Genomic DNA, 54,637 nt, shown 5'->3' with positions numbered 1-54,637 from the left:
GGCGGCGCCGACGAGGAGGCGCTAGCCGGGGCGATTCGCGAGGGGATGGTGCGGGCGAGGGGCCGGGACGGGGCGGCGGGCCGGTCGCTGTTCGGTCCGCATCGGGCGGACCTGACGGCGCTGCATCGCGAGAAGAACCGGCCGGCGGCGGAGGGGTCGTCGGGCGAGCAGAAGGCCCTGGTCCTCAACCTGATCCTGGCCCAGGTCGGGCGACTGTCGGGAGGTGAGGCCGCGCCGATCCTGTTGCTGGACGAGGCGCCGGCGCATCTGGACGCAGGGCGGCGGGCGGCCCTGTTCGATGAGATCACGGCCCTGGGCCTTCAGGCCTTCATGACTGGAACGGAGGCCGAGCTGTTCGAGCCGCTGGTCGGGCGGGCGGCGTTCGTGCGGGTCGAGGGCGGGGCGCTGACGCCAGGCTAGGCCGTCGCCGGGTTGGCCTCGCCGTCCACGCGCGGGTTGGGCGGCTTGCCCCCGAGCCTGTCCATAATGAGGAAGACGAAGGGGTTGAGCGAGATCGACAGCAGGGCGGCGGCCAGGATCAGGTCGTGGGTCTCCTGTCGCAGGGCGCCCAGCGAGACGCCGAGCGCGGCGAGGATGAAGGAGAATTCTCCGACCTGGGCCAGGCTGGCGCCGACTGTCAGGCCGGTGGCGCGGTCGAGGCCGAACATGTGGGCGATGGCGAGGGCCGCCAGGGTCTTGCCGACGATGACGATGCCCAGAACGCCGAGGATCGACAGGGGGCGTTCGACGAGGATCATCGGGTCGAACAGCATCCCGACCGAGACGAAGAACAACACGGCGAAGGCGTCGCGCAACGGCAACGACCGCTCCGCCGCATTGTGCCCCAGTGGCGTGCCGTTCAGCACCAGGCCCGCCAGGAAGGCGCCGAGGGCGAAGGAATGGAACAGCTGGTAGGCGATCCAGGCGATTCCGAGCGCGATGGCCAGGACGCCGAGGGTGAACAGCTCCCGCGAACGCGTATGGGCGATACGCACCAGGATCCACGGCAGGACCTTTCCTCCGACGAACAGCATGGCGACGACGAACAGGACGACCTTGAGCAGGGTCCACCCGATGTCGAGCGCCAGATCGGTCGCCTGGAGAGTTTCGCCGTCTGCAATGATGATCATCGGCAGCATGACCAGGGCGATGACGATGACCAGGTCTTCCACGATCAGCCAGCCCACGGCGATGCGGCCGACTTCGCCCTTGTTCTGACGTCGCTCCTCCAGCGCCCGCATCAGGACGACGGTTGAGGCGACGGACAGGGCGAACCCCATCAGCAGTCCCTCGGTGTCCGACATGCCCATGGCGAACCGGCCGAGCAGCCAGCCCAGAACCGTGGCCGAGGCGATCTGCACGAGTGCGCCCGGAATGGCGACCTTGCGCACCTTCATGAGGTCCGCAGGCGAGAAATGCAGGCCTACGCCGAACATCAGCAGGATGACGCCGATCTCCGCCAGCTGGGGCGCCAGGGTCGTGTCGGCGACGAAACCGGCCGTGTGCGGACCGACGATGACGCCGGCGACCAGATAGCCGACGAGGGGCGACAGCTTCAGCCGATTGGCCAGCATTCCGAACACAAAGGCGAGGACGAAGGCCCCGACGAGAGTGGAAATCAGGCTGTCGGCATGCGGCATCGGCGCTCCGGGATAGGGCTGGGGTGTCTCTGGATCGGTGAGCCCAAGATATTGGGGCTGAAGCGACGCGGGACAAGGCGGCGAAGCGCCCTGATCGCTCGCTTTTCGCCTGCGTTTTCCTATATAAACAACGCATCCGGACGGCCTGAATTGGTCGCCCGGAGAATGACGTTTCTCTGCGGGCTGGACGGCGCATGGCGCGGTCCGCGACGCCCGCGTCTCCGGACGAATGAATGACCGACGAACCCCTGAGCGCCCGCACCGAAGATACGGCTGAAGAGGCCGCCTACGGCGCCGAATCCATCAAGGTTCTCAAGGGCCTGGACGCGGTGCGCAAACGCCCCGGCATGTACATCGGCGACACCGACGACGGCTCCGGACTGCACCACATGGTGTACGAGGTCGTCGACAACGCCATCGACGAGGCCCTGGCCGGTCACGCCGATCTGGTCGAGGTGATTCTGAACGCCGACGGCTCGGTCACGGTCACGGACAACGGGCGTGGCATTCCGGTCGACATCCACGCCGAGGAAGGCGTCTCGGCGGCCGAGGTCATCATGACCCAGCTGCACGCCGGCGGGAAATTCGACCAGAATTCCTACAAGGTCTCCGGCGGCCTGCACGGCGTGGGCGTGTCGGTGGTCAACGCCCTGTCGGACTGGCTGAAGCTGGTCATCTTCCGCAACGGCCAACGCCACGAGATGAAGTTCCAGCGCGGCGACACGGTCGAGAGTCTGCGCGTCACGGGCGAGGCCCCGATGCGCGACAACGGCAAGGTCCTGAGCGGGACGCAGGTCACCTTCTATCCGTCGATCACGACCTTCGCCCATATCGACTTCGACCTGAAGACGCTGGAGCACCGGCTACGCGAGCTGGCCTTCCTGAACTCGGGCGTGGTCATCAAGCTGGCCGACAATCGCCATCCCGAGCCGGTCGAGATCATGCTGCACTACGAGGGCGGCGTGGAGGCCTTCGTGCGCCACCTCGACAAGTCCAAGACGCCGATCCTGAAAGACGTCATCGTCATTCGCGGCAAGAAGGACAATATCGAGATCGACCTGGCCCTGTGGTGGAACGATAGCTACCACGAGACCATGCTGTGCTTCACCAACAACATCCCCCAGCGGGATGGAGGCACCCATCTGTCGGCCTTCCGCACCAGCCTGACCAAGGTGATGGGGGCCTATATGGAATCCTCCGGCGCCCTGAAGAAGGAGAAGGTTGCGCCGACCGGCGAGGACGCGCGCGAAGGACTGACCTGCGTGCTGTCGGTCAAGGTGCCGGACCCGAAATTCAGCTCCCAGACCAAGGACAAGCTGGTCTCGTCGGAAGTGCGTCCGGCGGTCGAGGGACTCTGCTCCGAGGGTCTGTCGCAATGGTTCGAAGAGCATCCGGTCGAAGCGAAGATGATCGTCGCCAAGATCATTGAAGCGGCCTCGGCGCGTGAGGCCGCCCGCAAGGCGCGGGACCTGACGCGGCGCAAGTCGGCGCTGGATATCTCCAGCCTGCCCGGCAAGCTGGCCGACTGTCAGGAACGCGACCCGGCCAAGTCCGAACTGTTCATCGTTGAGGGTGATTCCGCCGGCGGCTCGGCCAAACAGGCGCGCAATCGCGAGAACCAGGCCGTCCTGCCGCTGCGGGGCAAGATCCTGAACGTCGAGCGGGCGCGGTTCGACCGGATGCTGTCGTCGGAGTTGATCGGGACCCTGATCCTGGCCCTGGGCACGGGCATCGGGCGCGATGATTTCGACGCCGACAAGCTGCGCTATCACAAGATCATCCTGATGGCCGACGCCGACGTCGACGGCGCCCACATCCGCACCCTGCTCTTGACCTTCTTCTATCGTCAGATGCCGGAGCTGATCACGCGCGGCCACGTCTACATCGCCCAGCCGCCGCTCTACAAAGTCGCCAAGGGCAAGCAGAGCCGCTACCTGAAAGACCAGTCCGAGATGGACTCCTACCTGATTGAGGAAGGATCCTCCGAGGCCGAACTGGACCTCTCGAACGGCGAGCGCCGGATGGGTCTCGATCTGCAGTCGTTGGTCCGTGACGCCAAGGCCTGCAGCGCCAGCGTCGATCGTCTCAGCCAGCGGGCGCCCGCCTTCGCCATCGAACAGGCGGCCCTGGCCGGTCTGTTCGCCGACGATGCCGACATGGCGGCGGTGTCCGCCGCTGCAGCCGCGCGCCTGAACCTGTATGCCGAAGAAGGCGACGGGGCGTGGACAGGCGCGCCGGGCGAGCAGGGGGCGGTGGTCTTCACCCGCTCGCGCCGCGCGGTGCAGGAGACGATCGTGCTGGAAGAGGCGCTGATCCACTCGCTGGACGCGCGTCGTCTGGCCGAGCGGGCGGCTGCGTTCGACGGCGTGTTCGCGGCTCCGGCCGTCTATCGCCGCAAGGACAAATCGACGACGATCCGGGGCCCCCTGGACCTGCTGAACGCCGTGCTCGACGCCGGCAAGAAGGGGCTGTCGATCCAGCGCTACAAGGGTCTGGGCGAGATGAACCCGGAACAGCTGTGGGAGACGACGCTGGACGTCAACGCCCGCACCCTGCTGCAGGTCAAGGTCGACCACGCCGACGACGCCGACGACCTGTTCGCCAAGCTGATGGGCGACGTGGTCGAGCCGCGCCGCGAGTTCATCCAGGAAAACGCCCTGGACGCCGCCGTCGACGTTTAAGATCATCCTGTCCGATCATCTTCGCTTTCGCGGGATGAGCGAATATTTTAGGGCCGGCCGGCGTCGATGTAGGCCTTTACGCTCGCATAGGACGGCGGCTGCGGGCGCATGTCGTCGCAGGAGATCTCTCGGATCGCGTCATCGAAGCTGTCGCGGGCGATGGATTCCCAAGGCTCCTCGGTGTTGAAGACCTCTCCGGGGACGCCGTCCTCGAAGGCGTCGCTTGAAGTGACAACGTGCGACTGGCGGGCGCCGCAGCGGATGCCGAACTGATCCACCGTATGCGAATAGTCGCCGGCGGGCGTGTCGGTCGGAACGCGGGCGACCATCACGGTCAACTCGTCGCCGGTCTTCACCACGCTGTTGACGTCGATCAGATAGTGTTTGTTCGGCGCGCGAGAGAAGGCCCACCATTCAGGCCCCGTCGACTGCTGGACCGCCTCGGCCGTACCGCCCAGCACCTCGACCGGAGGCGGCGGCTGCGTGGTCTGCGCGGCGGCCGCTCCGGCCCACAAGGATAAGATGGCGGTCGCGATCGCATATTTCCGGATAGTCATAGTCGCCTCCCCAGACGGACACTTGTCTGCCATATTTCGCGCCGTTGCGAGGCGAAGATCAAGGGTCGACCGGTCAACCCTTCGCCCACTTCGTCGTTCAGGGTTCTGACATGCTGCGCGCCCTGATCCTGACCCTCGCCCTGCTCGTCCTCCCGGTCGCCGCCCAGGCGCAGTCCAGCACGGCTTTCCGGTCAGACCGGATGGTGGTCACGACGCGGGGCGAGGGGCCTGACGTGATCCTCATTCCTGGCCTGGCCTCGACCAGCGACGTCTGGTCGCGGACGGCGAACCGGTTGGACGACCGCTACCGGGTTCATCTTGTTTCGGTCCGCGGATTCGGAAATGTGCCGGCTGGAGCCAACACGGACGGCGCCTTGGTCGCGCCAGTGGCGGCCGAGCTGCGCCGCTATATCGCCGCGCAGGGGCTGGAGCGGCCGGCGGTCATCGGCCATTCGATGGGCGGGCTGGTGGCGCTTCGGGCCGCCGCCGACGCCGGGCGCGACCGGCGCGGACCGCAGGTTGGTCGGGTCATGGTGGTCGACGCGACGCCCTTCTTCCCCTCCCTGATCAGCCCGGGCGCCACGGTCGGCGACGTCGAGCCCCTGGCCCGGATCGCCTACCAGGCCCTGCTGTTCCTCGGAGACGAGGCCCTGCGGACCCAGGGGACGAGGCTGGGCGACCAGCTCGGCGGAGCGGCGGACAACGTATTCGGCACGCTCGGCTGGCAGGGCGGCGACCGGCAGGTGCTGGCGCAGGGCCTGTACGAGGTCATGACCACGGATCTGAGGAGCCGCCTGCCCGACATCTCGGCGCCGGTGACAGTCGTCTATGGCTGGAGCGCCGACGGCAACAGCCCCAGGGCCCACCTGGACGCCCTGTTCGCCGCAGGCTACCGCAACCTGCGCGCGCCCGCCCGGTTCGAGCGGATCGAGGGCGCGGAGCACATGGTCATGATCGACCAGCCGACCCGGTTCCTTGCGGCGGTGACGCGGTTCCTCGGCTAGTGGACCCTGGGCTTCGGCCCTGCTGCTGACCTCAGCCGCCGTCCGCCCAGACGGTCTTGTACAGATCAAAACGACGGTCGCGCAGGTTGCGGACCGTGCCCTGGGACTTGGCCCAGGCCAGGTCGGACAGGTCGAGATCGGCTACGGTCACTGTCTCGACATTCTCGCTGGCCTCCGCCGCCACCCCGTCGCGGGCGAAGGGGAAGTCGCATGGCGTCAGGATGCAGGACTGGGCGTACTGGACGTCCATGTTCTCCACGTTCGGCAGGTTGCCGACATTGCCCGACAGGATGACGTAGCACTGGTTCTCGATGGCCCGGGCCTGGGAGCAGTAGCGCACCCGCAGATAGCCCTGCCGGTTGTCGGTGCAGAAGGGCACGAACAGCAGCCGCGCGCCTTCGTCGACCAGCCGTCGCGCCAGCTCCGGGAACTCGGAATCATAGCAGATCAGCACCCCGATCGGGCCGCAGTCGGTGGGGATGGCATGGACCCGGTCACCGCCCTTGATGTTCCACCAGTGGCGCTCGTTCGGCGTCGGGTGGATCTTCTCCTGCTCGTGAACCGAACCGTCGCGCAGGAAGACATAGGCGACGTTCTGGATGTCGCCGTCCTCGGTGCGGGTCGGGTGGGAGCCGCCGATGATGTTGATGTTGTACTCGACCGCCATCTTTGACAGCGCCTCGACGAAACGCGGAGTGTAGCGGGTCAGGGCCTCGATCGACTCGACCGGCGACAGCTTCTCCTTCTCCAGAGACAGCAGCTGGAGGGTGAACAGTTCGGGGAAGACCACGAAGTCCGAACGGTAGTCCGAGGTCACGTCGACGAAATATTCGATGTTGGAGATGAATTCATCGAAGCTGGCGACCTTGCGCGCCTGCAGTTGCACCGTCGCCACCCGCACCGTCTCCTTGACTGCGAAGGCGGCGCCGCGCCCGTGCGTCTCGGCATAATAGGGGTTACGCCACACCATATGGGCGGCGTGGCCCATCGAGGCGGTGTCGGCGCTCAGATAGTTCTCCAGCACGCCGATGGGCTCGAAGCCCGAGCGCATGTGAAAGCCGATGACCGGATCGTTCAGCTTCCGGGCGGTGACGGCGTCGAGGTATTCGCGCGGATTCGGATAGGCGGCCTTGCGCCGGCCCAGGCCGGGCATCCGCCCGCCGAAGACGATACCGCGCAGATTCTGCGCCTCGCACAGGTCCCGGCGCGCATCGTACAGGCGCTGGCCGATCCGCAGGCGACGCCGGTCCGGATCAACGCAGACCTCCATGCCGTAGAACCAGTCCCCGACTGGATCATGCCGCGCCGCATAGCCCCCGCCTGTGATCTGGGTCCAGGTGTGAGGCGACATGGCCGTGCGCTCGTCAATGCGGAAACCGGCGGCATAACCGACCAGGTCGCCGTCATATTCGACCACGAACTGGCCGTCCGGGTAGGCGGCGATCTGGCCCCGAAGCATCCCCGGCGTCAGGGCGGGCATGTCCTTGTAGACCTTGGCGACCAGCACCGAGATGGCGTCGACGTCACTGAGCTTGGCGTTCCGGATGGTGAGAACGGCCGGCTTGTTGGGTTTCTTCATAGGCTCGTGAACGCACGGCTGTGACGGTGGATCAACCCTCGCCGACCACTTTTCTGTTGTCATTCCGGGCGAAAGCGGACGGTGCGGGCAGTGCGCCAGGGAACCGGCGCGACGCCTACAGCCAGTCCGCCGTCGTCTCGCGCGCCAGCATCTCCTCGTATGACGGCCGCGCCCGGACCACGGCCCAGCGGTCGCCGTCGACCAGCACTTCAGGGACCAGTGGGCGGGAGTTGTATTCGCTCGACATCACCGCCCCATAGGCCCCGGCGCCGGTGAAGACGACGAGGTCGCCGGCCTGGAGCGGCGGCAGGGACCGGCCGCGGGCGAAGGTGTCGCCCGTCTCGCAGACGGGACCGACGATGTCGTAGACGACCGGATCGCCGTCCCGCGGGATGACCGGCTTCACCTCGTGGAAGGCGTCGTACATGGCCGGACGCATCAGGTCGTTCATGGCGGCGTCGAGCACCAGGAACTTCCGCCCGTCGGCCCGTTCGGTCACCTGAATCACGCGGGCCAGCAGGACGCCGGCGTTGGCGGCCAGCAGGCGACCGGGCTCGAACGCCGCCTCGACGTTCAGGCCGTCCAGCACCCGGGCGACCATGTCGGCGTAGTCGGCGGGCGAGGCGGTCTGTGCTCCACCGGAATAGGGCACGCCCAGGCCACCGCCGAGGTCGATACGGGGCACGGGCAGGCCCTGCTGCCGCAGGGTCTCGGTCAGTTTGCGCAGCAGTCCGAAGGCGGCCTCCAGCGGGGCCAGGTCGGTGATCTGGCTGCCGATGTGACAGGCGAGGGCGACCGGGTTCAGGTGCGGGCTGGCGGCGGCCCGGGCGTAGAGGGCCATCGCCTCGTCGGCCGGGACGCCGAACTTGTCGCCCTCTCCGCCCGTAGTGATCTTGGCGTGGCCGCCCGCGCCGATCTTGGGGTTCACCCGGATGGCGATGTCGGGTTTCGCGCTCTTCGCCTCCGCGATGGCGATGAGGCGGTCCAGCTCGGGCACGCTCTCGACATTGATCTGGCGCACCCCGACCTCGAGGGCGAAGGCCAGTTCGGCGTCGGTCTTGCCCACACCCGAGAAGATGATGCGATCGGCCGGGATGCCCGCCTTCAGCGCGCGCCGGATCTCGCCCTCCGATACGGTGTCGGCGCCGCAGCCCAGACGGGCCAGGGTCGCCAGCACCGACAGGTTGGAGTTCGACTTGACCGCGAAGGCGATCAGGCTGTCGCCCAGTACCGAGGGGTGGGCGTCCAGCGCCTCGCGCAGCACCCGGTAGTGCCGGGTCAGGGTGGCGGTCGAATAGACATAGGCCGGCGTGCCGACCTCGGCCGCCAGCATGGTCAGGTCAACGTCCTCGGCGTGGAGGGCGCCGTCCCGAAGCTCGAAATGATCCAAGGTCTATTGAGGCTCGCGACCGGCGGCGGTGCCGCCGATGGGGTTGGACGGACCGCCGTCGATCGGCATCTGGCTCGACGGGCGGTTGATCGTCGCCGGGTCGGGCAGGTTCGGGGCCCGGGCGTCGCGCGGCGCACGCTCGGTCTCGCGCGGTGCGGGGCTTTCCAGGTCGGCCATGCGGCCGCAACCGGCGGCGGCGACCGCCATCAGAGCCAGAACGCCGAGGATGATGGGTTTGGTCATGACAGTCGGACTTTCCATTCGGCGATGCGCGCACGGACCTGTTCCGGCGCGGTTCCCCCGAAGCTCTGGCGGCTGGCGCAGGAAGCCTCAGGGGTGAGCACCTTGTAAACGGCTTCGGTGACGCCGGGATGCAAGGCCTGCAATTCGGTTAGCGGCAGTTGCGCCAGACCCACGCCCAGCTGCTCCGCCCGCTTCACCGCCGCGCCCGTGACATGGTGCGCCTGGCGGAACGGCAGGTCGGCCTCGCGGACGAGCCAGTCGGCAAGGTCCGTGGCGGTGGAGAAGCCCCAGCCGGCCGCCTCGGCCATCCGTTCCGTATTCGGACGGAAGGCGCTGACCATCGCCGTCATGGCGGTCAGGGCCAGGTCCAGGGCGTCCATGGCCTCGAACACCGGCGGCTTGTCCTCTTGCATGTCCTTGGAATAGGCGAGCGGCAGGCCCTTCATGACGGTCGAGAGGGCGACGAACGAGCCCATGATCCGGCCGGTCTTGGCCCGGACCAGCTCGGCGGCGTCGGGGTTGCGTTTCTGCGGCATGATCGACGAGCCCGTGGTCAGGTCGTCGGGCAGGGTGACGAAACCGAACATCGGGGTCATCCAGACCACGATCTCCTCGGCCAGACGCGACAGGTGTCCGGCGGTGATCGAGGCGGCGGCCAGGGTCTCCAGCGCAAAGTCGCGGTCGGACACCGCATCCAGCGAATTGGCCATCGGTCGGTCGAAGCCGAGCGCGACCGCCGTCGCATGGCGGTCGATGGGGAAGGGCGACCCTGCGAGGGCCGCGGCGCCCAGAGGGCTCTCGTTCATCCGCGCGCGGGCGTCGGCGAAGCGACCGGCGTCGCGGCCGGCCATCTCGACATAGGCCATCAGGTGGTGGCCCAAGGTCACCGGCTGGGCGGTCTGCAGATGGGTGAAGCCGGGCATGAGGTCGCCCGCGTGCTGCTCGGCCCGGGCCAGCAGGGCGCGTTGCAGGGCCTGCAGCTGTTCCACCGAGCGGTCGCAGGCGTCCCGAACCCAGAGGCGGAAGTCGACAGCGACCTGGTCGTTTCGGCTGCGCGCCGTGTGGAGGCGGCCCGAGGGCTCGCCGATCAGCTCGGACAGACGGGCCTCCACGTTCAGGTGGATGTCCTCGTATTCGTCACGGAAGGGAAAGGTCCCGGCCTCGATCTCGGCCTGGATCGTATCCAGCCCGCCCAGGATCGCCGCGCCGTCCTCCGCCGTGACGATGCCCTGGTCGATCAGCATGCGACAATGGGCCCGCGAGCCGCGCAGGTCCTGCGCCCACAGCCGCTTGTCTACGCCGATGGAGACGTTGATCGCCTGCATGATGTCGGCGGGGCGCGACGAAAAGCGTCCGCCCCACATGCCTTGACCTTCGGGCGTCGTCGCGGTCTTGGTCGGTGCAGTTAAACTGGAACGGTCGTTCATGGACGAACCCCGGAAGCAAAAGGTCGAGACACGGTGGGCTCTGATTGCCGTCGCCGTCGTCCTGGCGATGATCGTCGTGCCGATCGTGATCGGTGGGGTGCTATGGTATTCCAGCCCCGAGGCCAAGGGCGACATGGCCGCCCTGACCGATACGGACGCGAAAAGCGAGCTTTCGCGGTTCGCGGTCGGGCCATTGGCGGCGCTCGAGACTCCCGCCGCCCTGGAAGCGGCCCCCGACTATGTCTTCAAGACGCGCGACGGCGCCGACGTCCGCTTCGCCGACTTCCGGGGCAAGGTGGTGCTGGTCAACCTGTGGGCCATGTGGTGTGCGCCGTGCCGCACCGAGATGCCGACCCTCGCGGCGCTCGCATCGGCCTATCCGGGGGGCGATCTGGTCGTGCTGCCGATCAATGTCGATACCGGCGATGGCCCCGTCGCCGATGCGAAAAGCTTCATCGACGTCCACGAGCCCCTGCCCTTCTATGGCGACCCGAAGTTCCAGCTCCCGTTCGAGTTTCCGGGCAAGGGCAAGATGCCCCAGACGATCCTGCTGGACCGTGAGGGGCGGATCCGCGCTGCCTTCGCGGGCGAGGCCGACTGGAACAGCCCGGAGGCGAAGGCCTTGATCGATGCGGTGCTGGCGGAGCAAGGCTCCGCGGGGGCCTAGTTGTCGGGAGCGGGCACGCGCTGGTCGGTGTTGGGATTGACGGCGCCTGGGCGGCCTTCTGCGGCGGCCTCTGCCTGATTGGCCTCAAGGCGATCGGCCACGTTGCCGGCGCCGGTCTCCACGGCCTGGGCCGCCTTCATTGTGCCGGCCTCGAGCACCTCGCCCGCCTGTGCGGCCAGGTCGCCCGCCTTGTCGGCGGCTTCCGAGGCCGTGATCTCCGCGTTGTCGGCGGCGACCTCGGCATTGGCCTCGGTCTTCTCCTGTTCGGCCTGGGTGCAGGCCACGGCGCCCAGCGACAGGGCGGCGATAGTGGAGACTGCCAGCAGCGACGGGATACGGATGGTCATGGAGAGCCCTCGAACGGCGTTGAACCTTTGCCGTGAACGCCGATGATCACGATCGGTTGCGCCATGGTGCGTCGCAGCATAAAATCAGCTATTGTCGGTATCTGAACGGGAGCCGCGATCATGATGCTGGGCGGGCTGGTGGTCGCGGTTATGCTGGCTCTCCTGGTCTGGGATCTGGCGGGTCAACCTACGGGCCGGCGCTGGCGAAGGCGTCGGCGGCGGCGCGCCGAGGCTGCGACGCATCGGCGCAAGGGTTGAGGCTCTTATCCGGGCTGTTTGCGAGAAAGCCACGCGAGACGGCCGTTTGATCGGCGTTCCAGCCCGTCCTGTCGAAACCTGACAACGGTGTCTTGACCCCTGCGAGGCCCTTAACGCGCGCGGCAAAATTCGACATGGTGGATCATCGACCCGCTCGACCGGGTTGGTGGGAGCGGAGACCACAGGGAAACGCAGGGATGGCTTACCCCATTCGAGCCGAGGTTCTGGCGCTGATCCAGGCTAGCATCGGTTGGGCCGTGCTCGCCGCGCGTGCGGTCAATGTCGTCCCCACACCGCCGGTCGCGCCGCCGCCACCGGTCGCGCGCCAGTCGAAAGCGCTCGCCCGCGCGCCGGTTCGCCTGCGCGCCACCATCACCATCGACATCGACGCCCCCGACGCCGACGAGGCGGAACGGGCGTGCGACGACGTTCGCGGCCAGTTCGAGATCCTGAAGCGGACGCACCCGCTGGCCGAACTGGCGTTCCAGCGCCGCAAGCCGCGTACCGGCCGGCGACCTCCGACGCCGGCGTTGGTCGTCAGTCCCTATGTCGATGACTGAGGCGATCGGTCGGCGGCGCAACACCCTGCTCGCCGGCATCGTGCTGCTGAAGAAACAGGCCCCTGACATTACCCTCTCGGAGATGCTGGCCTTCCTCTATGTCGCCGAGAATCCCGGCGTGCGGGTCAAGGAACTGGCCGTGCTGATGGAGACGACCGACGCCACGGCGTCGCGGGCGTCGCGGTCCCTGCTTCAGGCGGACGAGCCCGGGGCGCGGGAGCCGGGGCGAGGCTGGCTCCTGATGGCGTCCAACGGGCGTGAGGCCGTGTCGCGACACCTCTATCTGACCGAGGCCGGGGTTGAACTGGTCCAGCGTCTGGACGCCCTGATCGAGAGCGCCAGACCGATCGGCGTCCGGGCGGCGCCGGCCGAACTCAGGGTCAGGCGCTAGGGGTCTGGACTGGTGGCTGGAGGCGGGATCGAACCGCCGACCTGTGGGTTATGAATCCACCGCTCTAACCATCTGAGCTACCCAGCCCAGTCCATGGGCCGTCGTCGATCGCAACCGGATGACGAGGGAGGCGTGCGTATATCGTCGCCGCCCCTCCGGTTCAAGTCAGTTGAACAAGAGGTCTGTTCTGCGACTTGCTGTCACGTGGAAGCGAGGGCAGGAACGGCGGAGCTTGTGCGCCGTTTCAGGGCGGTCACGCCCTCGTCAGACCCGGAGTTCCCATGCGTCCGTTCGTCCTCGCCGCCACCTCGTCCCTGCTCGTGATGTCAGCCGCCTGCGGGGCCAACGGCCAGACCGGACAGGCGCCATCCCCCGGAGCGCCCGTCGAGACCCGTCCGGCCAATGCTCCGAACCAGACACCGGCCTTCGCCGGCCAGACCCGCGCGCCGGGCGTCCAGACCCAGGGCACGCTGAGGCACGCAGTGATCGCCTCCGGCCTCGTCCACCCGTGGGGCATGGCGCTGCTGCCGGACGGGAATTGGCTGGTCACCGAGCGCCCCGGGCGGATGCGGATCATTTCGGCCCAGGGCCAGGTCGGAGAGCCGATCACGGGCCTGCCGGCCGTCGACGCGCGCGGGCAGGGCGGGCTGCTGGACGTGACCCTGTCGCCCGGCTTCGCCACCGACCGGACGATCTTCTGGAGCTATGCCGAGTCCCGGGACGGCGGCAACGCCACCTCGGTCGCGCGCGGCGTGCTGTCGGCGGACGGAACGAGCGTCGGCGACGTGCGGGTCATCTTCCGCGCTCTGCCGATCTACGACGGCGACAAGCATTTCGGATCGACGCTGGCGTTCGACCCGGCCGGCCATCTGTTCATCACCCTGGGCGAGCGGTCCGACGCGCCGATGCGGCCCCAGGCCCAGCAGCTCGACTCCCATATGGGCAAGGTCGTCCGCATCAATGCCGACGGCTCGGTCCCGCAGGACAATCCATTCGTCGGTCAGGCCGGCGCCCTGCCCGAAATCTGGTCCCTGGGCCACCGTAACGTCCAGGGCATCGCCGTCCAGCCGGGCACGGGCGCGGTCTGGACCATCGAGCACGGCACGCGCGGCGGCGATGAGTTGAACCGGCCTGAGGCGGGCAAGAACTACGGCTGGCCGATCATCGCCTATGGCGTCGAATATCGCGGCGCCCCGATCAACGAGGGGATCACGGCGCGGGCCGGTCTGGAACAGCCGGTCTACTACTGGGATCCGGTGATCGCGCCGGGCGGCCAGGCCTTTTATTCGGGCGCTATGTTCCCGGGCTGGGAGGGAAACCTGCTGATCGCGGGTCTGGGCGGCAAGTCGCTGACCCGGCTGGTGCTGGACGGCGACCGGGTGACGGGGGAGGAGCGACTGCTGACCGGCCTCGGCGAGCGCATCCGCGACGTGGCCGTGGGGCCCGACGGCGCCGTCTGGGTCATCACCGACGAGGACGACGGCAAGCTGGTAAGGCTGGCCAGCGCGAGCTAACAGCGCGGCTCAAGCAGCGAGACGCCGCGCGTCGAGCGATAGCCGCCCTCAAATATGAATCGCGTGTCCCAGGGCCCTCAGGCTCGCCTCGTGGAAGGCCTCGCCCAGGGTCGGGTGGACATGGATGACGCCCGCAACGTCTTCCAGCACCGCCCCCATTTCCAGCATCTGGGCGAAGCTGTTGGACAGTTCGGCGACGTGCTGACCGACCGCTTGGACGCCCAGCAGGCGGTGGTCGCCCTTCGACGCCAGAACCCGGACGAAACCGCCGTCCTCGCCGGCCTCGATGGCCAGGGCGCGGCCGATGGCGGCGAGCGGGAACACGGCGGTGATTACATCGTCCCGGCCCGCCACATCGAGCGGCCCCAGGCCCGCCGAGACGATCTCCGGCTCGGTGAAGCAGACGGCGGCGATGGTGACGGGGTCGAACCTGCGATCATGCCCCGCGATGATCTCGGCGACGACCTCGCCCTGGGCCGAGCCCTTGTGCGCCAGCATGGGTTCGCCGGTCAGGTCGCCGACGGCCCAGACGTTCTTCATCGAGGTGGCGCAGCGGTCGTCGATCTTCACGAACGGCCCGGCCATGGCGACACCCATGTTTTCCAGACCCCAGCCGGCGGTGCGCGGACGACGGCCGACGGTGACCAGCACCTTGTCGGCGTCGAGCGACAGAGGCTCGCCCTCCTTCGTCGTGATCGACAGTTTCCCGTCTCCGAACCCGCCGGCGCGGGCGCCGAGGTGCATCTCGACCCCGTGGTCAGTCAGCCACTTCATGACCGGGTCGGTCAGGGCCTTGTCGTAGAGCGGCAGGATGCGCTCGGCCATCTCTACGATGGCGACCCGGGCGCCCAGTTTGCGATAGGCGATGCCCAGCTCCAGCCCGATATAGCCGCCGCCGACCACGACCAGCCGATCCGGCACGGCGTCCAGCGACAGGGCCTCGGTCGAGGAGATGACGTCGCCGCCGAAGGGCAGGAAGGGCAGCTCTACCGGCTCCGACCCCGTCGCCAGGATGACGTGCTCGGCCGTGATCGTGATTGGACCGTCCTCGGTCTCGACGCGGCAGGTCTTGGCGTCCTGGAAGGTCGCCCAGCCCTTGATGACCTTTACCCTGGCCTTCTTCAGCAGGGCCGCGACGCCATTGTTCAGCTTACGGACGATTCCGTCCTTCCATTCGACCGTCTTGGACAGATCGATGGCCGGCTCCGACGCCGTGATGCCCAGGGTCCCGTCGCCGGCGGCCTTTGACACGGTCTCGAACTTCGACGCCGCGTGGATGATCGCCTTGGACGGAATACAGCCGACGTTCAGACAGGTGCCGCCGAGCCCGGCCGAGCCGTCGACCAGAACAGTGTCGAGCCCCAGCTGGCCGCAACGGATGCCGGCGACATAGCCGCCTGTGCCCGCGCCGATGATCAGGACTTTGGTCTTCAGGGTCTGGGTCATGCGTGGCCGATGCGACGAATCAGGGTTGGGTTTCCTCGACTAGGTCGAGGATGGTGCGGAACAGGGGCTCGTGCTGGAGGCTGCCCTCCAGCGAGGCGGTCGTGCCTTCGCGGAGGGTCGAGTGGTCGTTGGGGATGGTGATCAGGACCAGCTGGCCGACCTCGGCGACCCAGCCGACGGCGCAGAACTCGCGGCTGTTGTAGGCGACGCGGAAAGGCGCAGAGCCGTCAGTCTCACCCTTGATGAGGCGCACCGGCTCCACGGTTGCGAAGCCGAAATTGACGCAGCCGGACTCGCCGGGATCGCCCTGAAAGTGCTCACGGGCCCGCGCCCGGGCGGCGGCGATGCATTGGGTCGGCGGGGTTTGATCGACCACGGTCACCCGTCCGACCAGCACGGTCTGCGCATCGTTCATCACACTGCTGGCGTAGACGGGCATCGGCATGCAGGCCCAGGCCGGGGCGGAAGCGAACAGGGCGACAGCGGTCAAGGCGGTCGTCAGGATGCGATTCATGGGAGGCTCGGTAGGGGATGGCCCGCCCTTACGGCTCGCCAATCGCGCATAAAGATTTCAGCGTCGCGGCCATCAGCTCTGACGAGGAACAGCCATCTGTTATCGGCGAGACCATCGGGGTTCGCGAACACGATCAGCTTTTGTCCGTCGCGTGGAGGCTGATCAGCTTGGTCGTCCATCAGGAAGAACCAGTTGGTGCAAGCTCCCGCTTCGAAGGATAGGCGATAGGGGATTGGCGAGACCGGCCCCCAGATCGCGTTGGTTGGCCTGACGGTGAAATCGACGTTGTCGGCATAGGGGCCGTCAACGGTCACGTCCTCGATTCGCGCCTCATAGACGCTGGTCACGGCCCGCAAGTCCTGTGTTCGTCGCGCCGCCTGGTCTCCGGGAGCCGGAGTACACGCGACTGCCGAAGCCGCGGAGGCGGCTAGCAGCATCAGCCCAAGAGCAGGTGCAGCGAGCTTCACCCGATCACCCCATCCACAGCGTCGCGGGATGCTCCAGCAGGCCCTTGATCCGCTGCACGAAGACGGCGGCGTCGTGGCCGTCGACGATGCGGTGATCGAAGCTGGACGACAGGTTCATCATCTTGCGCACGACCATCTGGCCGTTGCGCACCACCACCCGTTCCTCGATCTTGTTGGGGCCGACGATGGCGACCTCGGGATGGTTGATGATGGGGGTGTGGACCACGCCGCCCAGGGTGCCCAGCGAGGTGATGGTGATGGTCGAGCCGGACAGCTCTTCCCGCTTGGCCGAGCCGTCCTTGGCCGCGCCGGAGACGCGGGCGATCTCGGCCGCGGTCGCGTAGGGATCCAGCGATTCCGCGTGGCGGACGACCGGGACCATCAGGCCGTTCGGCGTCTGGGCGGCGATGCCCAGATGAACGGCGGCGTGGGTGGTCAGGACGCCGGCCTCGTCGTCATAGTGGCTGTTGATCGTGGGCTGGTCGCGCAGGGCGACGACGATGGCGCGGGCGATGAAGGGCAGGACGTTGAGCTTGGCCTTGCCGGTCTGTTTCGCCTGGGCGTTCAAGTGGGCGCGAAGCTCCTCCAGCGCCGTGACATCGATCTCCTCCACATAGGTGATGTGGGGGATGCGCCGGACGCTGTCGGCCATCTTCTCCGCGATCTTGCGGCGCAGGCCGATGATGCGGACCTCGGTCGTCCCTTCGGCCCGGGCGTAGGTCGAGGAGGGCATTGATGATCCGTGTTCGGACGGTCCGCGCGCGCCGCCCGAGACGAAGGCGTCGAGATCGCCGTGCTCGATCCGTCCGGCCGGGCCGGAGCCGGGCACGAATTGCAGTTCCAGACCCAGTTCACGGGCGCGCTTGCGCACGGCGGGCGAGGCGAGCGGACGGACGCCGGGGACCTGGGCGGTGCGGGCGAGATTGGCGGGGGCTGAAGGAGCCGGCTTGGCCTTTGGCGCTTCCGCCATGGTGGCGGGGGCGACCTTGGCCGGAGCGGCGACAGGTGCGGGCGCAGCAGGCTTCGGCGCTGCGGCGACATTGCCCACGCCTTCGACGTCGAAGCTCACAAGGGCCCCACCGACCGGCGAGGCCTTGCCGACTTCGCCGTGCAAAGCCGTGACCACGCCGGCGACCGGCGAGGTCAGTTCGACCGTGGCCTTGTCGGTCATGATCTCGGCGAGGAGCTGGTCCTCCTGGACCGTGTCGCCGACCGCGACGTGCCAGGCGACCAGCTCGGCCTCGGCCGTGCCTTCGCCGACGTCGGGGAGTTTGAAGACATAGTTGCCGGATGCCGCAGGCGCCGACGGAGTCCCGGTGATCTCCTCGGCCTCTGGCGCGTCGACCGCGGGAGCGGCTTCCGGCTCCGGCTCCGCCACCTGAGCGGGTTCGGCCTCGGCGGACGCATTCCCGGCGCCCTCGACCTCGAACTCCACCAGGGGTCCGCCGACGGGCGACATGACGCCGGGCTCGCCGTGCAGGGCCGTGACGACGCCGGTCACGGGGGAGGTCAGTTCGACCGTCGCCTTGTCGGTCATGATGTCGGCCAGCAGCTGGTCTTCGGCGACGACATCGCCGATCGCGACGTGCCAGCCGACCAGTTCGGCCTCGGCGGTGCCTTCGCCCACGTCGGGCAGTTTGAAGACGTAGCGGCCCATCAGCGCGCCCCTCCGGTCATGACGGCTTTCAGCGCGGTGGCGACCCGTTCCGGCCCGGGGAAATATTCCCACTCGAAGGCGTGCGGGTAGGGCGTGTCCCAGCCGCAGACGCGGGTGACCGGCGCTTCCAGATGATAGAAGCAGCGCTCCTGAACCAGGGCGGACAACTCGCCTCCGTACCCGGACGTTTTCGGCGCCTCGTGCACGATGACGCAACGGCCGGTCTTCTTCACCGAGGCCTCGATGGTCTCGATGTCGAGCGGCACGAGCGAGCGCAGGTCGATGACCTCGGCGTCCACGCCCGCGTGTTCGGCGCCCGCCAGCGAGACCCAGACCATGGTGCCATAGGCCAGGATGGTGACGTCATTGCCTTCGCGCATGATGCGCGCCTTGCCGATCGGCTCGACATATTTGCCGGTCGGGACCTGGGCCAGGTCCTGGGTCTTCCACGGGCTCACCGGCTTCTGGTGCCAGCCGTCGAAGGGGCCGTTGTAGAGCCGCTTGGGCTCGAAGAAGATGACCGGGTCGTCGTCCTCGATCGCGGCGGTCAGGAGGCCCTTGGCGTCATAGGGGTTGGACGGAATGACGACCTTGAGGCCTGCGATATGGGTGAACAGGGCTTCCGGCGACTGCGAGTGGGTCTGGCCGCCGAAGATGCCGCCGCCGTAGGGCGAACGCACCACGATGGGCGAGGTGAACTGTCCGCCGGAGCGGTAGCGCATCTTGGCCGCTTCACTGACGATCTGGTCGTAGGCCGGATAGATGTAGTCGGCGAACTGGATCTCCACGACCGGACGCAGGCCGTAGGCCCCCATGCCGATGGCGGCGGCGACCAGGCCGCACTCCGAGATCGGCGTATCGAAGCTGCGGGTCAGGCCGTGCTTCTGCTGCAGCTGATCGGTGACGCGGAAGACGCCGCCGAAATAGCCGGCGTCCTCGCCGAACGACAGGACGTTCGGATCCTCGGCCATCTTCACATGCAGGGCCGAGTTCAGCGCCTGGATCATGTTCATCGGCTGGACGCCCGAGGTCGGGGCCTCGGAAGCCGGCGCGTCGTTCTGGTCGACCATGTCCGGCTCGATGCCGTCATGCTGGTCGGCGTCGGTAAAGGTCTGTTCGCTCATCGGATCAGACTCCCACTTCGCGGCGCTGTTCGGTCAGGCGCCAGTCCTCGGTCGCATAGACCTCTTCGAACATCGTCTTCACCGAGGGGCGCGACTGGCCGAGCGTGCCGATGGCCTCGGACTCCTTGCCGGCCGCGCGGACCTGGGCGACGGCGTCGGCCTCTGCTTCAGACTGGGCCTCGTCCGACCATTCGCCGAGCGCGATGAGGTGCTGTTTCAGGCGCGCAATGGGATCGCCCAGCGGCCATTTCTCATGTTCGTCGCCGGGGCGATAGCGGCTCGGGTCGTCCGAGGTCGAGTGCGGGGCGCCGCGATAGGTGAACAGTTCGATGACCGTCGCGCCCTGGTTCGACCGGGCGCGTTCCTCGGCCCACTGGGTCGCGGCCCAGACGGCGAGGAAGTCGTTGCCGTCGACGCGCAGGGCAGGGAGGCCGTAGCCGATGGCCTTCGACGCGAAGGTCGTCTCCATCCCGCCGGCGATGCCCTGGAAGGACGAGATGGCCCACTGGTTGTTGACGACGTTCAGGATCACCGGCGCGCGATAGACGGCCGCGAAGGTCAGGGCGTTGTGGAAGTCGCCTTCGGCCGTGGCGCCGTCGCCGATCCAGCTAATGGCGATTTTGTCGTCGCCCTTGTAGGCGCTGGCCATGGCCCAGCCCACGGCCTGCGGGACCTGGGTGCCCAGATTGCCGCTGATGGTGAAGAAGCCATAGTCCTTCGCCGAATACATGATCGGCAGCTGCCTGCCTTTGATGGGATCGGCCGCATTCGAATAGATCTGGTTCATCATGTCGACGAGCGGATAGCCGCGCGCGATCAGAAGTCCCTGCTGGCGATAGGTGGGGAAGCCCATGTCCTCACGCGACAGGATCATGCCCTGGGCGACCGCGATGGCCTCCTCGCCGGTGCACTTCATATAGAAGCTGGTCTTGCCCTGACGGTGGGCCCTGTGCATCCGGTCGTCGAAGGCGCGGGTCAGGATCATCGCCTTCAGACCCTTCTTCAGAGTCTCGGCGTCGAGGCGCGGGTTCCACGGACCGACGGCATGGCCTTCGTCGTCGAGCACCCGGATCAGGCGGAAAGCCAGGTCCAGCATCTGCACCGGCCGTGCGTCGACCGCGGGACGATCCACGGCGCCGGCGGCGTCGAGCTTCAGATGGCTGAAATCCGGCGTGTCTCCGGGACGCCCCGAGGGCTCCGGCACGCGCAGGGAGAGCGGCTTCGTGTTCCTGGTCATTCCATCCTGCCGTTCGGTTGATCCGACCGCGTAGTATTGGCGGCTGGATAGCATGGGCGTGAAATCAAGGCTCGCCTATTTTCGCCTTGCGTCAAGCGGTTTTAGGGTATTTTATTGCGCCATAACGATAAATGGAGAAACGCATTGGCGGATGAACTGGATCCCATCGACGCTCGAATTCTGGACATCCTGCAGCAGGACGCTGGATTGTCCGTCGCGGAAGTGGCCGAGCGGGTGGGACTGTCGGCCTCGCCGTGCTGGCGTCGGATCAAGAGACTGGAAGATTCCGGACTGATCCGCAAGCGGGTGACCCTGCTGGACGCCGCTCTTCTGGGGCTGGACTTCGAAGTCTACGCCATCGTCAAGCTCAGCCTGCCCTCGCGCGAGAACCTGGATCTGTTTGAAGCCGCCGTCGCCAACTGGCCCGAGGTGGTCCAGTGCGCCACCATCACCGGGCGCGAGGACTATGTGCTGCGGATCATCACGTCCGACATGCACGCCTTCGACAAGTTCCTGCGTGACAAGCTGCTGACCCTCGGCATCGTCTCGGACTGCGAGAGCCATATCGTTACCCGCGGCGTGAAGAACGTCACCACCCTTCCGCTCGGCATCATCACGCCCCACCTGGCCTAGACCAGACGAACCTCCAGGAGCCCGCCCATGATCGAGATGGTGATCGACGCCCGCAAGAAGGACCTCGGCGGGTTCGAGGTCGGGCGCATCCTGCCCTTCCATGCGCGCCGGATGGTCGGGCCCTTCATCTTCCTGGACCACATGGGACCGGCCGAATTCGCACCGGGCGCCGATGCGATCAATGTGCGTCCGCACCCTCATATCGGCCTGTCGACCCTGACCTATCTGTTCGAGGGCGAGATCATGCACCGCGACAGCCTGGGCTATACCCAGGCGATCCGTCCGGGCGAGGTCAACTGGATGACCGCCGGCAAGGGCATCACCCACTCCGAGCGCACCGATCCGCTGAAGAAGGCGCAGGGCGGGCCGATGAACGGCATGCAGGCCTGGATCGCCCTGCCGGACGAGCACGAGGAGATCGATCCCTCCTTCCAGCACTATGGCGAGGACGCCCTGCCGGCCTATGAGAACGGCGGACTGTTCGCCCGTCTCGTGGCGGGCGAGGCCTATGGCGCCAGGGCCAATGTAAAGACCTCGTCGCCGCTCTTCTATGTGCACTGGGAGATGCAGGAGGGCGTCCGCACGGCGCCGCCTCCGGGCAGGGGCTCGGGCGGCATGTCCGAACGCGCCCTTTATGTCGCCAAGGGCAGCATCGAGGTCGGCGACCGCACCTTCCATGAGGGTCAGATGATCGTGCTGGAGCCCGACGCCGAGCCGACGGTGAAGTCGCTGACCAGGGCGACCGTCATGGCCCTGGGCGGCGAGCCGGTCGGTCAACGACTGATCTGGTGGAACTTCGTGTCGTCATCCCAGGCCCGCCTGGACCAGGCCAAGGAAGACTGGAAACAGGGTCGGATGAAGCTGCCCGACGAAGACGATCTGGAGTTCATTCCGTTGCCGGAGGACTCCGCCGTCACGACACGGTCCGAGCCGATCAAGCCCGAGCCGACGCATCCCGTCTGACCGGGCGTCGACAAATTGACGCATCAACGGCCAAGCTTGTTGACAGAATTGCAGGCCATTGGGCACCAAAGCTGAGCGGCCCGGGCCCCTCTGACGATCGCGTCGATCGTGATGTCGGACCGCACCGGCGGCGAGAGTTCATGCGTGAACGTCGCTGCCCTTTAGAGGTGGAACCAATATGTCATCACTGTCCAAGGGCCGTTCCGGCCTGAAGTTTTCTGTGCGCCTGGCGCTTCTTTCGGCGCTGGCCGCTGCGGTCCCGGGCGCGGCGCTGGCCCAGGCCCAGGCCTCGCCCAACAATCACGCCTGCCCCGTCGTAACCCAGGCGATGGTTGAGAGTCAGTTCGCCAGGTTCAACGATGCCTGGGCAACCGGCAACCCGGACGTCGTCACGGCGCTGTTCACGAACGAACCCGTCTTGCTCGCAACAGTCTCCAACACCCCGCGCACGACCCCTGCCCTGGTCCGGGACTATTTTGTGAGCTTCCTGCGGAGCAAGCCGGTCGGTCGGATCGATACCAGCACGGTCGAGATCGATTGCCAGACGGCTTCCCGGCTCGGGACCTGGACCGTCACCCTGACCGACGCGGCCACGGGCGCCAAGACCGACGTGCGCGCCCGCTACTCGTTCATCTATCGATACGAGGACGGCGACTGGAAGATCGATCATCTGCACTCATCGATGATGCCCGAAGCCGCCCACTAAGCGGCTCTCGCAGGAAACGTTACCCGCCGCGGGGCCTCCTCCCGCGGCGGCGCTTTCTCGATGGATGACAATGAAAAGACTGACTTCGGCTACGTCGATCATGGCTCTCGCACTGGCGACCCCCGCCTTTGCAAGCGACGAGGACATGGAGTTCTGGTTCAATCCGTCCGTCAGCACGGCGGCCGGCGACAGGACATCGATCGAGCTCGAAACGGCACAGCGGTTCCGCAATGATCCGCGCAACGACACCTGGTTCGTTCGCGGCTGGATCAAACGCGACGATGCCCGGGGCAACTCCTGGGGCGTCGGTATCGAGCAACGCTGGAACGGACCGGACCAGCGGGAGGTCCGGCTACTCCAGCAGGTCGGCTACGAACTGGGCCCAATCGATCTCCGCACGCGCGTGGAACAACGGTTCGTCTCGACCGATCCTCAGACGGGATGGCGCGTTCGACAGCGGATCGGCGCCTCGATCCCGCTTGGCGAATCCGACAACAGCTGGAGTCTTACGGCAGATGCCGAGCTGTTCGTCACGTTACGCAGCTCAGACCGTGACGGCCAGACCGGCGTGACGGGATTGCGTACCTTCGTCGGATTCGAACGGGAGTTCGGCCGCTACGAAGTGAGCCTTGGGTATCTCCGCCAACAGGACGTGCGCGACACCGCGCCGGACCGTATCGGAAATGCGCCCTTCATCGGCGTGGCGGTCAATTTCTGAGAGTCTCGGGTCCTTAAGGCGCCTCCGCTACCCGCGCGACCCAGTCCGTCACGGCCGTGATAGCCTCGGGCGCGAGGGTCTGGGTGATTGTCGCATACTCACCGGGCAACCCCGTGGTCGCCGGCTGCATCAGGTGGTTGAGGCCGGGCAGGACGACGATCTCGGCGTCCGGCTTCAGGGACCGCAGGTGCGATGCGTTCTGTTCCGCCGGCACGTTGCGGTCGCGCTCGGCATAGATGGCCAGCATCGGAACGTTCAACGCCCGGATCGCATCGGCCGGATCGAAGGCGGTGAAATAGCGATACCAGCCCGAGCTCATCTGGCGCGCTGCGACGCTCGCCTGGGCGGCGGGCTGACCGATCTCGGCGGCCACCGCTTCGATCGCCCGCGCGGCGGCCGGTCCGTCGTTCCTGTTGTTGAGGACGGCCAGCATGAAACGGGCCTGGATGGCTTCGGTCTGCAGGGCCTGGGCCTCGGTCCCGCCCGAGGCGAGGACGATCTGCTTCACTTGTTCGGTCAGGATGTCCGCGCCGGAAACAGAAGGCCCTGCGATCATGACGACGAAGGCGGCGGGCGCGCCGTTCGAGCTGGCGATCAGGGCGGTCAATCCGCCTTCGCTGTGACCCATCAGGCCAAGACGCGCCGCGTCGATGTCCGGCCGCGCGCGCAGGAAGTCCATCCCGGCGACGGCGTCCGTGGCGAAGTCCGCCGTGGTCTCGTCCGAAGACCCGCCGCCGGACCCGCCCATGCCCCGGTCGTCATAGCGCAGCACGGCGATCCCCCGTCGGGTCAGGGCGTCGGCCCACACGGCGAAGGGTTTGTGGTCCAGGATGGTCTCGTCCCGATCCTGGGGGCCCGAGCCGGTCAGCAGGATGACGGCCGGGAACGGGCCTTCGCCCCGGGGCAGGGTCAGGGTCCCGGCCAGGGTGATGCCCGCGCCTGCGTTCGGGAACGTCACCTCCTCCGCGGCATAGGGGAAGGGCGGGACGGGGGTCTGGGGCCGGCGTGGCGGCGGGGGCGGTGTGACCTCGGCGGTCGCGGCCGTGCGGGTCAGAATCAGGGGCATGGAGGCCGGGCCCTGCGACAGGGTCCCCGTCCAGGTCGAGCCGTCCCCGGACCGCGCCCCTTCGAACCGTCCGCCCGCCATCGGCACGGTGAAGCGGACGACACCTGAGGTTTCTGTCAGGCCGGCGACGGGGATGTCCCGGGCGTTCTGGGCTGGACTGTCCATCAGGGCGATCAGGCCGTCCGGACCCTGGGCCACGCGGATAACGACAGGAATGGAGGCGTCGCCGACGCGTATCGCGCCCTCCCAGCGCCCCACGAGATCGGCGGCCTCCGCCTGGGCTGGAGCCGACGCCGTCGCCATTGCCTCGATCATCACGCCGCCCCTCCAATTGGTCGAGGGAGTAGAACAAGCGGGAGCCGTTGCAGGCAAGCCTCTTCAGGCGGCGCGTTCGTTCCGGGCGTCGCTCGCCGGAGCCTTGATCAGGTCAGTGATCTGGTCCGGCTGCATCGGCCGCCCGATCAGATAGCCCTGGGCCTGGTTGCAGCCCTCGGCCCGCAGAATGTCGAGTTGCGACCGGGTTTCGACCCCTTCGGCCAGAACCTTCACGCCGATGGCCTCCGACAGGTCGCTGATCGCGCGGATGATCGACGAGGCGTCGCTGCGCAGACCCAGTGGGGTGACGAAGGCCCGGTCGATCTTGATCTTGTCGACCGGGAAGCGGCCCAGATAGCTGAGGCTGGAATAGCCCGTGCCGAAGTCGTCGAGCGCGATCTGGAATCCCATTCTCCGCAACTGTTCGAGGTTCCCCAGAACCGTGGCGTCGGCGTCCAGCAGCACGCCTTCGGTGATCTCGAACTCGAAGCCGTTCGCCTTGACGCCGTGCCGGGCGAGCAGGGTCTTCACCGTGGCGATGAAGGTCGGGGAGCGCAGCTGAACCGGCGAGACGTTGATCGCGATCTTCAGGCCCGGCCACAGTGTGGAATCGGCGAAGGAGCGGTCGATGGCGTAGCGGCCGAGAGCCTCGCCCAGGCCCGCAGCCTCGGCCATTGGCACGAACACGGCCGGCGGAATCTGGCCGCGCGTCGGATGGGGCCAGCGCATCAGAGCCTCGACCCCGATCGTCGCCCCGGTCTCGTTGATCTGGGGCTGATAGACCATCTGCAGCTCGCCGGCCTGCAGAGCCTGTCTCAGCTCGATCTCAAGATCCAGCTGGAGGCGCTGGGCGTGATCCAGCGAGGCTTCGAAGAAGGCCAGGCCGCTGCCGCTCGTGCGGGCGGCGGAGTTGGCGAGACGCGCCTGGCGGATGGCGTCGCGCGGCGTGGCGACAGGCATCTCGACGAAATTCACACCGATGGTGGAGGGCACGATCACATCGCCGCCCGGCGTTGCGACGGGCAGGTCCATCAACCGGTTGATCTGGCCTCCGACGAGCGCGAGCTTGATGCCGCTGGAGGCGGGATGGAACACGGCCAGCATATCCTCGCCGATGCGTCCGACCGGCGCGTCGTCGCCGAAGGCCGAGACCAGACGCGCGCTCAGGTCGCGCAGGACTTCGTCACCGCAGGATTCGCCGAGCCGGTCGTAGATATCCTTCAGGCGGCCGAGACTGACGCAGAGGATCGCCAGGGACTCTTCGGCGTGATCGCTCGGCGGTGCGTAATGCGCGAGGGCGTCGGCGAACCCGTCGGCGTTCAGCAGCTGGGTGACCGGGTCCCGAAACGCCATGTGGGCGGCGCCGGCCTGGCCCGCGCGACGGGCGTTCCAGTCCTTCTTCCACTGGCGGACCAGGACAAGACTGGATGCGAACAGGCCTGCGTAGATCGCCGGCATCGCCGATGCCAGGGCCGGGCTCGACGCCGCGTGGGTGAGAAGGAATCCGACGATGGAGACCAGGGTCACGAGAGCAACGGCGGTGAGGGCGCTCGTGGTGTGTTCCGCCAGCGAACGCGCCGTGGCGCGAGCGGCCGCAGGCAGTGCGCCGGGCGACGCAGGACGTTTCATGAGGCGTAGCCTTTGGCGGCGTCTTGTCAGCCGACGTTAGCCGACGCACTGCTAACAAACGGATAAGGCTGTTAACCGTTGTTATTTTGAGGTTTTCAGGAACGCGATCAGCGCCGCATTGACCTCCTCCGGTCGCTCCTGCTGGAGCCAGTGGCCGGCGCCCGGCAGGACCGTCTGGCTGCGCAGGTCGGGGATCCAATCCTTGAGGCCTGCCTCATGCTGGCCGGCATAGACCCGGACGGGATCGCGCTCCCCGACCAGAAAGACGGCCGGGACCGCGATGCGCCTGTTCTGCAGATGGGCCGTCAGCCTCCAGTTCAGGTCGATGCAGCGATACCAGTCCAGCGGGCCGCGAAAGCCCGAGGCGGTGAAGGCCGCGACGTACTCCCTGAAATGGCTCTCGCCCATCCACGGAGGCAGGGCGGCGTCGTCGGGGACCGCCGACAGGAAGGTCTGGCCCGGGGCCAGAAAGCCGGTCGAGCGGCGGTCGTCGGGCGTCGCGCCGTCATAGGCGTAGAAGCCGCGCCGCAGGGCCCCGGCGACATCGGCCTCGAAGTCGAGATGGGCGTCCGGTGTCTGAAATTGGCTGATGTAGAATTCGCCGAGACCCAGCCGCTCGGACAGACCACGCATCAACGCCGTCGGCGGTCCTTTCGGACTGCGCGGCTGGAACGGCACCGACAGGCCGGCGACGGCGGTGAAGACATCCGGTCGCATCAGGGCGCAGTGCCAGGCGACAGGCGCGCCCCAGTCGTGGCCGACGACGGTGCAGGTCGTCTCTCCCAGCGCCCGGACCAGATCGACCATGTCCCCGACGAGATGCAGGATCGAATAGTTCTCGACCCGCTCCGGCTTGTCGGTCCCGCCATAGCCGCGCATGTCTGGGGCCACTGCGTGATAGCCCGCCTCGGCCAGGGCCGCGACCTGCGCGCGCCAGCTGATGCCCAGCTCCGGGAAGCCGTGGATCAGCAGGACGAGAGGCGCTGAACCATCATTGGCGCCGGCTTCCAGAATCTGTTGCTTCAGGCCGTCGGTCTGGACGATGCGGGTCTGCATGGGACGGGTTCTCCGAGGAGGCCTTTGAAGCCGAACGCGACGTGGTGCATTGATGTCGCCATGACCCGTATGACCAGCTTCTCCGACGGTACGATCGTTCCGGTCCTCGGCCAAGGGACCTGGATGATCGGCGACGACCCGAAGACCCGTGACGCCGAACAGGCCGCCCTGTCGCGCGGCATCGACCTGGGCCTGACCCTGATCGACACGGCCGAGCTGTACGGCGACGGTCGCGCCGAACGGCTGGTCGGCGAGGTCATCAAGGACCGCCGCGACGAGGTCTTTCTGGTCTCAAAGATCCGCCCGGAGAACGCCGGCGAGATGACCATGATGCTCCATGCCGAGAAGTCGCTTGAACGGCTCGGTGTCGACCGCCTCGATCTCTATCTGCTGCATTGGGAGAGCCGGCATCCGCTGGAAGAGATCGTCGCGGGATTCGAGGAACTGATCGACGAGGGGATGATCGCCCGCTGGGGCGTGTCCAATCTCGAAATCCGTACGATGAACCGGCTCGATCAGGTCGACGGCGGCGAGCACTGCGCGACCAACCAGCTCCTCTACAATCTCGGCTCGCGCGGGATCGAGTTCGACCTTCTGCCCTGGCAGCAGGAGCGGCTGATGCCTGTCATGGCCTATTCGCCGCTGGGCCGGGGCGACCTGTTGAATCATCCGGCCCTGCTGGCCGTCGCCGACCGGCATGGCGCCACCCCGGCCCAGATCGCGCTCGCCGCTGTCCTGCGTCAGGAGGGCGTCATCGCCATCCCCAAGGCCTCGACCGTCGCCCATGTCGAGGCCAATGCGGCGGCGCTGGACATCGAACTGGACCACGAGGACATCGAAGCCCTTGACCGGGCTTTCCCGCCGCCCTCGACCGCCCAGCCGTTGGACATCATCTGACGTCGCCCGACTCTCACTGACGGATCATGACGAGGCATATGGCTACGCTTTTCGGTTGACCCTTGTTCGGATAAGGAAATCTCCATTGCGCCGACATGTCGTCGGCCTGGGGGAGTTTCCACCATGCGTAGCCTGCTCATGATCGTCGCGGCGGCCGCCGCCATCGCCGTCCCGGCCGTCGCCCAGACGGGCGCCGTGTCGTTCTCGATCGAGAACAACAGCGACCACACCATCGACGCCATCCTGTACGGCCAGTCGTCCTCGGACGAGTGGAGTGACAACATCCTCGATGTCCAGGTCGAGCCCGGCGACACCGTCGAAATCACCGTCGACGACGACCTGGAAGACTGCATGTACGACTTCGCCTACAGCTTCGATGACGGCTCCGCCTATGTCGAGCGCGTCGACATGTGCGAGATCAACGGCACGACCTTCCAGTTCACCGGCGGCTGATCCGTCTACGGATCATCTAAGAAAACGGCCCCGGGAGCGATCCCGGGGCCGTTGTCTTTTTCAGGCCCTGAAGGCGATCAGGCCGCAGCCTTGGCGCCCGTGAACTTGCCGTAGAAGGTCTCGCCCTTCGCGGCCATGTCGCGCAGCAGTTGCGGGACCTTGAAACGATCACCGTAGCGGGCGGCGTAGTCGTCCGCCTGGGCCACGAAGGCCTTGAGCCCGATCTGGTCGATGTAGGTGATCGGCCCGCCGGTCCAGGGCGCGAAGCCCCAGGCCAGGATGGCGCCGACATCGGCCTCGCGCGGGTCGTCGATGACGCCCTCTTCCCAGCAACGCGCGACTTCCACCGCCTGGCGATAGAGCAGGCGCTGTTTCTGGTCCTCGACCAGCTCGGGTGTCGAGTCGTTGATCCTGACCGGCGCCAGTTCGGCGAGACCTGCCCACAGCTTCTTGGGCTTGACGTCGTAGTCGTAGAAGCCCTTGCCGTTCTTGCGGCCGTAGCGGCCCAGGTCCTCGACCATGGTGCGGATGATCTCGGCCCCGGCCAGCGGAACGTATTTGTCGCCGAGGTCGAGGGCGGTCTGTTTCGACACCTTCATCGACAGATCGAGGGCGACGTCGTCGTGCATTTCCAGCGGGCCGCGCGGCATGCCGGTCATGCGACCGATGTTGTCGATCAGGGCAGGCGCATAGCCTTCCTCCAGCATGGCCAACCCTTCCGCCACGTAGGTGCCGAAGCAGCGCGAGGTGTAGAAGCCGCGGCCGTCGTTGACGATGATCGGGGTCTTCTTGATCTTCATGACGTAGTCGAGCGTCTTGGCGATCGCCGCCTGACCCGTCTTCTCTCCCAGGATGATCTCGACCAGCATCATCTTGTCGACGGGCGAGAAGAAGTGGATGCCGATGAAGTCCTCGGGACGCACGCTCGCCTCGGCCAGGCCGGTGATCGGCAGGGTCGAGGTGTTCGATCCGAACACGGCGCCGGCTTCAAGCTGAGCCTCGGCCCGCTTCGTCACGTCGGCCTTGATTTCGCGATTTTCGAACACGGCCTCGATGACCAGGTCCGAACCCTTGATCTGGTCGTAGTCGGTGGTGGCGACCACCGAGGCCAGAAGGGCGTCGTACTTGTCCTGGGTCAGCTGGCCGCGCGACAGACGCTTCTTCAGCAGCTCCTCGACGTGGGCCTTGCCCTTGTCGGCGTCTTCCTGCGTCCGGTCGATCAGGATGGTCTGGATGCCGGCGAGCGCCTGCACATAGGCGATGCCCGCGCCCATCATGCCGGCGCCGATGACGGTGACCTTGCGGGCGTCCGAGGCGGGGATGTTCGCCGGGCGAACGGCGCCCTTGTCCAGCTCCTGTTTCGACAGGAACAGCGAGCGGATCATGCCCTGGGCCTGGGGCGTCATCAGGGTCTTGATGAAATAGCGGGTCTCGATCCTCAGGGCCGCGTCCATCGGGACCTGAATGCCTTCATAGACGGCCTTCATCAGGTTGATGACCGCCGGATAGTTTCCGTAGGACTGCTTCCGGATCATGGCGTTGCCGACCAGGAAGTTCTGGATTCCGGCCGGGTGGTAGGGGCCGCCGCCGGGCTGTTTGAAGTCCTTCGAGTCCCACGGCTGCACGGCCTTGCCGCCGCCCTTGATCCAGGCCTTGGCGGCCTCGACTTCGGCGCCCTTGGCGACCACTTCGTGGACGACGCCCGCGCCCTTGGCGTCGTTCGGCCTCCACGAGGACCCGGCGCTCATCGCCGTCATCGCCGCCTGCACGCCGATCAGGCGCGTCAGGCGCTGTGTGCCGCCGCCGCCGGGGAACAGGCCGACCTTGATCTCGGGCAGGCCGAGCTGGATCTTCGAATCGTCGCCGACCACGCGGTAGTGGCAGGCCAGCGTCAGCTCGAGACCGCCGCCCAGCGCCAGACCATTGATGGCCGCCGCGATCGGCTTGCCGCAGGTTTCCAGCGCGCGCAACGAGCCGTTCATCTTCCAGCCCGCGTCGAACGCGGCCTGAAGGTCGCCGCCACCGGCCAGCGATCCGCCGGCCATGTCGCCGAGGTCAGCCCCGGCGCAGAAGCCCGAGGCCTTGCCCGAGGTGATGACCGCGCCCTTGATGGCGTCGTCGGTCTTGATGCGTTCGACCAGAGCGGGGAGCTCGGCCATGACGCTGGACGTCAGGGTGTTCATGGAACGGCCCGGCACGTCGAAGGTGACCAGGGCGATGCCGTCGGCGTCGACGTCGATCTTGAAGTTTTCCATGCTCGTGATCCTCAGACGCGTTCGATGACGGTTGCGGTGCCCATGCCGCCGCCGATGCACAGGGTGATCAGGGCGGTTTCCCTGTTCGAGCGTTCCAGCTCGTCCAGCGCGATGCCGGTGATCATGGCGCCGGTGGCGCCGAGCGGATGACCCATGGAGATGCCGCCGCCGTTCACGTTCATCTTGTCGTGCGGGATGTTCAGCGCCTGCATGTAGCGAAGCACGACCGCCGCGAAGGCCTCGTTCAGCTCCCATACGTCGATGTCGGCGACCGTCATGCCCAGCTTTCCGAGCAGCTTGTTGGTCACAAACTCCGGACCCGTCAGCATGATCGAAGGCTCCGAGCCGATCGAGGCGGCGCCCTTGATGCGCGCGCGGGGCTTCAAGCCCAAGGCCTTGCCGGCCTCCAGGGTGCCGATCAGGACGCCGGCCGAACCGTCGACGATGCCCGACGAGTTGCCGGGCGTGTGGACGTGATTGACGCGTTCGACCTCGGGGTAGCGCTGGCTGATCACGGCGTCGAAGGCCATCTCGCCCATCATGGCGAAGGACGGGTTGAGCCCGCCCAGCGACTGCATGTCCGTGTTCGGACGAATGGTCTCATCACGGTCCAGACGAACCAGGCCAAGTTGATCCTTGACCGGCACGACCGACTTCGAGAACCGACCGTCGGCCCAGGCGGCGGCGGCGCGCTTGTGGCTCTCCATCGAATAGGCGTCCACGTCGTCGCGGCTGAATCCGTATTTCGACGCGATCATGTCGGCCGAGACGCCCTGGGGCACGAAATAGGTCGGGAAGGCGGAGGAGGGGTCCACCGGCCAGGCGCCGCCGTCACTGCCCATGGCCACGCGGCTCATCGCCTCGACACCGCCGCCGACGGCGAAATCGGCCTCGCCGGACTTCACCTTGGCCGCAGCCATGTTCACGGCCTCCAGGCCCGAGGCGCAGAAGCGGTTGATCTGCACGCCGGCCACCGTCTGGGCCCAGCCTGCGGACAGAACGGCCGTGCGTGCGATGTCCGCGCCCTGTTCGCCCACCGGCGAGACGCAGCCCAGGATGACGTCGTCCACCTTGGAGGTATCCAGGCCGTTGCGGTCGCGCAGCGCCTCCAGAACCTGGGTCGCCAGCGACAGGGCGGTGATCTCGTGAAGCGATCCGTCCTTCTTGCCCTTGCCGCGCGGCGTGCGCACGGCGTCGTAGATATAGGCCTCGGTCATGGGGTCAGTCTCCATTGAGGACGGATTGGAAGGTCAAGCGTCTAAAGCCGACGTTTACGTCAACGTCAAGATAAGAGTTGTCGCGCCTTGGAACAGCCCCCATCGCGGGGGATTTCTGTGCGATGAACACCCGAAGCCTTCTCACTGCAATCCTCGCCGTGCTCGCCCCGGCCGTGAATGCCTGCGCCCAGTCCGGCCCGACGGAGGAAGCGCCCTGGATCGAACCGGCCTCCGAACAGGCCCGGACGCTGCGATCCATCGTGCCCGCTGACGACGCCCGACCGTCCGATGAGGTCGAGGCGCGACTCCTGGCGGCCCACAATCGGGCGAGGGCGCAGGACAACGCGCGGCCGCTGATCTGGAGCGAAACGCTGGAGGCCGAGGCGCGGGACTGGGCCGTCGAGCTGATCGACAGCGGCCGCTTCGCCCACGATCCGCGCCCGCATGGCCATGGCGAGAACCTGTGGATGGGGTGGGGCGCCCGCGCCTTCACGCCCGAGGACATGGTTGGCGACTGGGTCAAGGAGCGCGCCTCCTATCGGCCGGGCGTCTTCCCGAACGTCAGTCGCACCGGTGACTGGATCGCGGTCGGCCACTACACCCAGCTGATCTGGCGCGACACGACCCACGTCGGCTGCGCGGTCGAAAGCCGGGGCGACCGGGCCGTGCTGGCCTGCCGCTACTCTCCGCCGGGCAATATCGACGGTCGCAGGCCCTGACGCCGTCCACGCGGGCGCTTGGCAGACCGCCTCGACGTTGAACCCGTCGGCGCCCAAAACGCGAAAGCCGGCGGGATCGCTCCCGCCGGCTTCGTGGTCTTCTTCGGCAACGCCCTTAGGCGGCCTTGGCCTGCATGGCGTCGGCATTGACGGCCGCATCGGCGATCGTCGTCAGGTCCTCGTCGGTCTGGCTTTCCTCCTGCAGGGTCTCGTCCAGCAGTTTCGCCGCGTCGTTCAGGCCGAGCACCAGCGCCCAGCGCTTCAGCGTGCCGTAGCGGGTGATCTCATAGTGTTCGACGGCCTGGGCCGCTGCGAGCAGGCCGGCATCCAGCGCCGCCGTACCCTTGTATTCTTCCATGATCTCCTCGCCCTCGGCCAGGATGCCTTCGATGGCGTCGCAGGTCTTGCCTCGCGCGGGCTTGTCGATGATCTCGAACACCTGCTGCAGGCGTTCGATCTGGCCCTCGGTCTGGCTCTTGTGCTTCTCGAAGGCGGCCTTCAGTTCGGGCGACTGTGCGGCCCGCTGCATCTTCGGCAGGGACTTCAGGATCTTCCGCTCGGCGTAGTAGATGTCCTTGAGCGTGTCGTGAAACAGGGTGTCGAGTGTTTTCTCGGCCATGGTGCAAACCTCTTGATGATGCGCCCAGCGCGCGCAGCATCAAATCCGTTGGGATCACCATGGTTCCTACGTACGCGAAGCGACTCTAGGCGGTCTTGAGTCGTTTCAGGTCCGGCGGCGTGGCCTCCTCGGTCAGGATGCGGATGGCGTCCTCTACGGAGACCACCTCCTGCGCCTGCGAACCCAGACGGCGAATGGCGACCTCGCCCTTCTCGGCTTCGCTGCGGCCGACGACGGCGATGACTGGCACCTTGCCGACCGAGTGTTCGCGCACCTTGTAGCCGACCTTCTCATTGCGCAGATCGGTCTCGACGCGCAGGCCCGCCGCCTTGAACCTGGCGGCCACTTCCTCGGCGTAGCCGTCGGCGTCGGAGGTGATCGTCGCCACCACCGCCTGCACGGGCGCGAGCCACAGCGGGAAGGCCCCGGCGTAATTCTCGATCATGATGCCGATGAAGCGCTCGAACGAGCCCAGAATGGCCCGGTGCAGCATGACCGGACGATGCTTCTGACCATCCTCGGCGATGTAGGTCGCATCCAGTCGTTCCGGCAGGACGTAGTCGAGCTGGATCGTGCCGCAGGTCCATTCGCGGCCGATGGCGTCCTTGACGATGAAGTCCAGCTTGGGCGCGTAGAAGGCTCCGTCGCCCTCGGTCACGACCGGCTCGGTTCCGGCGGCGCGGGCGGCCTCGGCCATCAGGGCCTCGGCCTTGTCCCAGAACTCGTCCGTTCCGGCGCGGTTCTCGGGCCGTGTGCCCAGGCTGATGTAGGCCGTCTCCATGCCGAGGTCGGCGTGGACGCTGCGGGCCAGGTTGATGAACTCGGACGTCTCCTCGACGATCTGGTCCTCGCGGCAGAAGATGTGAGCGTCGTCCTGGGTGAAGCCGCGCACCCGCATCAGGCCGTGCAGCGATCCCGACGGTTCATAGCGGTGGCAGGCTCCGAACTCGGCCATGCGCAGCGGCAGTTCGCGATACGAGCGCTGGCCCTGGTCGAAGATCTGCACGTGGCCCGGGCAGTTCATCGGCTTCAGGCTCAGCTCCTCGCCCTCGACCGTCTCGCAGACGAACATATTGGGCCGGTACTTGTCCCAGTGTCCGCTCTGTTCCCAGAATTTGCGGTCCAGCACCTGGGGCGTCTTGACCTCGACATAGCCGGCGGCGTCGAGGCGGCGGCGCATATAGGCCTCCAGCACGCGCCACAGGACCCAGCCCTTGGGATGCCAGAAGACCATGCCCCGGCCCTCTTCCTGCATGTGGAAGAGTTCCATCGCCTTGCCGACCTTGCGGTGGTCGCGCTTCTCGGCCTCCTCCAGACGCAGCAGATAGGCGTCGAGATCTTCCTTCGTCGCCCAGGCCGTGCCGTAGATGCGCTGCAGCTGTTCGCGATTGCTGTCCCCGCGCCAGTAGGCCCCGGCCAGCTTGGTCAGCTTGAACGCCTTGCCCACCGACTTGGTCGACGGGAAGTGCGGCCCCCGGCACAGGTCGATCCAGTCGCCCTGCTTGTACAGGGTGATGGTGTCCGTGCCCGGCAGGTCGCGGATCAGTTCGGCCTTGAACTTCTCGCCGCGCGCTTCGAAGAAGGTGATCGCCTCGTCCCGGTCCCAGACTTCGCGCTCGAACTTCGCGTCGCGATCCACGATCTTCGACATCTCCTTCTCGATGGCGGCGAAATCGTCGGTCGAGAAGGGCTGCTCGCGGAAGAAGTCGTAATAGAATCCGTCCTCGATGGCCGGGCCGATCGTGACCTGGGTGCCGGGGAACAGCTTCTGCACGGCCTCGGCCAGCACGTGGGCCGTGTCGTGGCGGATCGTGTACAGCGCCTCGGGATCGTCGCGCATGATCAGACGGAAATCGCCCCCCGTCTCCAGCACCCGGTTCAGGTCGCGCTGCTCGCCGTTCAGCTCGGCCAGCACGGCCTTCTTGGCCAGGGACGGCGAGATGGCGTGGGCCACGTCCCGCGCGGTCGATCCGGCCGGATACTCGCGCGTGGCGCCGTCGGGGAATTTCAGTTCGATCATGGCGTATTGGTCTCGACTGGCGGAACCGGGTCGTATCCCGACCCGCCGAAGGGGTGGCATTTACAGAGCCGACGCAGGGTGAGCCATCCTCCTTTTCGCAAACCATGCTGGATCAGGGCGTCGCGGCCATAGTCCGAACAGGTCGGCAGGAACCGGCACGACTGGCCGAAGAAGGGGCTAAGCGTCACCTTGTAGCCCCGATGGGCCGCGCGGACGCCGCGTTCGTAGAGAGTGCCGGAGCTGGCCATGGTGCGGGCTTATCCCTTGCCGCGCCGGCGAGGGCAACTCGGTCTCAAGTCGCGCGAAGCGCGGTAGACCAAGAAGGATGTCCTAGGCGGCGCCCGCGAGACGAGTTCGTGTTCCCAGAGCCTGTGAGACGGCCTCCAGCGTCGCCTCGATGGCGACCATGGTGGAGGCATGACGCGCGGGGTAGTCGGCGACCTGTTTCAGGGCGCGCAGGCCCTCGAACCGGCCTTCCGGGCCGTCGCCGCCCGACTTCAGCATCGACAGCATGGCGTCCCGGGCCGCCTGCAATTCCCCGGTCGTCGCGCCGATGACGACCTCGCCGACCACGCCCGCCGCCGCCTGGCCCAGCGCGCAGGCCTTCACATCCTGGGCGAAGTCCGCGACACGACCGTCCGCATCCAGCACGACATCGACCGTCGCCCTGGATCCGCACAGTTTGGCGACCCTCTCGCCCGTGCCCGCGGGCGAAGCCAGCCGCCCGGCGTGCGGCAGGTTGGCCGCCAGCGTCAGGATGCGGGTGCTGTAGAGGTCGTCGATCATGTCCGCCGATATAGGCCCTGCGAGGCGTCCCGAGAAGGCGACGACCTCACGCATCCGTCAGGTCAGGTGATTTGTCATCGGAACGATTGCCGGGTTAGCGTTCTTTCCGTCCCCGACGCTTATGTCTCCGAACTGCCAAGGATTTTGCATGCGCCTGACCCTGATCGCCGCCGTTTCCGCCGTCGCCCTGCTGGGTGGAGCCGTCCAGGCCTCCGCCGCCGCGCCGCTGACCACCGCGACCCAGGCGACCGAATATTCCGACGCCCAACTTCAGGCCTTCGGCACGGCCATGACCGCCGTCCGCGCCGCCGCTCCGACCGACGGCACGACCCCGAATGCCGACCAGCAGGCCGCCATGGCCGCTGCCGTCGCCTCCTCGGGCATGGACATCACCGCCTTCAACGCCCTGGCCACCGCGGTCTCGACCGACGCGGTTCTGCAGGCGCGTCTCGCCGTCCTCGCCACCCCGGAGTCGCCGGCCGGTTCGGTCGCCGCCTCTGTGACCGACGCCGAGGTCGCTCAATTCGGAGCGGCCATGGTTCAGGTGCGTGCGGCCGCTCCTGCCGACGGCGCGACTCCAACCACGGAACAGCAGGCCGCCATGGCCGCCGCGGTCTCGGCCTCGGGTCTTGCTCTGGATCGTTTCAACGCCATCGCCGGCGCGGTCTCGACCGACGAACGCCTGCGCGCCCGTCTCGAACTCGCTGACGCCAAGGGCGGCTGAAGACTATTGTCCCTGTAGCGAGGACCAGGTCCGGACCAGGGCGGGGGAGGCGGTGTCGGTGTCGACCCCCGCCGTCGTCGGCCGGACCTGGTTCCTCAGCCACTCAAGATTGCGCTCGGCCGCTTCGGGCGGCAGGTCGCGACGGATGATCTGTTCGGCTTCCGGGATCCTGCCCTGAAGCCCCAGCGCCATGGCCAGGTTCAGCCGCATCTGCATCGAGGCGTTCGGCTGGGCCACCGCGCGGCGCAACAAAGTCTCCGCGCCCGCCGGGTCACCGCCCGTCATCTGGGCCATCGCGGCGTTGTTCATCACCTCGGCATTGTCGGGCGACAGGCGCAGGGCCTCGTTCCAGACGATCCTCGCGTCCTCGGCGCGCCGCACCTGCTGATAGGCCACGCCCAGCAACGACAGAGGCCGCCAGTCGTCGGGGGCCAACGACTTCGCCTGCTCCAGGGCGGCGATGCCGTAGAAGGCCTGACCTCGTGCGATATGGGCCCGACCGATCTCCAGCATGGCGTCGACGTTCTGGGGCTGGTTGACCAGCACCTGCTGGGCGGCGACCACGGCCTGGTCGTTCTGGCCCATCTGGCGCAGGGCCTCGGCCAGTTTCACCCCGGCGACTGGGTCGGCGGGATTGACCTCGACCTCTCGCGACCAGAAGACCGACCGCGCCAGCGGATCGAGGCGGCTGTAGGCGGCGCGCTGCTCGGCCGTGGCGGGGACGCGGGGCGCTGCGACCTGTTCGGTCTGGGCGGACGCAGGGCCGGACAGGGCCAGGCCCCCCACGAGGGTCAGGGCGATCAGTGCGATTGAGCTTGAGGCCCGGGTGCGCGACATGGGACGGTCCGATCGGATTTCTGCCCCTCAAGAATCGGCGCTTCGCGTCAAGCATTGGTTAATATCCGCCCCGGGTCCTATCCCGTGATGATGCGAAGCTTTTCGTGGTTGAAAAATCGATTGCTCCGTTCTAACAGCCGCGAGCTTTCGTCCTTTCACCAGGTCAGAGCCGCGTGGGCGAGGTTCGCCAGCCCAAACAGGAACGCCGCCGAGGGGCCAACCTCGGCGGCGTCTTCGCAGATAGGCGCTAGCCCAAATCCACGAACCTGCTGATGATCTTGATCGTGAGAACGATCAGGTCTTCAAGCCAGGCCGGGGGCCGCTTTAAAGCGCGCCCCGTCTGGTTTTTCATGGTGTCCTTCTATTTCACCAGGTCGTCGGAGTGCGTCTCCGCCCGTGTAAGCCGTCTGCCTACGGACGTGTGCTTAGGAGCGGATTGCAAAGCTCGTTTGACAGAAAATCGCCCGATTATTACAGTTCGTCCGTATAGAGACAAAACATAGCGTTATTGTATCAAATCTCGAGCCTTATTGCTCTCCTTCTTGTTGGACCGCCTTGGTCGATCAGCGCTGCGGCTCCATGATACCGATAGGATACTGTTGCTCATGACCCTGATCTCGCCCGCCGCCCTCATCGCCGCCGACGCCCCCGATGCGGCCGCCGCCGTTCCCGTCCGTTTCGTCGGTCCGAAGGCCGCGCTCTCCCCGTCGGCCCAGGCCTGGGCCGGGCGGCTCGGTTTCAGGGGCAAGACGGGCGAGGTGCTGGCCGTCCCCGACGCCTCCGGCGGCATCGACCATGTGCTGGTCGGCGCCGGCAAGAGCTTCGATCCGATGAGCGCCCGCGCCCTGTCGGCGAAACTGCCCGCCGGCCTCTACCGGCTGGAGGCGGAAACGGAGGAGGCCCGCGTCGCGGCCCTGGCCTTCCTGCTCGGCCGCTACGCCTTCGATCGCTACAAGTCTAAGGATCGCCCCGATGTGCGGCTCGTCGCACCCGATGGCCTCGACACGGCGGAAGCTCTGCGCATCACCGCCGCCTGCGCCCTCGCCCGCGAGATGGTCGACACCCCGCCCGCCGACATGGGGCCGTTGCAGATGGAGACCATCGCCCGCGAGATCGCCGAGGCTCACGACGCCTCGATCTCTGTTGTGACCGGCGATGATCTGCTGGAGGAGAACTACCCGGCCATCCACGCCGTCGGCCGCGCCGCCGCCCCGCATCGCGCGCCCCGGATCATCGAGATCGGCTGGAATCTGGACAGGACCGACCGGCCCCTGATCGCCCTGGTCGGCAAGGGGGTCGCCTTCGACACCGGCGGGCTGGACATCAAGTCGGCCGCCGGGATGCGCAATATGAAGAAGGACATGGGCGGAGCCGCCCACGCCCTCGCCCTCGGCCGACTGGTCATGCAGGCTGACCTGCCCATTCGCCTGGTGGTTCTGGTCGCGGCGGTGGAGAACGCCATCTCCGGCGACGCCTTCCGGCCCGGCGATGTGCTCAACAGCCGCAAGGGTCTGACTATCGAGATCGGCAATACGGACGCCGAGGGCCGGCTGATCCTCGCCGACGCCCTGGCGCGGGCGGGCGAGCACGACCCCGACCTGACGCTGGACTTCGCCACCCTGACCGGGGCCGCGCGCGTCGCCCTGGGGCCAGAACTGCCACCCCTCTATACGGATGACGAGGCCCTGGCCGCCGATCTGCTGGCGGCGGCGGATCGGGTGCGCGATCCGCTGTGGCGGATGCCGCTATGGCCCGGCTATCGCGCCGCCATCGATTCGGACATCGCCGACGTGCGCAACGATTCGGCCGCCTGGGCCCAGGGCGGGTCGATCACCGCCGCCCTCTTCCTGCAGAAATTCGCTCCGACGACCGGCGCCTGGGCCCATCTCGACGTCTTCGCCTGGAACAGCCGGGGGCGCCCTGGCCACCCCGAGGGCGGCGAGGCCCAGAGCCTGCGCGCCGCCTACGCCATGCTGAAGGCGCGATACGCGGGCTGACCCGCCAACGCCGGTCGATCGTCGTCGGAGTTGAGTGGCCCCCGCGAGCCCGGCGACCGCACCTTGCGCGTCCGGCTGGCCGAGCAGGCGCGGACCCGGGTGACGAGCCGGTCGACCAGGACGCGTCCCTGTATCCGCGCGACCTTCAGCCCGTTGGACGCCAGAACGGCTGCGGTGATCAGCAGGGCGTCGATCATCACGCCGACGTCGAACATCACCGCCCAGGCCAGGATCTCGGGCGCCATGAAGCCGTAGACGATCAGCCCTTCGGCCTCGAACAGCAGGGTCATCACGATCCCCACCCCGACCAGGGCGGAATAGAAGGCGATCCGCCACACGGCCGTCCGGTTCAGCCACCGCGCCGGCGCCTCGATCAGCCGGTGGGTCAGCGACCGCGCAACCTTTGTCTCGGGAAACAGAACGACGACCGCCGCGACCATCATCGTCATCAAGGCCAAGGCCAGCATCACCCCTCCGAAATCCCGTCGCACTGAACTGGCATCCCCGGAGCGTGAATCAAGATGTGCACAGACTGTCTTCCCATTAACGGGACTTTCGCCTTCGTCTGGCACAAGGATCAGCCAACCGTCAGGGCCTTCGCTTGAACGACCTCTCGACCGACTTTGACCCCCGCACCACCCTCGCCCGGCCCGATCTGGCTGCGCAGGGGCTGGAGGGGCGCGTCCGGGCCGAGGCCTTCCGCGCGACCGAGCCGATGCGGGGCGGCGTCCCCGTCGCCGACATCCACACCGAGGCGGATCCGACATCGGAGCGGATCGACCAGCTTCTGCACGGCGAAATCTTCGACGTCCTCGACCGGCGCGGCGGACGCGTCTGGGGCCAGGCCCGTCGGGATGGAACCGTAGGCTGGATGGACGCCGCCGACCTCGTTCCGTATCGCGCCCTGCCGACGCGCCGCATCACCTCTGCGAAATCCGCCCTGCCGCTGAACGCCCTGACCGACGAAGTCCTCGACAGCGCTCCCATCGGCGATTTCGACGCCGATCCCGTCGCGGTCGCCGAACGCCTCCTCGGCGTGCCTCACAGCCTCGGCGCCCGCTCGTCGGTGGCGACCGATTGCTCCGGCCTGGTGCAACAGGCCCTGTACGCCTGCGGCCTCCCCGGCCCGCGCCGTTCCGACGGCCAGGCCCGGCTCGGCGTCGCGATCTCGCGTGATCAGGCCCGTCGCGGCGACATCATCGTCTGGCTGAACCTTTCCGGCGGCCAGAGCTGGACCGGCCATTCGGCCTTCATCCTCGACGAGACTCGCGTCATCCACGCCACGGGGTTTCACGGCGCGGTGACCATCGAGGATTTCGCCGGGGCCGACGCCCGCTATCTCGCCGACGGCTTCGAGCCCGCCGTCTTCCGGCGTCTCTGACGCCTGAAACGAAACAGGCGGCCCGAAGGCCGCCTGCTCGAACTCAGAACTATTCGACCGCCTATTGCGCCGGAGCGCTCGTCGCGGCGGGTGCTGCGACATCGCCCGTCTGGGTGGCCGAAGCGCCTGCGCCGGCGGCTGTCGCCGGAGCCGCGCCGGCGGGACCGCCGGCTTCGGCGCTGGCCGTCTCGGCGCCCGGAGCAACCGCTCCGTCCACAGCGGCGACTTCGCCCTCGGCCGGCGCGGCCGCGCCCGGCTGGCGCGCGGGATCCGGAGCGGGGATCGCATAACCCGCCGAACCCTGGCTGCGCAGATAGGCGATCAGGTTGATGCGCGTCGGGGTGTCGCGCAGGCCGGCGAACGACATCTTGGTGCCGGAGACATAGCGGTTCGGCGCGGTGATGAACTGGTCCAGTTCGTCATAGCCCCAGTTCGGCGCCACGGCCTTGTGGGCGATCATGGCGTCCGAATAGGCGAAGCCGGCGCTGTGCAGGACCGGACCACCGACGACGCCGTAAAGGTTCGGACCGATGCCGTTCGCGCCGCCCGCGGCGATGTTGTGGCAGGCCTGGCAGCGCGCGAAGGCGGCTTCACCGGCGGCCAGATCGGCGATCGGCAGGACCGTGCCCCAATCCGGAGCCAGCTCGACCTCGGCGGCGCCCGCATCGGCCTCGTCAGGGACGTTGACCAGATAGCCCATCTTCTCCGGGGCATGCGGCGCGTAGATCGCGCCAGAGACTTGCTGGACCACCAGGATGGCGAACACCGTCCCCAGGCCCGCGCCGAAAATCTTGTTCCACTTCAGATCGCCGCTCATCGCGTCGTCGCATCCCGCTTCTAGAGGCCCGGCCGGCTCGGCAAACCGGGCGAAATCTTGATTGGCGGTCTCTTACACGCTAGCGCCGCCTTCGCAACCGGCCCCGGACCTCACTTTGAGTGGCGGGGCGTCGCATAACCGGAAGGCCCGCCGTGACGCCTTTGATATTGATACCCACTCGCATGTCAGCGACCCGCCTTCCGGGCAAGCCGCTAGCCGATATCGGGGGCAAACCCATGGTGATCCGGGCTTGGGAACAGGCCCTCCTGTCGGGCCTGCCGGTCGCCGTGGCGGCGGGGGACCAGGAGATCGTCGATGTGATCGAGGCGGCGGGCGGCCGCGCCGTCCTGACCGATCCGGCCCTGCCGAGCGGCTCCGACCGGGTCCTGGCCGCTCTGGAGATGCTCGACCCCGACGGCGAATATGATTCGGTCATCAATCTCCAGGGCGACATGCCTTTGGCCGATCCCGGCATCGCCACCGCCTGCGCCGCCCTTCTGCATGGCGAGCCCGGCTGCGACATCGCCACCCTCGTCGCGCCCGAGGCCGATATCTCGGACCGGACCAATGTCGACGTGGTCAAGGCGGTGCTGGCCATCGCGGAAGGGCGGAAACACGGCCGCGCCCTCTATTTCACCCGCTCGACGCTTTACGGTGACGCGCCCGTCTGGCGTCACATCGGCGTCTACGGCTACCGCCGCGAGGCGCTGAAGCGCTTCTGCGCCGCCCCGCCCTCGCCATTGGAGAAACGTGAAAAACTGGAACAGCTGCGGGCGCTTGAGATCGGCCTGTCGATCTGGGCGGCGGTGATCGCCGAAGCGCCGATCTCCGTGGACAACCCCGCGGACCTGGAGGCGGCGCGGGCGCTGGCGAGCAGAGAGCAGGGACTAGGGACTAGGGATTAGGTCGGAGGGCCGCGCCGTGACTGCGAAATCCTACAAGGACCTTCTCGTCTGGCAGAAGGGTGTCGACCTTGCCTGTGATGTCCATCGGCTGACCCGTCTTCTCCCGAAGGAAGAAGCGTATCGGCTCACGAGCCAGATCATCCGTGCATCGAGCTCGATTCCGGCGAACATCGCAGAGGGCAATGGCCGAAACACGCGCCGGGACTACGCTCACTTCGTGGGTATTGCGCGAGGGTCGGCTGCCGAACTCGAGACTTTCCTCATCATCATCCAGCGGCTTGAGCTGGCGCCGCAGGAAAAGGTGCAGGAGCTCCTGGAGAGGACCGAAGAGGTTGGCCGGATGCTGAACGCGCTTCGATCACGATTGGCAGCGCCGCCCGACCCTCCAGCCTAGTCCCCAGTCCCCAGTCCCCAGTCCCTAACCCCTAACCCCTAACCCCTAATCCCCAGTCCCTTCCACCTCGAACCCGTCCACCCACGCCTGGATCAGGGTGCGGGCGATAGCGAACCTCGGCGGCGCCTTGATCGGGTGGGCGCCGGCCAGCACCGCGCGCGCCTCCTGCTTCGTCAGCCAGGCGACGGATTCCAGCTCGGTCATGTCCGGCGTTGCGTTGTCGTCCGACACCTCCGCGATCAGGCCGATCATCAGCTGCGACGGGAAGGGCCAGGGCTGGCTGGAGTGATAGCGGACGGCCGTTACCGTCAGCCCCGCCTCTTCCTTGATCTCGCGGGCGCAGGCCTCCTCGATCGTCTCGCCGGGTTCCAGGAACCCCGCCAGGGCCGACATCCGCCCCGCCGGCCAGGCCGCCTGACGCCCCAGCAGGCAGCGCCCCTCGAACACCGGCAGCATGATGGTCACCGGGTCGACGCGCGGGAAATGTTCGGTCTTGCAACTCGGGCAGACCCGCCGCCAGCCCCCCGCCGCCGTCTTCGTCTCATGCCCGCAGTTGGCGCAGAAGCCGTGCTTCCGCCGCCAGTCGAACAGGGACTTGGCCCCGCCCGCCATGGCCGCCTCAGGGCCCAACAGCACCGCCGCCGCCTCGCGCATCCCGGTGAAGGCGCCCAGCCCTTTGATCGGACCCTCGGCCGGATCCGACGGTCCTTCGAACTCGACGGCGAACACCGGCGCCGACTTCCACAGGCCCAGGAAGATCTCGCGATCGGCGTCGCGTATCACGTCGCGCGCATGGGTCAGGGCCAGCCAGGCCAGTCGCGGCCCGTCCGGGTGGTCCTCCAGCAGGGGCTGCCCGTCCCAGAAGACCATGGACAGGGCGTCCGGGCTCTCGCCCTGTTCGACCAGCCATTCGGGCGTGTTTCGGAAGTCTCCAGCGCGATCCAGCGGATTGCCGGCGAAGGTATTGAGGACGGGGAGGGCCATGGCCGCTCTCTAGCGCCGTTCCGCATCGCAGGGGAGAGGCGCCTTGATCTCGCCGCCGCGATTCGCGATATGGACCTCGGAGATCGCGGGCGAAGGCTTCGCCAACCTGGTCAGGGCCGGAAGGCAGCAGCCACAACGAATTCCCCTTCGGGTCGCGGTCTCCACTTCCTTTTTTCTTGGTGCGCTAACGCTCGCGACGCGGTCGCTTGCTGCATGAGCGCGGGGTGAATGGCTCTGGCGGGAACCTTCACCGTTCCCGCTCGCTCCCTTGGTCCGTCCAACCGGAGCGATATCATGAGCATTCTCGGCAACATCCTCGGCAAGATCTTCAACCGCGACAAGGACAAGCCTGCGGCCCAGCCTGCGCCGACATCCACGCCGGTCCAGCCCCAGGTGACGGCCGCCGCCGCCACAGCGCCTCAGCCCGCTCAACCGGTCGATGTCGCCGGCATCCTGAACTTCATGAACGACCAGCGGGACCAGAAGCTGAACTGGCAGACGTCGATCGTCGACCTGATGAAGCTTCTGGGCATGGAAAGCTCGCTCGCCGAACGCAAGGAACTGGCCGATGAGCTCGGTTACACCGGCGACATGTCCGACAGCGCCTCGATGAACATCTGGCTGCACAAGCAGGTGATCCAGAAGATCGTGGACAACGGCGGCCAGCTGCCTCGCGATATGACGTCGTAATTTTCCTTTCGTCATCCTCCTGCAAGCCGCCCTTGCGGCGCAGACCGGGGGACCCCGCGGCGCGCGAGAGCGCGAACCTGTCGCTGGCACCGTCACTTCGATATTGTGAGTGAACAGATCGCCTTCGGCGCCGCTGCGTCCCCCGGTCTTCGCTGCGCTACGCCTGAGGATGACGAAAGAACGGACAGAGAGTCGCGCGGTCCGCCTTACTCGCGGTAAGACGGTCCCATGACCGACGTCGACCTTGATTCCGGCGATCCGCCCTGGGCGGAAGACGACGATGCGCCCGAGCGTGACGAGAACACCGACGACATGTTCGGCGCGCCCGCTCCTGCGCCCGTCGCCGCGCCGACCGTCGAAGCGAAACCGGTCAAACCGATCCCCGTCTCCACCCCCGCCCCGGTCGAGGGAGACGGCGAAGCCTATACGGTCCTCGCCCGCAAATACCGGCCGAAGACCTTCGAGGACCTGATTGGCCAGGAGGCCATGGTCCGGACCCTGACCAACGCCTTCGCCACCGGCCGCATCGCCCACGCCTTCATGCTCACGGGCGTCCGGGGCGTCGGCAAGACCACGACCGCCCGCCTGCTGGCCCGGGCCCTGAACAACGAGACCGACGTCATCGACCGGCCCTCGCTGGAGCTGACCGCCTTCGGCCGCCACGACGCCTCCATTATGGCCGGCCAGCATATGGACGTCATGGAAATGGACGCGGCGTCCCACACCGGCGTCAACGACATTCGCGACATCCTCGAGAGCGTCCGCTACGCACCCGTAGAGGCGCGCTACAAGGTCTACGTCCTCGACGAAGTCCACATGCTGTCGAACCAGGCTTTCAACGCCCTGCTGAAGACGCTGGAAGAACCCCCGCCCCACGCCAAATTCATTTTCGCCACCACCGAGATCCGCAAGGTTCCGGTGACCATCCTCAGCCGCTGCCAGCGCTTCGACCTGCGTCGCGTCGAGCCCGAAATCCTCGTCGAACATCTGGCCCGGATCGCCGGCAAGGAGGGGATGAAGGTCGAGGACGACGCCCTGGCCCTGATCGCCCGCGCCGCCGAGGGCTCGGTCCGCGACGGCCTGTCCCTGCTCGATCAGGCCCTGGTCCAGGGCGAGAAGGGCGAGCCGGTCGCCACCGACACCGTCCGCGACATGCTGGGCCTGGCCGACCGTTCCCAGACCATCGCCCTGTTCGAACAGATCATGGCCGGCCGCACGCCCGAGTCCATCGAGACCTTCCGCACCCTCTACGGCTACGGCGCCGATCCCGTCCAGGTGACCAACGACCTGCTGGAACACTGCCACGCCGCCTCGGTCGCCAAGATGCTGGGCCCCAACGCCACCCGTCTGCCCAACGACCAGGCCCAGCGTCTGGCCGCCATGGGCGCGGCGGTCTCGGCCGGCACCCTGTCGCGAACCTGGTCCATGCTGCTGAAGGCCCTGGACGAGGTGCGCCGCGCCCCATCGCCGGCCGACGCCGTCGAAATGGCCATCGTCCGTCTCGCCTACGCCGCCGACCTGCCCGGCCCGGAAGAGGCGCTGAAAAAGCTGCAGAACGGCGAGACGCCGGGCGGCTCCGGCGCGCCGCGTGGCGGCGGGGGAGGGGGCGGCGCATCCGCCCAGCTCGCCATGCGCCCGGCCGCCCGGCCCAGCCTTCCCGACCCGCAAACCTTCGAGGCCGTCGTCGCCCTGATCGGCGAGAAGCGCGAGATCGCCCTGCAGATGGACGTGCAGCGCTACGTCCGCCCGGTCGCCTTCAAGCCGGGCGCCCTGACCTATGAACCTGTCGACGGCGCCCCGGCCAACCTCGCCACCCGCCTGTCGTCCCGGCTCAAGGAGTGGACCGGCCGGCAGTGGTTCGTGGTCGCCAATGGCCAGGGCGGCGGCGAGACCCTGATCGAGGTCGAGAAGCGCGGCCGCGCCGAGGAACGCGCCGAGGTCGAGGCTGACCCCTTCGTGATGGCGGTGCTCGCGGCCTTCCCCGGCGCCGTCGTCGGCGAGATCAAGACCCTGGCGCCCTCGGTCGAGATGCCCGCTATTCCGGATGAGGCTGACGAGGATCAGGACTGATCCTCCCCAGGAGCGAAGCGAACGGGGGAGGGGGACCGCGCGAAGCGTGGTGGTGGGGGCGGAACCACGCACCGTGTCTGGGGTCGCCCCCTCCACCGCTTCGCGGTCCCCCTCCCCCGCTGGCGCGAGGGAGGATTGAGCCCTATCTAGAGCCCATGAAAGATCTCAACGCCCTGATGCAACAGGCCCAGGCGATGCAGCAGAAGCTGCAGGACGCCCAGGCTAAAATGGCCGAAACCACCGCCGAGGGCACCTCCGGCGGCGGCCTCGTCACGATCGGCCTGAAGGGGCCCGGCGAGGTGACCTCGGTCAAGATCGACGACAGTCTGATGGTCCCGGGCGACACCGAGATCCTGTCCGACCTGATCGTCGCCGCCCATGCCGACGCCAAGCGCAAGCTGGACGCGATCAACGCCGAGCTCATGCGCGAGGCCGCCGGTCCGATGGCGGGGATGAACATCCCGGGCATGCCGAAACTCTTCTAGGTGGCCGCCTCCGCCGGACCCGAGATCGAGCGTCTGATTTCGCTCCTGGCCAAGCTGCCGGGGCTCGGTCCCCGTTCGGCCCGGCGCGCGGCCCTGGCCCTGCTGAAGAAGCGCGAACAGCTTCTCGAACCCCTCGCCGCCTCTCTGGCCGAGACGGCGGCCAGGGTCGTGTCCTGCTCGGTCTGCGGCGCGCCCGACACCCGGGACCCCTGCTCGATCTGCTCCGACACCAGTCGCGACAACGCCCTGATCTGCGTCGTCGAGGAGGCGGGTTCGCTGTGGGCCATGGAACGGTCCGGCGCCTTCCGCGGCAAATACCATGTGCTGGGCGGCCTGCTGTCGGCGCTCGACGGCGTCGGCCCCGAGGCTTTGCGCGTCTCCGAACTGGTCGGCCGGGTGAAGGGCGGAGAGGTGCGCGAGGTCGTCCTGGCCCTGCCCGCCACCGTCGACGGCCAGACCACCGCCCACTATCTCGCCGACCGTATTTCGGCGACGGGGGCCGGAAACGCGGTCGAGATCACCTCTCTTGCCCGGGGCGTTCCCGTCGGCGGCGACCTCGACTGGCTCGACGACGGCACCATCGTCCAGGCGCTGCGGGCCAGACGACCGGCGTGACGAAACGCCGGGGTTGAACCGCCCCGCCAAACACGCTCTGATCCGGCCGATGGAGGATCGTGCGATGGGACGTGAGATCAGGGTGGCGCTGGGCGCCTCCGCCGGCATCGCCGCCCTCGTGATCGGCTTCATCTTCCTGATCCGCTACGCTGTGCCGGCGATCCTGGAAGCCCATTTCGCGGGCAGTCTGATCACAGCCTCGATCGTCGGCATCGCCGGCGTTCTGGCCCTCGTCTGGGCCGCGTGGAAATTATTCGCCTGGGCGTCGCGTGCGCTCGGCGCTGGGGGAAGCGACCAATGACATTCGGCGCCGACGTAACCCGCCTGAAGTCCTCTCTCCCCGGCGCCTCGGCGGGGCGGACCATCGCCCTGATCGTCCTGATCCTCGTCCTGATCACCGTCGGCGGCATCAGCGTCTCGTCGTGCAGTGTCACGGTCGAGAGCGGCTATATGGGCATCAAGACCACCAAGTTCGGCCCCAACCCCGGCGTCCAGCGCGATGAACTCGGCCCGGGCTTCCACTGGGAAGGCATCGGCGAGAAGATCCGCACCTATCAGACGCTCCAGCGGACCTATTCCTACACGCGCGAAGCCAACGCCGACGGCCGCGAGAACGAGGAGATCATGTTCTCCGACGTCCTCGGCCTGCCGATGACGGCCGACGTCGCCCTGACCTTCAAGGTCCGTGAAGACAAGGCCGCCGATCTCTATGCGACCTGGCGTCAGGAGTTCGACGCCTTCATCGACGGGCCGCTGCGGACCTCGGTGCGCGCCGCCATCGCCCGCGAGACTGAGAAGCTGCCCGTCGCCTGTAATGCCGAAATGGGGGCTCCCGGCCGCGCGCCCATCATCGCCGTCGCCCCGGTCGAGGGTGCGCCTCTCCCCGTCGGCACCCAGGACGCCGAGGACTGCCCCGGCCAGCTGATCGGCCCCGGCCGCCAGATTGTTCTTCAGCGCGCCATGGAGGCGCTCCAGCGCGAATGGACGCCCCAGGGGCTCGACATCATCCGCATGGAATGGGTCGGTTCGATCCGCTATCCGGAGAGCGTCGTCGCCGCCATCCAGTCGCGCACCACGGCCGAACAGAACACGCGCGCGGCCCTCGAACGCGTCAATCTGGAACGCGCCAACGCCGAGGCCCGGATCGCCCAGGCGCGCGGCCAGGCCGAGGCCAACCGCCTTCTGGCCGAATCGATCCGCTCCAATCCGGAGGTGGTTCGACTGCGCGAGGTCGAGCGGACGCTCGGCATCTGCCCGCTCAGCGCCGACACCTGCGTCGTCGGCTCGGACGTCAACATCTCGGCCCTGATCGCCTCGCGCGACGGTGCGGCGGCGGCGCAATAGGAAAGATCGTTCCGGAGAAAACCTGCGTCCGATTTTGACGCAGGCGGATGTCAGGATCGGGCATGATGCTCCACGCCCTCCTGATGCTGAACCCGACTCAACGGACTATCCGGACTCCTGTTTTCCGGAGTCGGGTTTCCCGTTCCGGACTCAACGGACTATCCGGACTCCGTCTCCGGGAGTCGGTTGGCTCTGGGCCCGGCGCGACTCTGTCGACTCTGTCGAGTCTATTTCTGGAGTCGCTCCGGTCGGTGGCCTGCCCCGGCGACTCCCGCTAAGGAACGGAGCATGAACACGCTCTCGATCATCCTCGCCGTCGTTTCGCTGGTCCTCGCGGCCGGTTTCCTGTGGGCCTTCCTCGGCTGGCAGAAGGCGATGAACGCCCTGACTTCGGCCCAGGAAAAGGTCGCCCTGGTCGAGGAGAGCCGCACCACGATGGGCGATCTGCTGCGCGCCCAGGCGGCGCAGTCCGCTCAGGTCATCGCCGACCAGATGGTCACCCGGGCCACCGAGACCTTCCAGGCCCAGGACCGGGTCGCCCGCGAACGGATGGAGGCCCAGCTCAAGCCTGTCGCCGAGACCCTGGCCAAGTTCGAAACCCAGGTCGCGGCTCTGGAGAAGGCGCGGGCGGAGGAGACCGGCACGCTGAAGGAACAACTCTCCGCCCTGATGATCGCCTCGACCGCCACCCGCGACGAGGCCAAACGGCTGACCGAGGTCCTGCGCGGCAACACCGGCCGGCGGGGTCGCTGGGGCGAACAGACCTGCCGCAACGTGCTGGAGGCTGCCGGCATGGCGGGCCGGTTCGACTTCACCGAACAGTCGTCCAGCGCCAGCGACGAGGGTCGCCAGATGCGGCCGGACTTCCTTGTCCGTCTGCCCGGCGGCGGCCTGTTCGTCATCGACGCCAAGGTCCCCCTGGCCTTTCCTGACGCCGCCGAACCCGACGACGAGGCGCGCGACGCCGCCATGGCCGCCCGCAACGCCGCCAGCATCAAGAACCACGTCCGCGATCTTTCGGCGAAGGCCTATCAGGACCAGTTCAAGCCCAGCCCCGACTTCGTCGCCCTGTTCGTGCCGTCCGACGCCTTCCTGTCGGCGGCGCTGGACCGCGAACCGGAACTGATGACCGATGCGATGGCGCGACGCGTCATCATCGTCACCCCCTCGACCCTGTTCGCCCTGTGCAAGGCCGTCGCCTACGGCTGGCGGGCCGAGGAGCAGTCGCGCAACGCCGACGAGGTCGCGAAGCTGGGCAAGGAGCTCTACAAGCGCCTCTCGGTCATGGGCGGCCACGTCTTCGGCGTCGGCCGGGCGCTGGAACAGGCCGTGGGCAAGTACAACCAGTTCGTCGGCTCGCTGGAGAGCCAGGTCATGGTCTCGGCCAAACGGTTCGAGGACCTGCAGGTCGATCACGAGGGCAAGGACCTGCCCGAGCTGTCCGCTATCGACCAGTCACCCCGCGTCCTCAGCCGCCCGGAACTGGTCCACGACAAGGCCGCCGGAGCCTGATTGACCGGCGCCCCGAGTTTTGACAAGCTCGCTTGACATCGGCTGCAGTCGGTGTAAAACATCCTTGTCATTTCGATGAGGGTGCGTGTCGTGGCTCTGGAGGCTCGAGTGTCGGAACAACCGCTGAGGCGCTACGGGGCCGTCATGGGTATCTGCATCCTCGCGGGCATGGCTGCCGGGGCAGTGGCCGGCGTCGTCAGCGCGACCTCCGACGAGGCCAGCCTCGGCGGCGCCGCCTTGATCGCCACGGCCGTCGCCCTGGCCATGGCCGCCGGCCTCTGGGCCTGCTTCCGGTGGTGGAGGGGTCTCGATGAAGCCGCGCAGGAAGCCCACAAATGGGCCTGGTGGTGGGGCTCCACCGTCGGTCTCGCCTTCGCCGGCGTCATCCTGATGACCCTTCGCTACGGTGTGGGCGATCTCGGCGAGGCGCCGGTCAAGGACATCCTGATGGTGGGCGCCGTCCTCGTCGCGGGCTGCCAGACGGTCGGTTACGGCGTCGCCTGGGCCGCCTGGTGGCTCAAGCGGCGGTGACCTCATGAACAATCACCTCAGAACCCTGCGCGCCGACCGCGGGTGGAGCCAGGCCGACCTGGCCGCCGCCCTGGGCGTCTCACGCCAGACCGTCAACGCCCTGGAGACGGGCCGCTACGACCCCTCCCTGCCGCTTGCCTTCAAGATCGCCCGCGTGTTCGACCGTCCCATCGAATCCATCTTCTCCGACGAAGGAGCCTGATCATGATGTCCCGTTCCGAGATTTCGCCCCAGCCGCTCGTCATCAAGATCCTCGGCGGTCTGGCCCTGGCCGCCGTCGGCGCCCTTACAGGCTATGCCCTGGCTAACGCCATCGAGGGGCGCAACATGCCCTGGGCCGACAGCCTGGCCCTGGCCATGGCCGTCGCGCTGATCGCGATCGGCGTGCTGAGCGCCATCACCATGGCCTTGCGCCCCTCGACCGTACCGAAGGGCTGCGGCGTCCTTCAGATCGTTGTCTTCCTGCTCGCGGGAGCGATGTTCCTGGCCCCCCTCTACGCTTCTGCGTTCGTCACGGCCGACATCGTGTTTGCAGCCATCGTGGTCCTGCTGGCCATCCAGACCGTGGCCAACGTCATGCTCTGGCGCCGTGCGGACGAGATGTTGCGACAGGTCATGGCGGAGACCAGCGCCATCGCCTTTTGGGCGCTGCAGACCGCCCTGTTCCTCTACGCCGCGGCCGAACGGCTGGGGCTTGTGGATACGATCAGCGGCTGGGGTCTGACCGGCATCCTGATGGCCGTGTACCTCGTGTCCTCCATCGTCGCGGCCGCTCGCCGCGGCATCCACTGAACCCCCTCCCGCACCACAGGATTTTGTAGCATGACGCTCGTCAGCCGCCTGAAAGCCACCACCGCCTCCCTTGGACGGGCCACCATCGGCATTGCCCTCGGGGTCAGCCTCGCCGCCGCCCTGCTGGCCGGCGCGCCGAGGGCCTTCGCCCAGGATGCTGTCCCCGCTCACGACCATGCCGCCATCGTCCCGGCGACCGGCGAGGGCCCGGCCCTGTGGTCCGTCTCCGACGCCGATTCGACCATCTATCTGTTCGGCACGGTCCATGTGTTGCGCCCCGACACCCCCTGGGGTTCGGCCAAGGTCGATGCCGCCTTCGACGCCAGCCAGAACGTCATCTTCGAGATTTCCAATCCCGACGATCAGGCCGCCCTGATGCCCCTGATCCAGCAGTACGGCCTCTCGCCCCAGACGCCGCTGTCCAGCCTGCTGACGCCGGAGGAACTCGCCGCTCTCGATACGGCCGCCCGCTCCATCGGCGGGAGCGCGGCCCAGTTCGACCCCCTCCGTCCCTGGCTGGTCGCCCTGTCCCTGTCTGTCGCTCCGCTGGTGAAAGCCGGCTACGATCCCAAGTCGGGCGTCGAACTGATCCTCAAGCATCGCGCCGAGGAGGCTGGGAAGCCGGTCACGGGACTGGAGACCATCGACCGGCAGGTCGAAATCCTGGCCGGCCTGTCAGAGGCGACCCAGCTCGCCTTCCTGCGCTCGACGCTGGAGGATTTCGACGAGGCCACGACCGAGCTCGACACCCTCGTGGACGCTTGGGCGACCGGGGATGTCGAGACCATAAACCGTGTCGGCGTCATCGACATACGCACCGCTTCCCAGGAAATCTATGATGCCCTGCTCACCCGCCGCAATACTGTCTGGGCCGACCAGATTCAGACCATGCTTGCAGGATCTGGCGTGACCTTCATCGCCGTCGGCAGCGCCCACCTCGCCGGCGACGACAGCGTCCAGGAAATCCTGGAAGCGCGCGGCGTCCAGGTCACGCGCCGGTAGCACCGTCTGTCTGTCGCAAAACCAGCCCGAATGCGATCAACGGCTTGCGTGAGCGTGACAAAACGCCAGACTTCCAGGCAACATGAGAGACATTCGGAAGGGCGTGTCGCCTAAGCCGCGACCGGCATCCGGGCGATGTGGCAGTGGGTCCACAGCCTGTCCATCGCCGCGACCAGGGCGTCCATCATGCCGTCGTCGTGGTTCGGCGAGGGCGTGAAGCGCAGACGCTCGGTGCCCTTCGGCACCGTCGGATAGTTGATCGGCTGGACATAGATGCCGTGGTCTTCCAGCAGCATGTCCGAGATCATCTTGGCGTGGACCGGATTGCCGACGAAGACCGGGACGATGTGGCTCTCGCTCGCCATTACCGGGATGCCGGCGGCGGCGAACCGGTCCTTCAGGGTCTGGGCGCGCTCCTGATGGGCGACCCGCAGTTCGGGGTGCGTCTTCAGATGCCGGACCGAGGCCAGGGCGCCCGCCGTCAGGGCCGGCGGCAGCGAGGTCGTGAAGATGAAGCCCGAGGCCCACGACCGCACCGCATCGATGATCACCGCGTCGCCGGCGATATAGCCGCCCATGACGCCGATGGCCTTGCCCAGGGTGCATTCGACGATGTCGATCCCGGCCAGAACCCCGTCCCGCTCGGCCACGCCCGCGCCGCTCGCGCCGTAGAGGCCCACGGCATGGACCTCGTCGAGATAGGTCATGGCGTTGTATTTTTTGGCCAGGGCGATGGTCCCGGCCAGGTCGGCGATGTCGCCGTCCATCGAATAGACGCTCTCGAACGCGATCAGCTTGGGGG

General features: G+C 67.4%; 57 protein-coding genes, 1 tRNA gene and 1 other RNA gene (1 of these 59 cut by a window edge). 31 read left to right on the top strand and 28 right to left on the bottom strand.

What is annotated here, in order from left to right; genetic code table 11:
• On the top strand, positions 1–420 hold the end of the coding sequence (gene recF, locus RMO01_RS01275; protein ID WP_309627238.1) for a DNA replication/repair protein RecF. Its footprint begins 714 nt before the window's first position; 420 of the gene's 1,134 nt are visible here — the last part of the coding sequence; its start codon lies beyond the left edge, outside the window; its stop codon occupies positions 418–420.
• Here recF and RMO01_RS01270 read toward each other — a convergent pair.
• Positions 417–1,640 carry a cation:proton antiporter gene (locus tag RMO01_RS01270; protein ID WP_309627237.1) on the bottom strand — a complete coding sequence of 408 codons (1,224 nt, stop codon included), beginning with the start codon at positions 1,638–1,640 and terminating at the stop codon, positions 417–419. The genes recF and RMO01_RS01270 overlap by 4 nt on opposite strands.
• A 233-nt stretch (positions 1,641–1,873) precedes the next feature.
• Between RMO01_RS01270 and gyrB the strand changes: the two genes are divergently transcribed.
• Positions 1,874–4,321, top strand: coding sequence for a DNA topoisomerase (ATP-hydrolyzing) subunit B (gene gyrB / locus RMO01_RS01265; RefSeq protein ID WP_309627236.1), 2,448 nt, complete (start codon positions 1,874–1,876; stop codon positions 4,319–4,321).
• A 47-nt stretch (positions 4,322–4,368) separates the two neighbouring features.
• Here gyrB and RMO01_RS01260 read toward each other — a convergent pair whose 3' ends face one another.
• Positions 4,369–4,878 carry a hypothetical protein gene (locus RMO01_RS01260; protein ID WP_309627235.1) on the bottom strand — a complete coding sequence of 170 codons (510 nt, stop codon included), beginning with the start codon at positions 4,876–4,878 and terminating at the stop codon, positions 4,369–4,371.
• 110 nt (positions 4,879–4,988) lie between these two features.
• On the opposite strand from RMO01_RS01260, the gene RMO01_RS01255 reads away from it, so the two are divergent.
• Positions 4,989–5,882 (top strand): alpha/beta hydrolase, encoded by an 894-nt coding sequence (locus RMO01_RS01255; protein WP_309627234.1) that lies wholly within the window; start codon positions 4,989–4,991, stop codon positions 5,880–5,882.
• Positions 5,883–5,913: 31 nt separating this feature from the next.
• On the opposite strand, the gene RMO01_RS01250 is transcribed toward RMO01_RS01255, so the two are convergent.
• The 4 genes from RMO01_RS01250 to argH form a co-directional block, all read right to left on the bottom strand.
• On the bottom strand, positions 5,914–7,461 hold the full coding sequence (locus tag RMO01_RS01250) for a GNAT family N-acetyltransferase (RefSeq protein ID WP_309627233.1): 1,548 nt from the start codon (positions 7,459–7,461) through the stop codon (positions 5,914–5,916).
• A 115-nt stretch (positions 7,462–7,576) separates the two neighbouring features.
• Positions 7,577–8,851: a diaminopimelate decarboxylase gene (gene lysA, locus RMO01_RS01245; protein WP_309627232.1), complete on the bottom strand. Its 1,275-nt coding sequence runs from the start codon at positions 8,849–8,851 to the stop codon at positions 7,577–7,579.
• Positions 8,852–8,854: 3 nt separating this feature from the next.
• Positions 8,855–9,094 carry a hypothetical protein gene (locus tag RMO01_RS01240; RefSeq protein ID WP_309627231.1) on the bottom strand — a complete coding sequence of 80 codons (240 nt, stop codon included), beginning with the start codon at positions 9,092–9,094 and terminating at the stop codon, positions 8,855–8,857.
• Positions 9,091–10,458: an argininosuccinate lyase gene (gene argH / locus RMO01_RS01235; protein WP_309627291.1), complete on the bottom strand. Its 1,368-nt coding sequence runs from the start codon at positions 10,456–10,458 to the stop codon at positions 9,091–9,093. The genes RMO01_RS01240 and argH overlap by 4 nt, the downstream gene beginning before the upstream one ends.
• Positions 10,459–10,519: 61 nt before the next feature.
• On the opposite strand from argH, the gene RMO01_RS01230 reads away from it, so the two are divergent.
• On the top strand, positions 10,520–11,188 hold the full coding sequence (locus RMO01_RS01230) for a TlpA disulfide reductase family protein (RefSeq protein WP_309627230.1): 669 nt from the start codon (positions 10,520–10,522) through the stop codon (positions 11,186–11,188).
• On the opposite strand, the gene RMO01_RS01225 is transcribed toward RMO01_RS01230, so the two are convergent.
• Entirely contained in the window at positions 11,185–11,535 is a 351-nt protein-coding gene (locus tag RMO01_RS01225; RefSeq protein WP_309627229.1) for a hypothetical protein, read from the bottom strand. The genes RMO01_RS01230 and RMO01_RS01225 overlap by 4 nt on opposite strands.
• A 455-nt stretch (positions 11,536–11,990) precedes the next feature.
• Between RMO01_RS01225 and RMO01_RS01220 the strand changes: the two genes are divergently transcribed.
• Positions 11,991–12,353: a hypothetical protein gene (locus tag RMO01_RS01220; protein WP_309627228.1), complete on the top strand. Its 363-nt coding sequence runs from the start codon at positions 11,991–11,993 to the stop codon at positions 12,351–12,353.
• Complete coding sequence (locus RMO01_RS01215; protein WP_309627227.1) at positions 12,346–12,744, top strand: MarR family transcriptional regulator; 399 nt, start codon at positions 12,346–12,348, stop codon at positions 12,742–12,744. The genes RMO01_RS01220 and RMO01_RS01215 overlap by 8 nt, the downstream gene beginning before the upstream one ends.
• Positions 12,745–12,754: 10 nt before the next feature.
• Here the strand turns inward: RMO01_RS01215 and RMO01_RS01210 are convergent.
• A tRNA-Met gene (locus tag RMO01_RS01210) sits at positions 12,755–12,831 on the bottom strand.
• Positions 12,832–13,025: 194 nt separating this feature from the next.
• On the opposite strand from RMO01_RS01210, the gene RMO01_RS01205 reads away from it, so the two are divergent.
• Positions 13,026–14,258 carry a PQQ-dependent sugar dehydrogenase gene (locus tag RMO01_RS01205; RefSeq protein WP_309627226.1) on the top strand — a complete coding sequence of 411 codons (1,233 nt, stop codon included), beginning with the start codon at positions 13,026–13,028 and terminating at the stop codon, positions 14,256–14,258.
• Between the two features lie 48 nt (positions 14,259–14,306).
• Here the strand turns inward: RMO01_RS01205 and lpdA are convergent, their stop codons facing one another.
• The 6 genes from lpdA to RMO01_RS01175 all read right to left on the bottom strand — a co-directional run bounded on the left by lpdA (position 14,307) and on the right by RMO01_RS01175 (position 20,703).
• Positions 14,307–15,704 (bottom strand): dihydrolipoyl dehydrogenase, encoded by a 1,398-nt coding sequence (lpdA, locus tag RMO01_RS01200; RefSeq protein ID WP_309627225.1) that lies wholly within the window; start codon positions 15,702–15,704, stop codon positions 14,307–14,309.
• A 19-nt stretch (positions 15,705–15,723) separates the two neighbouring features.
• Complete coding sequence (locus RMO01_RS01195) at positions 15,724–16,218, bottom strand: hypothetical protein (protein WP_309627224.1); 495 nt, start codon at positions 16,216–16,218, stop codon at positions 15,724–15,726.
• Positions 16,215–16,565: a hypothetical protein gene (locus RMO01_RS01190; protein ID WP_309627223.1), complete on the bottom strand. Its 351-nt coding sequence runs from the start codon at positions 16,563–16,565 to the stop codon at positions 16,215–16,217. The genes RMO01_RS01195 and RMO01_RS01190 overlap by 4 nt, the downstream gene beginning before the upstream one ends.
• Before the next feature lie 124 nt (positions 16,566–16,689).
• Positions 16,690–18,342: a 2-oxo acid dehydrogenase subunit E2 gene (locus RMO01_RS01185; RefSeq protein ID WP_309627222.1), complete on the bottom strand. Its 1,653-nt coding sequence runs from the start codon at positions 18,340–18,342 to the stop codon at positions 16,690–16,692.
• Positions 18,342–19,412 carry an alpha-ketoacid dehydrogenase subunit beta gene (locus RMO01_RS01180; RefSeq protein WP_409013024.1) on the bottom strand — a complete coding sequence of 357 codons (1,071 nt, stop codon included), beginning with the start codon at positions 19,410–19,412 and terminating at the stop codon, positions 18,342–18,344. The genes RMO01_RS01185 and RMO01_RS01180 overlap by 1 nt, the downstream gene beginning before the upstream one ends.
• Positions 19,413–19,470: 58 nt before the next feature.
• On the bottom strand, positions 19,471–20,703 hold the full coding sequence (locus tag RMO01_RS01175) for a 3-methyl-2-oxobutanoate dehydrogenase (2-methylpropanoyl-transferring) subunit alpha (RefSeq protein WP_309627220.1): 1,233 nt from the start codon (positions 20,701–20,703) through the stop codon (positions 19,471–19,473).
• A gap of 144 nt (positions 20,704–20,847) precedes the next feature.
• Between RMO01_RS01175 and RMO01_RS01170 the strand changes: the two genes are divergently transcribed.
• From RMO01_RS01170 to RMO01_RS01155, 4 genes are all read left to right on the top strand, one after another.
• Positions 20,848–21,336 (top strand): Lrp/AsnC family transcriptional regulator, encoded by a 489-nt coding sequence (locus RMO01_RS01170; RefSeq protein WP_309627219.1) that lies wholly within the window; start codon positions 20,848–20,850, stop codon positions 21,334–21,336.
• Between the two features lie 27 nt (positions 21,337–21,363).
• Positions 21,364–22,299 (top strand): pirin family protein, encoded by a 936-nt coding sequence (locus RMO01_RS01165; RefSeq protein WP_309627218.1) that lies wholly within the window; start codon positions 21,364–21,366, stop codon positions 22,297–22,299.
• Positions 22,300–22,477: 178 nt separating this feature from the next.
• Positions 22,478–23,005: an SgcJ/EcaC family oxidoreductase gene (locus RMO01_RS01160; RefSeq protein ID WP_309627217.1), complete on the top strand. Its 528-nt coding sequence runs from the start codon at positions 22,478–22,480 to the stop codon at positions 23,003–23,005.
• A 145-nt stretch (positions 23,006–23,150) separates the two neighbouring features.
• Positions 23,151–23,723 carry a DUF2490 domain-containing protein gene (locus tag RMO01_RS01155; RefSeq protein ID WP_309627216.1) on the top strand — a complete coding sequence of 191 codons (573 nt, stop codon included), beginning with the start codon at positions 23,151–23,153 and terminating at the stop codon, positions 23,721–23,723.
• Between the two features lie 13 nt (positions 23,724–23,736).
• Here RMO01_RS01155 and RMO01_RS01150 read toward each other — a convergent pair whose 3' ends face one another.
• From RMO01_RS01150 to RMO01_RS01140, 3 genes are all read right to left on the bottom strand, one after another.
• Positions 23,737–25,104 (bottom strand): alpha/beta fold hydrolase, encoded by a 1,368-nt coding sequence (locus RMO01_RS01150; RefSeq protein ID WP_309627290.1) that lies wholly within the window; start codon positions 25,102–25,104, stop codon positions 23,737–23,739.
• Positions 25,105–25,167: 63 nt separating this feature from the next.
• Positions 25,168–26,733 (bottom strand): bifunctional diguanylate cyclase/phosphodiesterase, encoded by a 1,566-nt coding sequence (locus tag RMO01_RS01145; protein WP_309627215.1) that lies wholly within the window; start codon positions 26,731–26,733, stop codon positions 25,168–25,170.
• 81 nt (positions 26,734–26,814) lie between these two features.
• Positions 26,815–27,789, bottom strand: coding sequence for an alpha/beta hydrolase (locus tag RMO01_RS01140; RefSeq protein ID WP_309627214.1), 975 nt, complete (start codon positions 27,787–27,789; stop codon positions 26,815–26,817).
• Between the two features lie 60 nt (positions 27,790–27,849).
• On the opposite strand from RMO01_RS01140, the gene RMO01_RS01135 reads away from it, so the two are divergent.
• Both RMO01_RS01135 and RMO01_RS01130 read left to right on the top strand, forming a co-directional pair.
• The gene (locus RMO01_RS01135) at positions 27,850–28,686 is read left to right on the top strand and encodes an aldo/keto reductase (RefSeq protein ID WP_309627213.1); all 837 of its coding nucleotides are present in this window, start codon (positions 27,850–27,852) and stop codon (positions 28,684–28,686) included.
• A gap of 123 nt (positions 28,687–28,809) precedes the next feature.
• Positions 28,810–29,139 carry a hypothetical protein gene (locus RMO01_RS01130; RefSeq protein ID WP_309627212.1) on the top strand — a complete coding sequence of 110 codons (330 nt, stop codon included), beginning with the start codon at positions 28,810–28,812 and terminating at the stop codon, positions 29,137–29,139.
• Between the two features lie 77 nt (positions 29,140–29,216).
• Here the strand turns inward: RMO01_RS01130 and RMO01_RS01125 are convergent, their stop codons facing one another.
• Entirely contained in the window at positions 29,217–31,394 is a 2,178-nt protein-coding gene (locus RMO01_RS01125) for a 3-hydroxyacyl-CoA dehydrogenase NAD-binding domain-containing protein (RefSeq protein WP_309627211.1), read from the bottom strand.
• An 11-nt stretch (positions 31,395–31,405) separates the two neighbouring features.
• Positions 31,406–32,611: an acetyl-CoA C-acetyltransferase gene (locus RMO01_RS01120; protein WP_309627210.1), complete on the bottom strand. Its 1,206-nt coding sequence runs from the start codon at positions 32,609–32,611 to the stop codon at positions 31,406–31,408.
• 122 nt (positions 32,612–32,733) lie between these two features.
• On the opposite strand from RMO01_RS01120, the gene RMO01_RS01115 reads away from it, so the two are divergent.
• Entirely contained in the window at positions 32,734–33,330 is a 597-nt protein-coding gene (locus tag RMO01_RS01115) for a CAP domain-containing protein (RefSeq protein ID WP_309627209.1), read from the top strand.
• 115 nt (positions 33,331–33,445) lie between these two features.
• Here the strand turns inward: RMO01_RS01115 and RMO01_RS01110 are convergent, their stop codons facing one another.
• The 4 genes from RMO01_RS01110 to RMO01_RS01095 all read right to left on the bottom strand — a co-directional run bounded on the left by RMO01_RS01110 (position 33,446) and on the right by RMO01_RS01095 (position 36,755).
• A complete protein-coding gene (locus tag RMO01_RS01110) occupies positions 33,446–33,949 on the bottom strand; it encodes a ferritin-like domain-containing protein (protein WP_309627208.1) in 504 nt (167 codons plus the stop codon).
• Positions 33,950–34,034: 85 nt separating this feature from the next.
• Positions 34,035–35,969, bottom strand: coding sequence for a threonine--tRNA ligase (thrS, locus tag RMO01_RS01105; protein WP_309627207.1), 1,935 nt, complete (start codon positions 35,967–35,969; stop codon positions 34,035–34,037).
• Entirely contained in the window at positions 35,966–36,217 is a 252-nt protein-coding gene (gene yidD / locus RMO01_RS01100; RefSeq protein ID WP_309627206.1) for a membrane protein insertion efficiency factor YidD, read from the bottom strand. Before yidD ends, thrS begins: the two co-directional genes overlap by 4 nt.
• Before the next feature lie 82 nt (positions 36,218–36,299).
• A complete protein-coding gene (locus tag RMO01_RS01095; RefSeq protein WP_309627289.1) occupies positions 36,300–36,755 on the bottom strand; it encodes an iron-sulfur cluster assembly scaffold protein in 456 nt (151 codons plus the stop codon).
• 148 nt (positions 36,756–36,903) lie between these two features.
• Between RMO01_RS01095 and RMO01_RS01090 the strand changes: the two genes are divergently transcribed.
• Positions 36,904–37,479 carry a hypothetical protein gene (locus tag RMO01_RS01090; RefSeq protein ID WP_309627205.1) on the top strand — a complete coding sequence of 192 codons (576 nt, stop codon included), beginning with the start codon at positions 36,904–36,906 and terminating at the stop codon, positions 37,477–37,479.
• Between the two features lie 3 nt (positions 37,480–37,482).
• On the opposite strand, the gene RMO01_RS01085 is transcribed toward RMO01_RS01090, so the two are convergent.
• Positions 37,483–38,316, bottom strand: a complete 834-nt coding sequence (locus RMO01_RS01085) for a tetratricopeptide repeat protein (RefSeq protein WP_309627204.1) — start codon at positions 38,314–38,316, stop codon at positions 37,483–37,485.
• 605 nt (positions 38,317–38,921) lie between these two features.
• Between RMO01_RS01085 and RMO01_RS01080 the strand changes: the two genes are divergently transcribed.
• On the top strand, positions 38,922–40,313 hold the full coding sequence (locus tag RMO01_RS01080) for a leucyl aminopeptidase family protein (RefSeq protein ID WP_309627203.1): 1,392 nt from the start codon (positions 38,922–38,924) through the stop codon (positions 40,311–40,313).
• Here the strand turns inward: RMO01_RS01080 and RMO01_RS01075 are convergent.
• Entirely contained in the window at positions 40,280–40,780 is a 501-nt protein-coding gene (locus tag RMO01_RS01075; RefSeq protein WP_309627202.1) for a hypothetical protein, read from the bottom strand. The two genes, RMO01_RS01080 and RMO01_RS01075, sit on opposite strands and share 34 nt — an antisense overlap.
• Before the next feature lie 134 nt (positions 40,781–40,914).
• Here RMO01_RS01075 and RMO01_RS01070 point away from each other — a divergent pair, with 134 nt between their 5' ends.
• Positions 40,915–41,694 carry an NlpC/P60 family protein gene (locus RMO01_RS01070; RefSeq protein ID WP_309627201.1) on the top strand — a complete coding sequence of 260 codons (780 nt, stop codon included), beginning with the start codon at positions 40,915–40,917 and terminating at the stop codon, positions 41,692–41,694.
• Between the two features lie 61 nt (positions 41,695–41,755).
• Here the strand turns inward: RMO01_RS01070 and RMO01_RS01065 are convergent, their stop codons facing one another.
• Positions 41,756–42,511 (bottom strand): cytochrome c family protein, encoded by a 756-nt coding sequence (locus RMO01_RS01065; RefSeq protein WP_309627200.1) that lies wholly within the window; start codon positions 42,509–42,511, stop codon positions 41,756–41,758.
• 152 nt (positions 42,512–42,663) lie between these two features.
• Between RMO01_RS01065 and RMO01_RS01060 the strand changes: the two genes are divergently transcribed.
• Together RMO01_RS01060 and RMO01_RS01055 are read left to right on the top strand one after the other, a co-directional pair.
• Positions 42,664–43,416 (top strand): 3-deoxy-manno-octulosonate cytidylyltransferase, encoded by a 753-nt coding sequence (locus RMO01_RS01060; protein WP_309627199.1) that lies wholly within the window; start codon positions 42,664–42,666, stop codon positions 43,414–43,416.
• 16 nt (positions 43,417–43,432) lie between these two features.
• Entirely contained in the window at positions 43,433–43,810 is a 378-nt protein-coding gene (locus RMO01_RS01055; protein ID WP_309627198.1) for a four helix bundle protein, read from the top strand.
• Between the two features lie 45 nt (positions 43,811–43,855).
• Here the strand turns inward: RMO01_RS01055 and nudC are convergent, their stop codons facing one another.
• Positions 43,856–44,794, bottom strand: coding sequence for an NAD(+) diphosphatase (gene nudC / locus RMO01_RS01050; protein WP_309627197.1), 939 nt, complete (start codon positions 44,792–44,794; stop codon positions 43,856–43,858).
• A gap of 75 nt (positions 44,795–44,869) precedes the next feature.
• On the opposite strand from nudC, the gene ffs reads away from it, so the two are divergent.
• The 12 genes from ffs to RMO01_RS00990 all read left to right on the top strand — a co-directional run bounded on the left by ffs (position 44,870) and on the right by RMO01_RS00990 (position 53,835).
• An RNA gene (gene ffs / locus RMO01_RS01045) (signal recognition particle sRNA small type) lies at positions 44,870–44,963 on the top strand.
• 125 nt (positions 44,964–45,088) lie between these two features.
• Positions 45,089–45,484 (top strand): DUF3597 domain-containing protein, encoded by a 396-nt coding sequence (locus RMO01_RS01040; protein WP_309627196.1) that lies wholly within the window; start codon positions 45,089–45,091, stop codon positions 45,482–45,484.
• Positions 45,485–45,712: 228 nt separating this feature from the next.
• Positions 45,713–47,554: a DNA polymerase III subunit gamma/tau gene (locus RMO01_RS01035; RefSeq protein ID WP_309627195.1), complete on the top strand. Its 1,842-nt coding sequence runs from the start codon at positions 45,713–45,715 to the stop codon at positions 47,552–47,554.
• 155 nt (positions 47,555–47,709) lie between these two features.
• On the top strand, positions 47,710–48,039 hold the full coding sequence (locus RMO01_RS01030; RefSeq protein WP_309627194.1) for a YbaB/EbfC family nucleoid-associated protein: 330 nt from the start codon (positions 47,710–47,712) through the stop codon (positions 48,037–48,039).
• On the top strand, positions 48,040–48,654 hold the full coding sequence (gene recR, locus RMO01_RS01025; protein ID WP_309627193.1) for a recombination mediator RecR: 615 nt from the start codon (positions 48,040–48,042) through the stop codon (positions 48,652–48,654). It abuts the gene before it with no gap.
• Positions 48,655–48,718: 64 nt separating this feature from the next.
• Positions 48,719–48,955, top strand: a complete 237-nt coding sequence (locus RMO01_RS01020) for a hypothetical protein (RefSeq protein WP_303695957.1) — start codon at positions 48,719–48,721, stop codon at positions 48,953–48,955.
• Entirely contained in the window at positions 48,952–49,998 is a 1,047-nt protein-coding gene (locus tag RMO01_RS01015) for an SPFH domain-containing protein (RefSeq protein WP_309627192.1), read from the top strand. The genes RMO01_RS01020 and RMO01_RS01015 overlap by 4 nt, the downstream gene beginning before the upstream one ends.
• Positions 49,999–50,286: 288 nt before the next feature.
• Positions 50,287–51,510, top strand: coding sequence for a DNA recombination protein RmuC (locus tag RMO01_RS01010; protein ID WP_309627191.1), 1,224 nt, complete (start codon positions 50,287–50,289; stop codon positions 51,508–51,510).
• A gap of 108 nt (positions 51,511–51,618) precedes the next feature.
• Positions 51,619–52,041: a hypothetical protein gene (locus tag RMO01_RS01005; RefSeq protein WP_309627190.1), complete on the top strand. Its 423-nt coding sequence runs from the start codon at positions 51,619–51,621 to the stop codon at positions 52,039–52,041.
• Between the two features lie 4 nt (positions 52,042–52,045).
• Positions 52,046–52,243, top strand: coding sequence for a helix-turn-helix transcriptional regulator (locus RMO01_RS01000; RefSeq protein ID WP_309627189.1), 198 nt, complete (start codon positions 52,046–52,048; stop codon positions 52,241–52,243).
• A 2-nt stretch (positions 52,244–52,245) separates the two neighbouring features.
• Positions 52,246–52,833 carry a hypothetical protein gene (locus RMO01_RS00995; RefSeq protein WP_309627188.1) on the top strand — a complete coding sequence of 196 codons (588 nt, stop codon included), beginning with the start codon at positions 52,246–52,248 and terminating at the stop codon, positions 52,831–52,833.
• A 30-nt stretch (positions 52,834–52,863) separates the two neighbouring features.
• Positions 52,864–53,835, top strand: coding sequence for a TraB/GumN family protein (locus RMO01_RS00990; RefSeq protein WP_309627187.1), 972 nt, complete (start codon positions 52,864–52,866; stop codon positions 53,833–53,835).
• A gap of 110 nt (positions 53,836–53,945) precedes the next feature.
• On the opposite strand, the gene hemA is transcribed toward RMO01_RS00990, so the two are convergent.
• A partial coding sequence (hemA, locus tag RMO01_RS00985; protein WP_309627186.1) for a 5-aminolevulinate synthase occupies positions 53,946–54,637 on the bottom strand: 692 nt, incomplete at its 5' end.

The sequence above is a fragment of the Brevundimonas sp. genome, assembly GCF_031412435.1.
Classification (GTDB): Bacteria; Pseudomonadota; Alphaproteobacteria; order Caulobacterales; family Caulobacteraceae; genus Brevundimonas.
The sequence above is the reverse complement of the archived record's forward strand: the minus strand, read 5'-3'. Positions and strand labels throughout refer to the sequence as shown.

Bases quoted from the DNA above. Each gene is read 5' to 3' on its own strand.
- RMO01_RS00990 (WP_309627187.1), top strand. From the start codon at position 52,864: ATGACGCTCGTCAGCCGCCTGAAAGCCACCACCGCCTCCCTTGGACGG.
- RMO01_RS01065 (WP_309627200.1), bottom strand. From the start codon at position 42,511: ATGAGCGGCGATCTGAAGTGGAACAAGATTTTCGGCGCGGGCCTGGGG.
- RMO01_RS01130 (WP_309627212.1), top strand. From the start codon at position 28,810: ATGCGTAGCCTGCTCATGATCGTCGCGGCGGCCGCCGCCATCGCCGTC.
- RMO01_RS01225 (WP_309627229.1), bottom strand. From the start codon at position 11,535: ATGACCATCCGTATCCCGTCGCTGCTGGCAGTCTCCACTATCGCCGCC.
- RMO01_RS01215 (WP_309627227.1), top strand. From the start codon at position 12,346: ATGACTGAGGCGATCGGTCGGCGGCGCAACACCCTGCTCGCCGGCATC.
- thrS (WP_309627207.1), bottom strand. From the start codon at position 35,969: ATGATCGAACTGAAATTCCCCGACGGCGCCACGCGCGAGTATCCGGCC.
- RMO01_RS01135 (WP_309627213.1), top strand. From the start codon at position 27,850: ATGACCCGTATGACCAGCTTCTCCGACGGTACGATCGTTCCGGTCCTC.
- RMO01_RS01095 (WP_309627289.1), bottom strand. From the start codon at position 36,755: ATGATCGACGACCTCTACAGCACCCGCATCCTGACGCTGGCGGCCAAC.
- RMO01_RS01035 (WP_309627195.1), top strand. From the start codon at position 45,713: ATGACCGACGTCGACCTTGATTCCGGCGATCCGCCCTGGGCGGAAGAC.
- RMO01_RS01230 (WP_309627230.1), top strand. From the start codon at position 10,520: ATGGACGAACCCCGGAAGCAAAAGGTCGAGACACGGTGGGCTCTGATT.
- RMO01_RS00995 (WP_309627188.1), top strand. From the start codon at position 52,246: ATGATGTCCCGTTCCGAGATTTCGCCCCAGCCGCTCGTCATCAAGATC.
- RMO01_RS01160 (WP_309627217.1), top strand. From the start codon at position 22,478: ATGTCATCACTGTCCAAGGGCCGTTCCGGCCTGAAGTTTTCTGTGCGC.
- RMO01_RS01010 (WP_309627191.1), top strand. From the start codon at position 50,287: ATGAACACGCTCTCGATCATCCTCGCCGTCGTTTCGCTGGTCCTCGCG.
- RMO01_RS01040 (WP_309627196.1), top strand. From the start codon at position 45,089: ATGAGCATTCTCGGCAACATCCTCGGCAAGATCTTCAACCGCGACAAG.
- RMO01_RS01165 (WP_309627218.1), top strand. From the start codon at position 21,364: ATGATCGAGATGGTGATCGACGCCCGCAAGAAGGACCTCGGCGGGTTC.
- RMO01_RS01015 (WP_309627192.1), top strand. From the start codon at position 48,952: ATGACATTCGGCGCCGACGTAACCCGCCTGAAGTCCTCTCTCCCCGGC.
- RMO01_RS01150 (WP_309627290.1), bottom strand. From the start codon at position 25,104: ATGATCGAGGCAATGGCGACGGCGTCGGCTCCAGCCCAGGCGGAGGCC.
- RMO01_RS01180 (WP_409013024.1), bottom strand. From the start codon at position 19,412: ATGGTCGACCAGAACGACGCGCCGGCTTCCGAGGCCCCGACCTCGGGC.
- RMO01_RS01255 (WP_309627234.1), top strand. From the start codon at position 4,989: ATGCTGCGCGCCCTGATCCTGACCCTCGCCCTGCTCGTCCTCCCGGTC.
- RMO01_RS01075 (WP_309627202.1), bottom strand. From the start codon at position 40,780: ATGCTGGCCTTGGCCTTGATGACGATGATGGTCGCGGCGGTCGTCGTT.
- RMO01_RS01205 (WP_309627226.1), top strand. From the start codon at position 13,026: ATGCGTCCGTTCGTCCTCGCCGCCACCTCGTCCCTGCTCGTGATGTCA.
- RMO01_RS01175 (WP_309627220.1), bottom strand. From the start codon at position 20,703: ATGACCAGGAACACGAAGCCGCTCTCCCTGCGCGTGCCGGAGCCCTCG.
- RMO01_RS01220 (WP_309627228.1), top strand. From the start codon at position 11,991: ATGGCTTACCCCATTCGAGCCGAGGTTCTGGCGCTGATCCAGGCTAGC.
- RMO01_RS01000 (WP_309627189.1), top strand. From the start codon at position 52,046: ATGAACAATCACCTCAGAACCCTGCGCGCCGACCGCGGGTGGAGCCAG.
- RMO01_RS01115 (WP_309627209.1), top strand. From the start codon at position 32,734: ATGAACACCCGAAGCCTTCTCACTGCAATCCTCGCCGTGCTCGCCCCG.
- RMO01_RS01185 (WP_309627222.1), bottom strand. From the start codon at position 18,342: ATGGGCCGCTACGTCTTCAAACTGCCCGACGTGGGCGAAGGCACCGCC.
- RMO01_RS01145 (WP_309627215.1), bottom strand. From the start codon at position 26,733: ATGAAACGTCCTGCGTCGCCCGGCGCACTGCCTGCGGCCGCTCGCGCC.
- gyrB (WP_309627236.1), top strand. From the start codon at position 1,874: ATGACCGACGAACCCCTGAGCGCCCGCACCGAAGATACGGCTGAAGAG.
- RMO01_RS01080 (WP_309627203.1), top strand. From the start codon at position 38,922: ATGACCCTGATCTCGCCCGCCGCCCTCATCGCCGCCGACGCCCCCGAT.
- RMO01_RS01270 (WP_309627237.1), bottom strand. From the start codon at position 1,640: ATGCCGCATGCCGACAGCCTGATTTCCACTCTCGTCGGGGCCTTCGTC.
- nudC (WP_309627197.1), bottom strand. From the start codon at position 44,794: ATGGCCCTCCCCGTCCTCAATACCTTCGCCGGCAATCCGCTGGATCGC.
- RMO01_RS01125 (WP_309627211.1), bottom strand. From the start codon at position 31,394: ATGGAAAACTTCAAGATCGACGTCGACGCCGACGGCATCGCCCTGGTC.
- RMO01_RS01090 (WP_309627205.1), top strand. From the start codon at position 36,904: ATGCGCCTGACCCTGATCGCCGCCGTTTCCGCCGTCGCCCTGCTGGGT.
- RMO01_RS01030 (WP_309627194.1), top strand. From the start codon at position 47,710: ATGAAAGATCTCAACGCCCTGATGCAACAGGCCCAGGCGATGCAGCAG.
- RMO01_RS01260 (WP_309627235.1), bottom strand. From the start codon at position 4,878: ATGACTATCCGGAAATATGCGATCGCGACCGCCATCTTATCCTTGTGG.
- RMO01_RS01120 (WP_309627210.1), bottom strand. From the start codon at position 32,611: ATGACCGAGGCCTATATCTACGACGCCGTGCGCACGCCGCGCGGCAAG.
- RMO01_RS01250 (WP_309627233.1), bottom strand. From the start codon at position 7,461: ATGAAGAAACCCAACAAGCCGGCCGTTCTCACCATCCGGAACGCCAAG.
- RMO01_RS01195 (WP_309627224.1), bottom strand. From the start codon at position 16,218: ATGAATCGCATCCTGACGACCGCCTTGACCGCTGTCGCCCTGTTCGCT.
- RMO01_RS01110 (WP_309627208.1), bottom strand. From the start codon at position 33,949: ATGGCCGAGAAAACACTCGACACCCTGTTTCACGACACGCTCAAGGAC.
- RMO01_RS01020 (WP_303695957.1), top strand. From the start codon at position 48,719: ATGGGACGTGAGATCAGGGTGGCGCTGGGCGCCTCCGCCGGCATCGCC.
- argH (WP_309627291.1), bottom strand. From the start codon at position 10,458: ATGTGGGGCGGACGCTTTTCGTCGCGCCCCGCCGACATCATGCAGGCG.
- RMO01_RS01085 (WP_309627204.1), bottom strand. From the start codon at position 38,316: ATGTCGCGCACCCGGGCCTCAAGCTCAATCGCACTGATCGCCCTGACC.
- lpdA (WP_309627225.1), bottom strand. From the start codon at position 15,704: ATGACCCAGACCCTGAAGACCAAAGTCCTGATCATCGGCGCGGGCACA.
- RMO01_RS01155 (WP_309627216.1), top strand. From the start codon at position 23,151: ATGGAGTTCTGGTTCAATCCGTCCGTCAGCACGGCGGCCGGCGACAGG.
- yidD (WP_309627206.1), bottom strand. From the start codon at position 36,217: ATGGCCAGCTCCGGCACTCTCTACGAACGCGGCGTCCGCGCGGCCCAT.
- RMO01_RS01240 (WP_309627231.1), bottom strand. From the start codon at position 9,094: ATGACCAAACCCATCATCCTCGGCGTTCTGGCTCTGATGGCGGTCGCC.
- RMO01_RS01140 (WP_309627214.1), bottom strand. From the start codon at position 27,789: ATGCAGACCCGCATCGTCCAGACCGACGGCCTGAAGCAACAGATTCTG.